Annotated in this window: 39 protein-coding genes and 1 pseudogene (1 of these 40 only partly in view); 13 read left to right on the top strand and 27 right to left on the bottom strand. The window is 46.1% G+C overall.

Annotation, left to right across the window (positions count from 1 at the left end; genetic code table 11):
- The 7 genes from AC59GT_RS14995 to AC59GT_RS14965 form a co-directional block, all read left to right on the top strand.
- Positions 1–71 carry the end of an NIPSNAP family protein gene (locus tag AC59GT_RS14995; RefSeq protein WP_497238383.1) on the top strand. The gene continues 727 nt to the left of window position 1, outside the view, so only the last 71 of its 798 coding nucleotides appear in the window; its start codon lies off the left edge, out of view; it ends in the stop codon at positions 69–71.
- Between the two features lie 48 nt (positions 72–119).
- Positions 120–374: a hypothetical protein gene (locus tag AC59GT_RS14990; RefSeq protein ID WP_117382620.1), complete on the top strand. Its 255-nt coding sequence runs from the start codon at positions 120–122 to the stop codon at positions 372–374.
- A gap of 124 nt (positions 375–498) precedes the next feature.
- Complete coding sequence (locus AC59GT_RS14985) at positions 499–1152, top strand: (2Fe-2S)-binding protein (RefSeq protein ID WP_497238382.1); 654 nt, start codon at positions 499–501, stop codon at positions 1150–1152.
- Positions 1149–2129: an FAD binding domain-containing protein gene (locus AC59GT_RS14980; RefSeq protein ID WP_497238381.1), complete on the top strand. Its 981-nt coding sequence runs from the start codon at positions 1149–1151 to the stop codon at positions 2127–2129. Before AC59GT_RS14985 ends, AC59GT_RS14980 begins: the two co-directional genes overlap by 4 nt.
- Positions 2129–4282: a xanthine dehydrogenase family protein molybdopterin-binding subunit gene (locus AC59GT_RS14975; protein ID WP_497238380.1), complete on the top strand. Its 2154-nt coding sequence runs from the start codon at positions 2129–2131 to the stop codon at positions 4280–4282. Before AC59GT_RS14980 ends, AC59GT_RS14975 begins: the two co-directional genes overlap by 1 nt.
- Positions 4279–5421, top strand: coding sequence for an XdhC family protein (locus tag AC59GT_RS14970; protein ID WP_497238379.1), 1143 nt, complete (start codon positions 4279–4281; stop codon positions 5419–5421). Before AC59GT_RS14975 ends, AC59GT_RS14970 begins: the two co-directional genes overlap by 4 nt.
- A complete protein-coding gene (locus tag AC59GT_RS14965) occupies positions 5418–6005 on the top strand; it encodes a nucleotidyltransferase family protein (RefSeq protein ID WP_497238378.1) in 588 nt (195 codons plus the stop codon). The genes AC59GT_RS14970 and AC59GT_RS14965 overlap by 4 nt, the downstream gene beginning before the upstream one ends.
- On the opposite strand, the gene AC59GT_RS14960 is transcribed toward AC59GT_RS14965, so the two are convergent.
- The 22 genes from AC59GT_RS14960 to AC59GT_RS14855 all read right to left on the bottom strand — a co-directional run bounded on the left by AC59GT_RS14960 (position 6002) and on the right by AC59GT_RS14855 (position 45387).
- Positions 6002–7945 (bottom strand): c-type cytochrome, encoded by a 1944-nt coding sequence (locus AC59GT_RS14960; RefSeq protein WP_497238377.1) that lies wholly within the window; start codon positions 7943–7945, stop codon positions 6002–6004. The genes AC59GT_RS14965 and AC59GT_RS14960 overlap by 4 nt on opposite strands.
- An 11-nt stretch (positions 7946–7956) precedes the next feature.
- Positions 7957–9792: a 3-keto-disaccharide hydrolase gene (locus AC59GT_RS14955; protein WP_497238376.1), complete on the bottom strand. Its 1836-nt coding sequence runs from the start codon at positions 9790–9792 to the stop codon at positions 7957–7959.
- Positions 9793–9842: 50 nt separating this feature from the next.
- Entirely contained in the window at positions 9843–13385 is a 3543-nt protein-coding gene (locus AC59GT_RS14950) for a VCBS repeat-containing protein (protein ID WP_497238375.1), read from the bottom strand.
- A 172-nt stretch (positions 13386–13557) separates the two neighbouring features.
- Positions 13558–15285, bottom strand: a complete 1728-nt coding sequence (locus AC59GT_RS14945; RefSeq protein WP_497238374.1) for a RagB/SusD family nutrient uptake outer membrane protein — start codon at positions 15283–15285, stop codon at positions 13558–13560.
- 23 nt (positions 15286–15308) lie between these two features.
- Positions 15309–18434, bottom strand: coding sequence for a SusC/RagA family TonB-linked outer membrane protein (locus AC59GT_RS14940; RefSeq protein WP_497238373.1), 3126 nt, complete (start codon positions 18432–18434; stop codon positions 15309–15311).
- A gap of 404 nt (positions 18435–18838) precedes the next feature.
- Positions 18839–22951 carry a two-component regulator propeller domain-containing protein gene (locus AC59GT_RS14935; RefSeq protein ID WP_497238372.1) on the bottom strand — a complete coding sequence of 1371 codons (4113 nt, stop codon included), beginning with the start codon at positions 22949–22951 and terminating at the stop codon, positions 18839–18841.
- A 172-nt stretch (positions 22952–23123) separates the two neighbouring features.
- Positions 23124–25625: a glycoside hydrolase family 9 protein gene (locus AC59GT_RS14930; RefSeq protein WP_497238371.1), complete on the bottom strand. Its 2502-nt coding sequence runs from the start codon at positions 25623–25625 to the stop codon at positions 23124–23126.
- 28 nt (positions 25626–25653) lie between these two features.
- Positions 25654–26916, bottom strand: a complete 1263-nt coding sequence (locus tag AC59GT_RS14925) for an AGE family epimerase/isomerase (protein ID WP_497238370.1) — start codon at positions 26914–26916, stop codon at positions 25654–25656.
- A 480-nt stretch (positions 26917–27396) separates the two neighbouring features.
- Positions 27397–28245 carry a metallophosphoesterase family protein gene (locus AC59GT_RS14920; RefSeq protein ID WP_497238369.1) on the bottom strand — a complete coding sequence of 283 codons (849 nt, stop codon included), beginning with the start codon at positions 28243–28245 and terminating at the stop codon, positions 27397–27399.
- Between the two features lie 119 nt (positions 28246–28364).
- On the bottom strand, positions 28365–28757 hold the full coding sequence (locus AC59GT_RS14915) for a hypothetical protein (RefSeq protein WP_497238368.1): 393 nt from the start codon (positions 28755–28757) through the stop codon (positions 28365–28367).
- A 54-nt stretch (positions 28758–28811) separates the two neighbouring features.
- Positions 28812–34205, bottom strand: coding sequence for a cadherin-like beta sandwich domain-containing protein (locus AC59GT_RS14910; RefSeq protein ID WP_497238367.1), 5394 nt, complete (start codon positions 34203–34205; stop codon positions 28812–28814).
- Positions 34206–34517: 312 nt separating this feature from the next.
- Positions 34518–34703, bottom strand: a complete 186-nt coding sequence (locus AC59GT_RS14905) for a hypothetical protein (RefSeq protein ID WP_497238366.1) — start codon at positions 34701–34703, stop codon at positions 34518–34520.
- A gap of 94 nt (positions 34704–34797) precedes the next feature.
- A complete protein-coding gene (locus tag AC59GT_RS14900; protein ID WP_497238365.1) occupies positions 34798–35571 on the bottom strand; it encodes an oxygenase MpaB family protein in 774 nt (257 codons plus the stop codon).
- Entirely contained in the window at positions 35564–35968 is a 405-nt protein-coding gene (locus AC59GT_RS14895; RefSeq protein WP_497238364.1) for a ribosomal maturation YjgA family protein, read from the bottom strand. Before AC59GT_RS14895 ends, AC59GT_RS14900 begins: the two co-directional genes overlap by 8 nt.
- Entirely contained in the window at positions 35968–36543 is a 576-nt protein-coding gene (locus tag AC59GT_RS14890; RefSeq protein WP_497238363.1) for a hypothetical protein, read from the bottom strand. The genes AC59GT_RS14895 and AC59GT_RS14890 overlap by 1 nt, the downstream gene beginning before the upstream one ends.
- On the bottom strand, positions 36540–37877 hold the full coding sequence (gene xrtN / locus AC59GT_RS14885) for an exosortase N (protein ID WP_497238362.1): 1338 nt from the start codon (positions 37875–37877) through the stop codon (positions 36540–36542). The genes AC59GT_RS14890 and xrtN overlap by 4 nt, the downstream gene beginning before the upstream one ends.
- 2 nt (positions 37878–37879) lie before the next feature.
- Positions 37880–40390 carry an XrtN system VIT domain-containing protein gene (locus AC59GT_RS14880; protein WP_497238361.1) on the bottom strand — a complete coding sequence of 837 codons (2511 nt, stop codon included), beginning with the start codon at positions 40388–40390 and terminating at the stop codon, positions 37880–37882.
- A 51-nt stretch (positions 40391–40441) separates the two neighbouring features.
- Entirely contained in the window at positions 40442–40744 is a 303-nt protein-coding gene (locus tag AC59GT_RS14875) for a winged helix-turn-helix domain-containing protein (RefSeq protein ID WP_117382642.1), read from the bottom strand.
- Positions 40741–41337: a hypothetical protein gene (locus tag AC59GT_RS14870; RefSeq protein ID WP_497238360.1), complete on the bottom strand. Its 597-nt coding sequence runs from the start codon at positions 41335–41337 to the stop codon at positions 40741–40743. The genes AC59GT_RS14875 and AC59GT_RS14870 overlap by 4 nt, the downstream gene beginning before the upstream one ends.
- 136 nt (positions 41338–41473) lie before the next feature.
- Positions 41474–41695 (bottom strand): helix-turn-helix domain-containing protein, encoded by a 222-nt coding sequence (locus AC59GT_RS14865; protein ID WP_117382644.1) that lies wholly within the window; start codon positions 41693–41695, stop codon positions 41474–41476.
- A 97-nt stretch (positions 41696–41792) separates the two neighbouring features.
- Positions 41793–42947 carry a hypothetical protein gene (locus tag AC59GT_RS14860; protein WP_497238359.1) on the bottom strand — a complete coding sequence of 385 codons (1155 nt, stop codon included), beginning with the start codon at positions 42945–42947 and terminating at the stop codon, positions 41793–41795.
- A gap of 40 nt (positions 42948–42987) precedes the next feature.
- Positions 42988–45387 (bottom strand): DUF2339 domain-containing protein, encoded by a 2400-nt coding sequence (locus AC59GT_RS14855; RefSeq protein ID WP_497238358.1) that lies wholly within the window; start codon positions 45385–45387, stop codon positions 42988–42990.
- A gap of 253 nt (positions 45388–45640) precedes the next feature.
- On the opposite strand from AC59GT_RS14855, the gene AC59GT_RS14850 reads away from it, so the two are divergent.
- From AC59GT_RS14850 to AC59GT_RS14825, 6 genes are all read left to right on the top strand, one after another.
- Positions 45641–48352, top strand: coding sequence for a PQQ-dependent sugar dehydrogenase (locus tag AC59GT_RS14850; protein WP_497238357.1), 2712 nt, complete (start codon positions 45641–45643; stop codon positions 48350–48352).
- 167 nt (positions 48353–48519) lie between these two features.
- Positions 48520–49206 (top strand): NUDIX hydrolase, encoded by a 687-nt coding sequence (locus tag AC59GT_RS14845; protein ID WP_497238356.1) that lies wholly within the window; start codon positions 48520–48522, stop codon positions 49204–49206.
- 221 nt (positions 49207–49427) lie between these two features.
- Positions 49428–50324, top strand: a complete 897-nt coding sequence (locus AC59GT_RS14840; protein ID WP_497238355.1) for an NUDIX domain-containing protein — start codon at positions 49428–49430, stop codon at positions 50322–50324.
- 4 nt (positions 50325–50328) lie between these two features.
- A complete protein-coding gene (locus AC59GT_RS14835; protein WP_497238354.1) occupies positions 50329–51744 on the top strand; it encodes a nicotinate phosphoribosyltransferase in 1416 nt (471 codons plus the stop codon).
- A gap of 2 nt (positions 51745–51746) precedes the next feature.
- Complete coding sequence (locus AC59GT_RS14830) at positions 51747–52652, top strand: ribose-phosphate diphosphokinase (protein ID WP_497238353.1); 906 nt, start codon at positions 51747–51749, stop codon at positions 52650–52652.
- A 50-nt stretch (positions 52653–52702) separates the two neighbouring features.
- Positions 52703–53224: an RDD family protein gene (locus tag AC59GT_RS14825; RefSeq protein ID WP_497238352.1), complete on the top strand. Its 522-nt coding sequence runs from the start codon at positions 52703–52705 to the stop codon at positions 53222–53224.
- 82 nt (positions 53225–53306) lie between these two features.
- On the opposite strand, the gene AC59GT_RS14820 is transcribed toward AC59GT_RS14825, so the two are convergent.
- The 5 genes and pseudogenes from AC59GT_RS14820 to AC59GT_RS14800 form a co-directional block, all read right to left on the bottom strand.
- A complete protein-coding gene (locus AC59GT_RS14820) occupies positions 53307–53855 on the bottom strand; it encodes an RNA 2'-phosphotransferase (RefSeq protein ID WP_497238351.1) in 549 nt (182 codons plus the stop codon).
- A gap of 527 nt (positions 53856–54382) precedes the next feature.
- Positions 54383–55744, bottom strand: a complete 1362-nt coding sequence (locus tag AC59GT_RS14815) for a lipopolysaccharide biosynthesis protein (protein WP_497238350.1) — start codon at positions 55742–55744, stop codon at positions 54383–54385.
- A gap of 88 nt (positions 55745–55832) precedes the next feature.
- Entirely contained in the window at positions 55833–56408 is a 576-nt protein-coding gene (locus tag AC59GT_RS14810; protein ID WP_497238795.1) for a right-handed parallel beta-helix repeat-containing protein, read from the bottom strand.
- Between the two features lie 3 nt (positions 56409–56411).
- Positions 56412–56768: pseudogene (locus AC59GT_RS14805) on the bottom strand (right-handed parallel beta-helix repeat-containing protein); the annotation flags it as partial.
- Positions 56769–56846: 78 nt separating this feature from the next.
- On the bottom strand, positions 56847–57614 hold the full coding sequence (locus AC59GT_RS14800) for a WecB/TagA/CpsF family glycosyltransferase (protein WP_497238349.1): 768 nt from the start codon (positions 57612–57614) through the stop codon (positions 56847–56849).
- Positions 57615–57671: the final 57 nt, after the last annotated feature.

Below are 57671 nucleotides of genomic sequence, written 5' to 3'. Positions count from 1 at the left end.
ACGCCGATGCCCTGTTAGTCAATAAAATAACATCAACCCTGCTGGTGCCAACAGCATACTCACAAATTTAACTGAGCAAAGGTAGCTGCAATGCTACCTTGCTACATATCTACTAAGTAATGCAAGAACCATTTGACGTTCTGGCTGGCGGAGTTGTATACTCCGTTTTCCCGGAAGAAGACAATGTTTACACCATTTTTAAGGCTGGTGTAGAGTACGGTAAAATTGAGAAGGATACCGAAAACCTTTGGATAAAGCTTAACCCGGAAACTGAATTGCCGATGTTTGGCGACGACCCTGAAGTGAACCGCATTGGCGAAGCTATAAACAATTACGTTCCTGAAGAGGAAGACGAGGACGAGGAACTGGAATAGCCTGGTGCTATAGCTTATATCGTGTTTTATTCATTACCTCCAGGTTCTTTTATAAAAACTATTCAGCGCCTTTCAGGGTTCTAACAAAAGTGCTATCTTGACATTGCCAATCAAACACTTTTTTATGCCCGAAAAACAACCCGAAATGCTTCCGGAGGGAGATGTGCTCTCTAATGGAACGCGGCGCGACTTTATAAAGCAAACGTCGTTGCTTACCGCGGCGGCTTTAACTCCTCCATTAGCCTTGGGGGCAGCTACCGGCCATTTAGACGGCCATTTAGACGGCCATACGGCTGATGCCGCCGAAAAGCTGCCGCTTAACATGGAGGTAAACGGCAAGCCATACAAGCTTTCCGTTGAGCCACGGTCTACACTGTTAGATATACTTCGTGAACAGCTTGACCTTACCGGCACAAAGAAAGGTTGCGACCATGGGCAGTGCGGCGCCTGTACCGTACATATAGACGGACAACGCGTAAACTCGTGCCTTACACTTGGTGTGATGGTTAACGACAGGAAAGTTACCACCATTGAGGGATTAGCCAGTGGCGACAACCTGCACCCAATGCAGGAAGCTTTTATAAAGCACGATGGCTTTCAATGCGGTTACTGTACACCAGGACAGATCATGTCGGCAGTGGCATGCGTGCGCGAAGGTCACGCCAATTCCGAAGCAGAAATACGTGAATACATGAGCGGCAACATATGCCGTTGCGGCGCTTACCCCAATACTGTTAATGCTATTTTAGAAGTTAAGCAGGGAGGACAAACCGTATGAAACAATTTCAATACGTACGCCCAACCAGCCAGCAAGCCGTGCTGGACGTGATAGCTAAACCCGGCAGCAGGATCATAGCCGGCGGCACCAATCTGGTAGACCTAATGAAGAAAGGCGTAACCAGTCCGGACAGGCTGGTAGATATCAATCAACTTCCGCTAAAAAGTATAAATACTACTGCAAACGGCCTGCACATTGGTGCACTGGCACTAAATTCAGCAGTGTCTGAGAATCAACAGGTATTAGATAAGCATCCGTTGCTATCAATGGCGCTAAAAGCAGGTGCATCACCCCAACTGCGCAACATGGCAACAGTTGGCGGCAACATGATGCAACGCACCCGCTGCCCTTATTTTTACGATACAGCAATGCCCTGCAACAAGCGGGCACCCGGTACCGGTTGTGGCGCAATGGGCGGTTTTAACCGCATGCACGCTATTTTTGGTACCAGCCCGCAATGTATTGCGGTACACCCAAGCGATATGTGCGTTGGCTTAGCTGCGCTGGACGCATCCGTCATCATAGCTGGTAAGACCGGTCACCGAAAAATACTGTTTACAGATTTCCATCGCCTCCCCGGAGAACATCCGGAGAAAGACAACAACCTTGCCCCCGGCGAGTTGATAGTTGGTGTGGAAATACCGGACAATAACTTTGTAAAGAACAGTTACTACCTTAAAGTGCGCGACAGGCAATCTTACGCATTCGCGCTGGTATCTGTAGCTGCCGCGTTGGATATCCAGAATGGTGTTATTAAACAGGCACGTTTGGCAATGGGTGGCGTAGCACATAAACCATGGCGATTATTTGATGCCGAAAAATCGTTGGTTGGTAAAACACCTACTGAAGAAAGCTTTGCACAGGCGGCGGCTATTGCCATGCAAGGTGCTAAAGGACGCGAGTTCAATTCATTTAAACTTAAACTTGGCCCGGCTACTATCACCGAAGCCCTTAAACACGCGGGAGGATTGGTATAATGGAAATGGACCTAACGAAAACAATCCCAACTTCTGCTGACGGCATGAGCCGTATTGACGGACGCGCAAAGGTAACCGGTGCTGCTAAATACTCGGCAGAATATAAATTGCCCGGCATGGTTTACGCCGTGTTGGTAATGAGTACCATTACCAAAGGCGCAATTGCCTCTATCGACTCAAAAGCTGCGGAAAAAGCGCCCGGAATACTGGCGGTATTAAGCCACCTGAACGCGCCCAAAGTTCCCGGGCATCAAAAAGCTAAAAACCCCGGCAAGCCTGAGGTAAAAAGCGGTCCTCTGAGAGTTTTTAACGATAACAAAATATTATACAACGGCCATCCCGTTGCCATGGTTGTGGCAGATACCTTTGAGCGTGCGCAGTATGGTGCATCGTTGGTAAAGGTGACATACAATAAGGAAGCTCACCAGACAAAGCCACCTGCCGAACTAAAAGGCAAGGCACCATGGGGCGGTAAAGACGACATCCGCGGTACCGAAGATGCATGGCAGTCTGCACCGGTAAAGCTGGAGGCAGAATACATTATACCTACCGAAGTGCACAACCCAATGGAACTGCACGCCATCATAGCGCGCTGGGATGCTCCTGACAAGCTAACGGTGTGGGACAAAACGCAGGGCGCTATTGCTACGCGGGATGATATTGCAAAAGCCTTCAATCTAAAGAAAGAGGATGTACAGGTAAACTCACAGTTTGTGGGTGGTGCGTTTGGCAGCGCGCTGCAGGTTTGGCCACATGAGATTGCTGCCGTATTAGGTGCGCAAGTTGTTAAACGGCCGGTTAAACTGGTACTAACCCGACCGGACATGTTCACTTCTGTTGGTTACCGGCCTTATACCTGGCAAAAAATTGGCATGGGTGCAACTGCCGATGGCAAGCTGGTTGGCATTACTCACGAAGCTACAGGGCAGACATCTACTTATGAAGACTTTGCCGAAGGGCCAATAGGTACCAGCAAGGGACTTTACGAATGCCCTAATGTTACCACCCGCTACCGGCTTATCTCGTTGGACGTAAATACGCCAACATGGATGCGCGGTCCTGGTGAAGCAACAGGTGCTTTCGCGCTGGAGTCTGCATTGGATGAGTTGTCGTACCAGTTGAAAATGGACCCTATAGACCTCCGCATGAAGAACTATGCTAAGGTTGACCCGGAGAACAAAAAAGAATACTCCAGCAAGTACCTTGACGAGGCTTACCAGATGGGTGCGAAACAAATAGGCTGGACAGATCGTAAAGCCGAACCAGGCACCTTGAAAGAGAATGGCTGGCTGGTTGGTTACGGTATGGCCGGTGGCATGTTTGGTGCATACCGAGATACTGCTACGGTTAGAGCAATCTTTAATGTTGATGGAACTCTCGTTCTACAAACAGCGGTAAGCGATATTGGTCCCGGCACCGGGACTGCGGCTGTTAGCATTGCCGCAGAACAGCTGGGTATAGCACCTGAGAAGATAAAATTTGAAATGGGCGACTCTTCCCTGCCCTATGCGCCAATGCAGGGCGGCTCGTCCATCACATCAACAGTAGGCTCCGCTGTGCACGATGCCTGCGTTGTGATGAAAGAAAAGTTTCAGCAACTGATGGGCAATGGCGGTAATGACAAGTTGGACTATGTTAAAATACTGAACGACAAAAACCTGCCATCGCTGGAGGTGCTTACCAAATCGCAGGGCGGGCCTAACAATCAAAAGTACTCCATGCAATCATGGTCGGTGCATTTTGTAAGGGTGCTGGTTCATCCGGCTACGGGCGTCGTAAAAATAAACAAGGTGGCCTGCGTTGCCGACTCCGGCCATATTGTAAGCCCTAAAACCGCGCGCAGCCAAATTGTAGGCGGCGCTATTGGCGGCATTGGTATGGCTTTAATGGAAGAAGGTGTGATAGATCACCGTTACGGTAGGTATGTAAACAACAACCTGGCCGACTATCACGTACCGGTAAACGCTGATATACCACAGATAGATGCTATGTTCGTGAACAAGCCCGATCCTTACATCAACCCCATTGGTGCTAAAGGTATGGGCGAGATCGCATTAATAGGCATGTCTGCGGCGGTAGCTAACGCGGTTTACAACGCCACCGGAAAGCGTGTTCGCGATTTGCCTATTACGCCTGATAAGCTTATTGGATGAAGGAGTTAACAGACATTGTTAATGCTTATGACATCGCCGCCCGAAGCGGCATAAAAACCGCGCTTGCCACAGTTGTGCAGGTAGAGGGATCTGCTTACCGGCGAGCCGGAGCGCGGATGCTGATCACGGAAGACGGGCAACTCACCGGTGCAATAAGCGGCGGCTGTTTAGAAGGTGATGCATTACGCAAAGCACGGTTGGTTATTCATCAGCAGGAAGCTATGCTGGTCACTTACGATACCATGGATGATGACGACAGCAAACTAGGCGTTGGCCTGGGTTGTAACGGCATCATACATATCCTTATAGAACCTATAAACGACAATGGCACCGGTCCTATTGGATTTCTTAAAGCCATTGTAGATAAGCGTTTACCGGGGGTACTTGTTACGCTGTTCTCCATCGAAGATCGCAAAGCACCCCAGCCCGGAACGTGTTTATGCCTTACTACCGAAGGGTTGGAAATATCAGGACTGGAGGACTCAGATCATCGGCTCTCCCTCATCAACGATGCACAACGTGTTTTTGATCAGCAACAATCTGAAACGCGGATTTTTACAGGCGAAGTGGAATACACGGCGTTCGTGGAATTTATCAAGCCACTTATTACCCTTGTAGTAATTGGTGCCGGTAATGATGCCATACCGCTTACTAAAATGGCCGCCGTGCTTGGTTGGGATGTAACCGTTGTAGACGGCAGACCCAATTATGCCATAACTGAAAGGTTTTCTTCAGCAAGAAAAGTTATTGTTGCAAAGCCTTCGGAAGTATTACAACACGTTGATCTTAATCCGCAAACAACGTTTGTGCTGATGACGCATAACTACAACTATGAACTGGCCCTTTTACAAGAGCTTCTTCCGCTGCAACTCCCTTACGTAGGCATACTCGGCCCTAAAAAGAAGCTGGAGCGCATGCTTGCAGAACTGGAAGATAATGGATTTAATATTACTCAAGATCAACTGAACAGCATCTACGGTCCTGTAGGCTTGGACATCGGTTCGGAAGGTGCTGAAGAGATCGCCTTGTCCATATTGTCGGAAATCAAAGCGGTATTATCGTCACGGCAGGGGTATTCGCTTAAGTTTAAGCCATCGCCGATCCATACCACCCAAATCAAAAAAATCATCAGTTCATGACGGCAGTAGTTATTCTTGCGGCGGGCTCATCATCACGATTAGGCGAACCGAAACAAACGCTCATTTACGATGGCAAAACACTTATACAGCATGCTGTAGAGGCTGCAATAGTATCTCAATGCCGGCCAGTTGTCGCCGTGGTAGGGGCTAATCACGAGTTGGTTAGTTCTTATATTCCTCACCAGGATGTACATATCATCTTGAATAACGAATGGGCGGAAGGGATGGCATCATCCATAAAGGCAGCGGTTAATTACATGCTGCATGATTTTGACATCGACAGTGCCTTGTTCATTCTTTGCGATCAGCCTTACGTGGACAGTAAGTTACTTGATGCTATGCTCCAAAAGAAGCAAGAGAGTGGAAAAACTATTGTTGCCTGCGCTTATGGCGACACGGTTGGAGTACCTGTTCTATTCGACAGGAGTATGTTCAATAACCTTCTGCTGCTTAAAGGCGACGAAGGCGCAAAAAACATTCTCAGAACCCATCCTGAGGAAGTTGCAACCATCCCGTTTGATAAAGGTGTCATCGATATTGATACATGGGATGATTACAACAATCTTCTTTCTCTGGATAATTAATTATTTAAGGATCGTATCCAGGTGGCAATCTTTTGTGCGTCCTGTGCACTTACCTGCGGCATAGGCGGCATTGGGGTCGAATAATCCGGCCAGTGCTCCGGTTTCGGGTTCTTGATCAAAGCCATTATCTGCGCTACAGTGTATTTTCGTTTGGCAACATCCTTAAAAGCCGGGCCTACCTGCCTCGTGTTCGGGTTGTGGCAAGACAAACAGGTATTCTTTTGTAGCAGTGGCTTTACTTCATCATAGGTTAGCGCTTTTGCAACAACTTTACCTGCAGCCGCTGTGGTTTTTGCCGGAGCGGTCTTAACAGCCGCTACAGCTTTTACCGAGCTCTTTTTGCTCACCTCAGCTGCAGTTAGTTTTTTCCCTTCCGGGATGTTGTTTAGCGTGTAGTAAGCCGTAGGGTGCACCAGGTTAAAGTAACCTTCCTTATCGCGGATGCCATCTAGTGTAATGGTGTGGATGTAGTAACGGCGTAGGTTATCTACCACTATCCGGGCTTTCAGTCCGTCCTCTGATACCTTTACACCTGTTACGGCGCATTTCTCGGTATTAACCGGCGGGCTGCCGTATACACCGTGATATTTATAAATATAGCTATCTACCTTGTAAGAGGCCAGGTCTTCCGCAACCTTCCTGTCTAAAGGTTTAGTAAACTCTATCTCAAAGCCGTCAGGCATGGCCCTGATGGCGCGCATCTCAAACGGAATATGGTTGTTCCACACCAGGCGTTGGAGGCCCATGGTAGCCTCCCCTGCAGATCCCCAGCCACGGTTGGTTTCGCCTGCCGCTAAAGATCCATCAGGCAACCAGGCAAGCCTCACGACACCCGACTGAAAACCGCTCCTGAAAGCCCACGCAGCACCCTGGTACTCTCCGTTAACTTTCTCCAGGAAAATGCGGTCTACCATACTCTGCCCCTGATCGCACACCAGCAGCTGGCCGGAGAACGGACCAAAAGCGCCTTCCGGTATTTTTACGATCTCGGAGTTAGATATACCCAATATGCCATGTGGCAACCACACAGCAGGCAACTGTAGTTCGGGTATTTCCTTTTTAGCCTCGAACTCCGTCTTGAACTTTTCGTTTTCGATGTTCAATGGTTTAAAAGGCTGACCGCTCTTATCGAATTCTATCCTCGGATTGTTCATTGAAAAAAACTTTTCGGACGTCAACTTCAACGGTGAATTAGGCAGATTGGTCCACACCAAACTGGCCGGGTGCCCCATAAAACTACCTTTGTTTACCGGCATGATACTGCCCGAGCCAACCCAGTCGCCCTGATTGTCGGTGTACCAAAGCTGCCCGTCTATCATACTGATGCCGCAAGGCGAGCGGAAACCCGCTGCCCATGGGGTAACCTTGCCATCTTCGGTAATGTTAAGCGCCCAGCCACGGTACGGTACAAAGCTTTTGGGGTGCCACCACTCCGGCGGAAAGCCAAGATTAAGTGTTACAAAGAAACTTCCGTCAGGTGCCAGTTTAGGGCCGAAGCTGTACTCGTGGTAATTGCCGGAGAGCGGCCAGGCGTAAACCGTTTCAAATACATCAGCTTTACCATCCATGTTGGTATCAACCAGTTTTGTCAGTTCGCCGCGTTGTACCACGTATAAAGCGCCATCCTTATAAGCTGCTCCTAACACCTCATGTAAGCCCGATGCAAACTTGCGGAAGAACGGGCGCTGACTGGTTGGGTTCTCTACAATAAATATATCGCCGCGACGAGTAGTTACCGCCAGGCTGCCGTTAGGCAAAGTGCACAGGCCCCCAACTTCCAGTATGGTACCTTCGGGTGCCGGCACTTTCATGATCTTAAAAAAGTCGTCCTCTTTTGGAGACTCTGCCTGAGCAAATACTTTCGCGCTTCCGCCCAGCAACATGCAGGTTAATACGCCAATTGCAAACCTGCCTATCATGTGTTTATATAAATTCATCATCAGCTGTCTCGTTAAAAAATGATAGAATAGGTTAATTTTTGTTTTATTGGGATAAGCAGTTCCTGCATCCCTCCTACGCTACGGATGGCCGGCTTTTCGCCTGCTGCATCATCCAGCCTGATGTAGTATTGGTCGTCCACCTCGTACCAGCCGTTCTTTAGCTGTTCTATTTTGTTGCCCTGCGCCAGGTGGAACATAGCACCCGGAATTGAACCATTTACCGCAACGGTGCGTTGCAAGCCTTGCCCGCCTGCTATAACTGTACTGGCATCGGCAACGCTTGCGCCGTATAGCTGGTATTTAAACGTTGGCCTGCCATCGGCATCCAGCACATATCCTTTAGGGCGATAAGCTGTAGCTGCTGTATCTACAGGCCATGCAGCATCGGCCGTAGCCAGCTTTGCAATTGCAGGCACTGCTTTGCCAAAAAACTGTGTTGAGCCTGCTGCCCTTGATGATCCGTCCCCGCGTTCGTGCCACATCGGGGTGGCATCCAGGAAGCCGCCGCGCCAAAGCTGAACGATCATGCCTTTATCCATATCAAAAGTGTAATGTAGCTGATCTGTGCTGCCTACGTTCACCCCATGGGTTACACGGTAGTTGCCCGGCAGATCGGTAAAGCTGCGTAGTATAGTGTTCTCCGTAGCGTTGATCAGGATAGGGTCAACAGGATCGTTATTGCTAACGTTCGCATCGGTAAGCGTGTATTCGCGTATACCCGGGCCAGCTACGGTAAGCGCAAGGGCTGCTTTTGCCCAGTCCACAGTTTTAGCGTAGAACAACTCAAAAGGCTGGTCGCCTGCTGCAAGCTGGGCGCTGCCACCGCCACGATTGTTTGCGAGCGCAATAACCGGTTTACCGGCAATACGTAAACCACCTTTTCCACCGGGAACGCTCAACCTGAAAGTGTACTCGCCGGGATCGTTAATGTGCATTACACCAGTATACTTCAACAGGAAATCGTTGGCTAGCTTTACCTCGTTGGAGCTAAGCGACTCACCGGTTCCCTGCGCTTCAGGCTTTAATGTTTTATAATCCGGTTCGGCATCAAACGTGCCTTTGTAAACTACATATTTTAACTGCGATACGGTTGGATGCGGCTTATCAAAGCTGGTATAGCTGATGTTTTTAAAAGCAACACTGCCATGGTCGCCCTGTAAGCGAAGCGGACCGGTAGCACTTTCCTTATTGTCATACGCGCCACGTGTAGGGCCAGACAGTTCAACATTATCCTGTATAAGAACGCCGTTAAGTGTCAAAGCAAGAATTTTTGCATTGGCTATTTTATTTCCCTGTGCCTCAAACTTAGGTGCTTGGAAAGATATTTTGATATGCTGCCAGAGGCCGGGCGCGCGGCTAACATTTTGGCGCGGCGCATGGCCTTCGTAACCTTTCATACCATCGGGTTTACTATCGTCCCAGCGTTCGTAAATACCGCCATTATCGCCCGATTTAGGGTTTACTGTGCCCCAGCTATCCAGCAGTTGTATCTCGTAACGGCCCTGCAGGTAAATGCCCGAGTTAGCGCCTTTGGCTACCATGTAGTCCATCTCCAGGTCCAGGTCTCCATGCTGCAGGTTAAAGTACAGGTCGTGTCCCGGGTTTTTCTCGTCACTTCTGTTCACCAGCACACCTGTGCCGTTACCGGTGTCAAATTCATTCATCTTGTCCATACCGGCATGAATGCTCCCGGCTATTTCCCAGCTTTTTGGAGGAGCGGCAAATGCAGACAAATCGGTTAAAGAAACCTGATTTTTTAAGGCCTGCGCCCGCGCGTTACCCGCAGCCGCGAGGCACGCCAGCGACAAGGCGGCACAAGCAGCATTGTAGAATAGTTTGTTCGTCATAATTGGTAGAGCTTACGGTTTAAAGCCGCCAGCTTTTATTTAATTGGTTATTACTTCTTCTTTGAGATATCTATACTCCGTTTAGCGCCTTTATTATCTACAACATCAACCGAACTTACATCTGCACCTAGGCTTACAAACCTTGCAGATTGCGAAAGGAACGATGAACCAAAATACAGCTCCTGCTTGTCTGTCCGGCCGTTTTTGTACCGGATAAGGGCGTAAGCATCATCCGGCTTAACATCCACGGTAGCTGCCGTCCGGTTTAGCTTAAATACCTTTGTCCAGTCGTGGTTTTGAGTTGCAGCGAGCAGTTCATGTCCCTTGCCGTCGCGCAGTTTAGCTAATGCTTTACCATTACCCGGTATATAAATGCCGCTTTGCAATATACTCAGCGGTTTAAAGCCGCCTTTGCCATCGCCTTTCAGCACCAGGCCATTCATGGCATCGTACCGGCCAATAGCCACGTCAGTACCATAATCGTTACCGTTTATTACCAAATCCAGGTTGCCGTCGCCGTCAAAATCGCCTGTTTCCATACCATTTACTACAGACACCTGTGCTTCTATAGGCAGGGGTATCATGGTAAACTTGCCGCCGCCATCGTTACGTACAAAGCAGCTTTTTTGCATGTTCACCTTTAGGCGCAGGGCACCTTTCAACTGTTCCGGCGTGAAGATGTCCTGCATAGTTGCGATAGCGTACGACTTGTAATTGGTGTATTTCTTTTTCATGCTGATCATTTGCTTCAGCATATCATCACGACCCTGTACCGGGAACTCTTTCATTTTGCCATCCTTGTCTTTAAAAAAGGTTGATGGTACAGCACTGTAGGTATGGCTGTTGTCGAAATCCTTGGCGGTAATATATACAGGATATTGGTCACTTGCCTGTAAGATAGTGTTTTGGCCGGTATTGCCTACAATGTAGTCCACCCTGCCGGTATGGCGAAAATCGCCGGCTACTATGGAGTTCCACCAGCCCAGGTTGTTGCTGATACCGGTGTTTGCGGTGACATTTACATATTTACCATGATCGTTCTTCAGGAAGGTGACCGGCATCCATTCACCGGCAACCATAAGGTCCTGCCATCCATCATTATCAAAATCAGTGAACAACGCGTCGCATACCAAACCAACATTCTGCAGAGCGGGTGCAATCTGCGCCGTAACATCGGTAAACTTAGGCTGACCGTTCTGGCTGTCATTCCGTAGTATAATGCTTGATACCGGCTTAGGGTACTCCCATGGCTTTACACGGCCAGAGATGAACAGATCCAACTTACCATCTTTGTTATAATCCACCGCGCGTACGCACAACTTACTGCCTAGGTTAACCGGTAAGGCGTTTGTACTTAGTGTAAAGTTCCCTCTACCATCGTTAAGGTAAAGCCTGTCCTGGTATATAGGGCTGCCTGCAGGCGCCTCGTACCCTGAGCTTGCACAGTATAGGTCGGGCTTGCCATCGCCGTTGGCATCAAACAACAATATACCGCCATCCTTAAAGTTTAAGGTTGGCTCCGGTGCATTAGGCAGCAGATCGCGCTGCCTAAACTTACCATCAGCCTGCTGAAAGAACACCTGTGCCTGGTTGTAAGTGCTGCCACCTACTATCATATCGTCTAACCCGTCGGCGTTAACGTCTCCCACGGCAATTGCGGGGCTGTATTCCGACAGCTTGTGCGGCAACAGCTTTTGTATATTAAAATCTATGGTTGACGCATCTTTACTGGAATAGTGAACGCCTACAGAATCTGTCACATCTTTAAACAGCCCTGTTGCTACTTGCAAATTCGGCGTAGGTACATAATTTGTAGATGCGTTGGCAATATCAACCTTCAGCCGCTGGTCTGCTTTTACGTTGACGAGCTTTTGCTTCTTACCGTTTGGCCACCTTATCAAAACAGAGTCCATCATGCTCACCTGCCCCAATCCAAAATGGCCGACTACCTGGTCGGTCGACAAATAACCGCGGTAAGGATTGTTCTCGTAGAACTGTTGCTTGCCATGATCGTAGTAAATATTTACCAAAGTACCCAGTCCATTTATGTTCTGGCTATCGCCTTTGAAGAAGACTTGCAAAAAGTGTGATTTTTGCAGATTTTCGTCATCATCTCTGGCTGTATTCCGGTAAATAGATGCTTTATCGTTCACATTATTAACGACCATATCCAGCGCGCCATCGTTATCCAGATCGGCATACACCGCCCCGTTGGAAAAGGTAGGCGTCTCTAAACCCCAGTCGGTACTTACATCTTTAAAGGTAAGGTCACCGTTATTCTGGTAAGCGTAGTTGTGTATCTTAATTTCAGGTATCTGTTTGAGCACCATTTCCTTAGATGCTACTGCATAAGCTTCCTGTCGATAGGTCATGAAGTCCCGGTCAGACACATCCCTTGGGAAGCCGTTGGTTATGATCACGTCTCTATAGCCATCGTTGTTAAAATCGGCCACCACGGGTGTCCAGCTCCAGTCGGTTTGTGCTATACCGCTTAAAAAACCAATGTCGCTGAATACCGGCGTACCAGGTTTGCCGTCCACTCCCGGCCGTGGTCCACGGTTCAGCTGAAGTGTATTGCGAACGTATTGGTATTGATAGTTGAACTGCTCGAAATTCTGATACGTTTGATAGCTATTTGGCATCAGCATCATCTTTTTGCGATAGTTATCCTCAGGATTCATATCTAACTCAATGACATCCGCAAACCCGTCATTGTTGATATCTACAATGTCCTGACCCATTGCATTCAAAGATGTATGTTTAAAATACTCTTTTGAACGGTCAGTAAACGTACCGTCATGATTGTTGATATACAGGATGTTGTTAGAAATGAAGTCATCCGCTACGTAGATGTCTTTCCAACCGTCGCTGTTAATGTCTACCGTTGATGCCGAGTGCCCAAAGCCCGGAATAGTTACACCAGCCTGTACAGAAACATCATGAAAAACAGGATGTTGAAGCTTACTATCCCAATCGTTACGATATAGCTTACCTGTTTTAAAGTGCGGCATACGAGCGCTTGCAGGCCCAAATACATTAGGGTTATAAGAGGAGCTGGCATTGTTTACCACAAGGTACATATCCAGGTCCCCGTCATTATCATAATCAAAAAAGCTTGCCATGGTAGATTCGGTACCGGCATGCAGGCCGTATTCTATGGCCATATCTTTAAACTGCGGCACGCCGTCCTTATCTACACCTTTATTGATGTACAGGAAGTTGTGGCGCCTTGTAGAGTCTTTGTAAATTGTATTGCTAACGTAGATATCTGCAAGTCCATCATTATTAATGTCAACTATCGATACTCCTCTGCCCCAGCGTCCACTACCGCCAACACCAGCCTCGTTAGTAACATCGTTAAATTTAAGATCACCTTTGTTCAGGTACAATTTGTTGGGCACCATATTACCTGAAAAATACAGGTCTTGCAGGCCATCATTATTAAAATCGCCCACACCAACGCCGCCGCCATTGTATATGTTGACCACGTCCAGCGGGTTAATGGAATCATTTTCTGTAATCTCGTTATTAAAATCTACTCCGGAATGAAACGAAGAAACACGTTCAAACTGGCTCTTTTTTTTGCAGGACAAAAAACAGGATATAATCAAAAAAAGAAAAAACGCATTGTAGAAAAACTTCATATTCAGGTTCTATAGCTCTTACAATATCAGCTTTTAAACTGACAAAACACACGCAACGGAAAAACACAAAAAGGCCTCCCCAAGGGGGAGACCTCTTATGCATCAACTTATAAACCAATCATTATTGATATGCAGGATTTTGCGTTAAGTTAGGGTTTAGGCCGATAGCTTGTTGCGGAATAGGCAGCAAGTCGCGACCTTCCGGTAAAGTAGTACGGTAAACACCGTGTGCTTTACCATCAGCTGTCGGGCCAAACGGGTATGGCTGAGGGGTAGTAGTAGCATCAGTACCATAAGCGTTTTTGATGAAAGCCGAAGCTACACCCGGGCCTGCGCGGCGAAGGTCGTAAAATACAGAGTATTCGCCGGTAAGCTCGTGCCTGTACTCGCTTAACACCATTTGTAAAGGATCTGTTATAGGAGCGGCAGGCGTTCCGTCAAACCTGGCACCGTCCTGCATTACAGCAGGAGCAGTTCCACCAAAAGCACGATCTCTAACAATTTTCAGATCGGCCATTGCACCAGCAACATCACCGGTGCGTACTTTACATTCGGCACGGCTCAGCAACACCTCCGCGTAACGCATTAATATCTGATTTTGTGAACCAAAAATTACTTGGTTGCCAGTACCACCTGTAAGCTGCGGATCGCGCCATTTCTTTGCACAATAGTAGCCAGAACGTAATTGGTCAGACACTCCATACCATGGACGGGTAAGCGTACCGTTAGTGTTGATGATGGAACCATTATCAGCTTTATAACGGTCGTTACCAGCAGCAAAACCAGCAATTACCGCAGGGTAGCCCTTTATGCCACCCCATTTAGCAATAATGCCCGGGCTTTTAACCTCATCGCCGGGACCTATAATGGTTACGGCTTTGCGTTTGTCTCCAGCCTGGTAAGAATACCACAATCCAGGATTAGCATAATCATAACCGAAGTTTGATATCTCTTCCGGCCAGCTAAAGTCATCTATCCAGGCAACTTCGCCACCATTTTGCCAGCCACCATCCCAGCTTTGTGAGCCGGATACTTCAAACTGGATTTCGAATAGTGACTCGTCGTTATTCTGATGGTCAAATTCATGAACATCAACAAAATTGGGAAGCAAATGGTAGTTGCTGGTAAGTTCAGGGTTGTTAAAAGCTGTAAGCGCGGCTGCGTAATCTTTTAGCCACATTTGTGCAGCGCCCTCGTATGCGTAAGCTGCGCCTTTTGTAGCGCGACCTAAATCGGCAGCAGGCAAAGTTGTTTTTGATAACAACAATGTTTCTGCCTGCTTCATATCTGCTACAACCTGTTTAAATACATCATCCTGAGATGAACGTGGAGTTAAACCATCTGTAACAGACTTAAGCTCCAATGGTACACCGCCGAATGAACCGGCAAGATAATAATAAGTCATACCGCGCAGGAAGTAAGCCTCGCCTGTTAAACGATCTGCAAGGGCAGATGTAAGTATGCCTCTCGCTTTTGCGTCAGCAATAATATCAAACGCTGAGTTTGCGCGTGCGATGCTTATGTATGCATTATTCCAGAATACGGATAAAGCTCCAAAGCTTGAGTTAATCTGGTAGTTGTTCCATGCCACGTCAGCTCCGTAGTTGTAAAAGTCGTGCGTTTGGAAGTTTGCATAATACCAGATACATTTTTTTAACAGGTCACTGTTCTGATAGCCGTCATATATACTGTTCACCAATGCAACCACATCTCCGGGTTTTTGGAAGGTGGCCTGAGCAGATGATTTAAACCTGTTCGTTTGCGATAAAAAGTCTTTTTTACACGCCAGCGGAGACATTAAGGCTGCCGATAACGCTAATAATGTAATCGCTTTTCTCTTCATTTTCATATCATTAATTTTTTAAAGCGTTATTATTTAAGAGTAACATTTAAGCCCACTGTGAAGAACCTTGAGCCCGGGTAAGTACCATTGTCAATGCCGTTTTGTGTAGCGTTACCACCCTGTATACCAATTTCCGGATCAAGACCGGTGTATTTTGTTATTGTGAAGAGGTTTTGAGTTGATAAATAGAACCTTACTTTAGAAAGGGATGCTTTGTTAATCAGTGCTGTTGGCAAGGTATAGCCCACGGTAACGTTCTTTAATTTTAAGAAGCTGCCGTTCTCCACCCAAACATCAGACGGAACGTTGCTTAGGATAAGCGCATCACTATAGGTAACACGGGTGTACCTGTTAGATGGGTTAGTTGGCGACCAATGGTTTTGAGCATATTGGCGACTAACGTTCTCCACTCCTACGAAACCGCGGTTTTGGAAACTCTCCAGTGAGCTTTCCTGATAGTTAAGTATTTTGTTACCGTACATACCATAGAAGTAAGCGTTGAAGTCAAACGACTTGTAGCTTAAATCAAGGTTAAATCCACCAAAGAACTTTGGAAGCGGGCTACCGAGGCTCACCTGATCGTCAACTGTTACGTGGCCATCGCCATTTGTATCAACAAAATAACGGTCGCCAGCAGATGTTGCAGATTGATAGTAAAACGGATTTGCCGGGAACTTAGCGGCAGCAGCAGCATTAAGTGCATCTATTTGAGCTTGAGATTGTATTATGCCATTTGTTTTGTAGCCATAAAACTCCCCAACTGGTCTGCCAATGTAAGTTTTGGTAAAAGTATTGTCAGCCCATCCTGGTCCGGTAAGCGCGAGGCCACCAAAGTTGGTCACAAAATCGGTACCTGATGTAATGCTCGTTAATTTGTTCTTGATAACAGACAGTGTCAAACCTAAACCGTAACGGAAATCTTTAACGCTGTGATTGTAATTAACAGCAAACTCAAAGCCCTTGTTCTCCATGCTACCTACGTTCTTGGTGAATGAGGTGTAACCAGACTGAGCAGGAGCAGCAATGTTTAAAAGGAAGTCTTTTGATGTACGCTTAAACCAATCTACTGTGAAGTTAAGATCACCGTTAAGGAATGACGCATCCATACCTATATCTGTTTGGTAATCTGTTTCCCAGCGAAGGTCAGGGTTGGCAGGTTGTATCTGCGCAATACCGCCCTGGTACAATTTATTAAATGGATAACCAAGGTTGCCGCTGCTTGCAGCTGGTAAACCGGTTGAATATAGTGCCTGGTACCTAAAAGGAGCTATAGGGCCCTGGTTACCTGTTTTACCGTAGCTACCGCGGAACTTTAAATCGCTGATCCAGCTCGCGTTTTTAAGGAACGACTCTTCTTTAGCCCTCCATGTAAGGCCTGCTACCGGGAACACGCCATACTGATGACCCTCATCAAACTTTGATGAACCGTCTCTACGTACGGTACCGTTGATTGAGTACCTGTCCAGGAAGGTATAGGTAAGCCTTGCGAATTGCGATGCCAATGTTGTGATGGTTTTACCGTTACCATCAACATCAAACTGCAGGTTACTTAGCTGCGCCAGATCACGGATTACGCTATTTTTTGGTATACCACTGGCACCATTTGCTGTAAATGAGGTGCTCTGCTGAGAAACACCGCCAACAAAGCTGATTTTGTGAGCGCCGAATGTTTTGTCATAAGCTAAGGTGTTTTCCCAAAGCCACTCAAATGTATTGTTCTGACGCTGGCTGTACAAAGCGTTTGTTGGAACAGCTGCAGGGTATTGCTGCTGTATACGGGTGTCTTCAGGCTGAAAGAAAGAACCTGAATAAGTGTTTAAACGAACGCCCGCGTTAGTCTTGATTCGCAAGCCGGGTAATATTGTAGCCTCTAAAGATGAAGTGGTAAGCAGGTTGTTACCAATGTTCTCATATTCGTTGGTCTCTATGTTGTAAACCGGGTTGTTATACTTGGCAGTATAAGTATTGTCCGGATTGTAGAAACCATAATTGCCATTTGCATCTTTAATTTGGCTGGTAGCGCTGTTACCACCATCAAGCGTAGGAATTAATTGGGTTAAGTTACCTAAAGAACCGGTTCCGTAAGGGTTGTTTGATGTTTGATAGGTATACTTGGCGCTGGTTGATGATTTAAGCCATGATGTTGCCTGATAGTCAAGGTTAAGGCCAACGGTTACTCTTTTAAAATAAGAACCAAGTACAATACCTTTCTGATCATAGTAACCTACAGATGTAGCGGACTGAACCTTGTCACTACCGCCACGTATAGCAAGGCTGTAGTTTTGAGTACGGCCTGTACGGTATAATGCATCCTGCCAATCTGCTGTTGTAAGCGATTGCGGGTTACGCCAGATAGGTAACTCCACAAAGTTAGGATCAGCGTCGGCTACCTGGTTCGCCAATGTAGCCCACTCCTGCGCGTTAAGTAAATCATACTTTTTAGGTTGCGCCTGAAATGAATTGTAAGCATCTAATGATACTTGCACGCCATCTTTCCTGCCCTTTTTAGTGGTTATAATAACAACACCATTTGCACCACGTACACCGTATATAGCCGTTGCTGACGCATCCTTCAAAATGTCGATAGATGCGATGTCGTTTGTGTTGAAATTATTGATACCACCTTCAAGAGGGTAGCCATCTACTACATATAACGGGTTGTTACCGCCGCTGGCCAAGCTACCCACACCACGAATGAGGATAGAAGTGTTACCGCCGGGAGCACCGTCATTTGCCTGCACCTGAACACCAGACGCACGACCCTGTAAAGCAACTTCCAGGGACGGAGCCGGAACCTTATTCAAGGTTTCTGAGCTTACCGAACTGATTGACCCTGTAAGGTCCTTTTTGCGTGCTGTACCGTAACCTACCGATACAACTGCAACCTCATTAAGGTTGCTGATGTTAGGCACCAGGGTAGCACTGTAAACACTTCCTGCACCAAGAGCTATCTCCTGGCTAGCATAGCCCAGGTAAGTTACCACCAGGGTGCTCGCTCCTGCTGGTACATTTAGTTTGTAAGCACCGTTTACATCGGTTGTTACGCCGGTGCTTGTGCCTTTTACTTTTACACTGGCACCCACCACCGGACCAGCGTCCGTAGAGGATATCACACCAGTGATCTGCCGTGATTGCGCATACCCGGCTAAACTCATCAAGCAAAATGATAGGCTGAGACCGATAAGCACCACAACATTTTTAATTTGTAGTTTTTTGATCATACATTAATTGGTATTAAGTTTTGAAATTGGTTGTTGACAATAAAGGTGTTGGATGGCTTTAACGTCAGCATAAAAGTATCACAGCAAAAAATGGTTATATACCACAATTGTTAACGTTTATATAACAAATGTTAAGCACGTAAAAAGCGGCCCTGAATAGCTTTAAACCCGCTTTTAATGCAACAGCTTAGCAACTGAGTTACCAAAAGCAGTACACAGGACTTTGTTACCAAAAAATGTACTTTAAAAAGTTTGGCGCCTTTTACAACAGAAAAGCCGCCCTGTAAAGGCGGCTTTTCTGTTGTTTGTAAGCTGATGATTATTGCGTTAATAGCTTGCTATACCGGCTCTATAGTCTTGTCTTTTTCACGTAAGCTGTTAATGTATTCTGAAGGCAACACACCATACTCTTCGCGGAAGACCTTTGAAAAATAGGCGGCATTGTTGAAGCCCACCTCGTATGCTACGCTGGCTATGCTGAGCTTGCTTTTCTCAAGTAATTGTACTGCACGCTTAAGCCTAATTGTACGTATGCAATCTACCGGTGTTTTGCCTGTTAAGGTTAGCAGTTTTTTATACAACGACACACGGCTCAAATTGAGATGCCTGCTTAGTTCCTCTACCGAGAAATTGATATTAGTAATATTTTGCTCAATGTAATCCAGCGCCGCTTTCAGGAACTTCTCGTCTTCAGATACAACTTTAATATCCTTTGCATTGACGTCTCGTTGTTTCTGATACGTTTGCTTCATGGTTTTTTGCATCCGCAAAAGGTTCTGAATCTTGGATAACAATATCTCGAAGTTAAACGGCTTAACAATGTAATCGTTGGCACCGCTTTCCAGTCCGCTAAGCTGGTCCTCCTCGGTGCTCATAGCCGTAAGCAATATTACCGGTATACCGTTTGTACGGCTGTCGCCTTTTAATTTCCTGCAAAGCTCAACACCCGTCATCTCAGGCATGCTTACATCACTTACAATCAGTTTAGGGTGTAACGCAAGCGCTTTTTGCCAGCCATCTTTACCGTTTACCGCTTCTATAATGTGAAAACTGTTTTTCAGGTTGTCTTTCAGGTAAAAGCGCAGGTCATCATTATCCTCAATCAAAAGAATGGTAGGCTTTTTAGCCGAGCCGGGCCCTGCCGGCTCCGCCTCGATTGTTTCAGGTAAAATAACTTCTTGCTCCGTCACTTCAATTTGCTCCTGCTGTTCGTCATACTTCACTCCCACCGGCAGCGAAACAGTAAAACAGCTTCCGTAATCCGGTTCGCTCTCGAGTTCGATACTTCCGCCCTGCATTTTCACAAATTCCCGGGTTATAGAAAGCCCGATACCGCTGCCTTGATTAAGCAGGTTTTCGGGCATATCGTCCTGAAAAAAGCGTTCGAATATTCTTTCTTGGTTCTCTTTGGCTACGCCAATACCTGTATCAATTACTTTTATCTCCAGCAAGTTTTTTCCTGATTTTCCATCAGGGTTGTTGCTCATGCTTATCATAACACTTACGTGTCCGCCCGATGGTGTAAACTTAAATGCGTTTGACAGCAAGTTGAAAAGTATACGTTCTATTTTATCATGATCAAAGTCGGTTATATAAGCGCAAACCTCACTTTCTACCAGAAACTGTATCTGCTTTTGCTGGGCTACATCTTTAAACGACGATGACACCTCCCGTACAAACTGGATAATGTCGCCCTTCTTCAAGGAAAGCTTCAATTCGTTATACTCCATTTTACGGAAGTCTAAAAGCTGGTTTACCAGGTTAAGCAGGCGTTTGCCGTTGCGTTTTATGGTGAGCAACTGATTTTGCTGCTCAGGCTTTTCCGTTACCTTGATAAGATTGTCAATCGGCGAAAGGATGAGTGACAGCGGCGTGCGAAACTCGTGGCTTACGTTGGTAAAGAATTTTATCTTCATCAGGTCAAGCTGATGCATGCGGCGTGCTTCTTCGCGTTCTTGTGCAATTTTGCGTTCGGCTTCTGCTTTTGCCTGTGTCGCTTCAAATTCGCGCTTGAGCTTTAATATGCCACGGTGCCTGCTGAACAACAGTATACCTACCAGCAGTGCAAAATAGCAGGTGTAAGCCAACGGCGATTTAAAAAATGGAGGAAGCACTGTAATTTTAAGTGATACCTCCTCATCATCATCGTTTTGTGCACGTACTTTAAACACGTAATCACCAGCGTCCAGGTTGGTGTAGGTTGCTTTTTTTTCCGGACCGGCAACCGTCCAGCGGTTGTCAAAGCCCTCCAGTTTGTACTCGTACTTTATTTTTGCGGGGTTAAAGTAATCGCATGTGGCAAATTCAATATCAAACACATTTTGATCATGCCCTAGTGTCAGTTCTTGAATTTCTGATAACGCTTTTTTCAGTACTACCTTGCCGTTTACCGAGTCGCCCACAGCTACGGTTTTGTTGAACAAGTTCAGATCAGTAAATAGTATATTCGGGTTAGCTTTATAGGTACTTACCACAGCCGGATCAAATATGTTGAAACCGTTTATTCCGCCAAAAACAAGTTCCCCGCTTTTTAGCCGCATAGCAGCATACAAATTGAAAGCCCGGCCTTGCAGGCCATCTAATTCGTTATAATTATTAATGTTTACTTTATACTTACCGCCAACGGAAGTAAGTACTATACTGGATAAACCGTTGGTGGTACTCACCCACATTTTACCCTCCTTATCTTCAATTATGTTCGAAACATTATTAGCAGGCAGGTTAATACCTTCCTCTATGTTAAGAAAGTGGTTGGTTTTGGTATCCAGTATGCTCAAGCCGTCTTTAGTTCCTATCCACATAAGCCCCTGGCGGTCCTGCATTATCGTGTTTACATCATTACCTACCAAGCTGTTCAGGTTTTTAGGCTTAGATGTATAATGCCTTACCTTCCCGGTTTTGTACTCTATTACATCAATGCCTTTATCTCGACCAATCCATTTATTTTTATCCCGATCTTCGTAGATAACCGCGGTATAGTCAGACACCATCGGATACCTGGGATGCTTGAAGGTATTTGTCTTACGGTCTAACACGTTCAAACCACCCATAAACGTACCCACCCATATATCTCCTGCGGCATCCTGCAGTATGCTGTAAACGCGGTCGTCGGTTATTGTTGATGGATCTTTTTCGTTGTGCCTGTAATGCGTAAATGTTTTACCGTCATAGCAGTCCAATCCGCCAAAGTATGTACCTATCCAAAGCTTTTGGTCTTTGTCTATAAACAAGCGCACCACAATGTCATTAGACAAGCTGTTGCTGTTTTGCGGATCGTGTTTGAAGCGTGTGTACGTGTTTGTAGCCCTGTTAAAGTATAGCAGCCCGTTGCCGTTGGTTCCTATCCATAAATTCTGTTTAGCATCCTCTTCAAAGCTGTTTATATCCTCAAAAGGGAGGCTCTTTGGATCAGATGTAGAATGCTTATACAGCGGGAACTGCATAATGCCGCTGTGATAATAGTTTATACCTTGCTTAAAGGTACCTGCCCATATGATGCCGGTGTTGTCTTTATAAAGATATAAACTGTTCCCGCTGATTGATTTTGAGTCTGAAGGCTTACTGAGAATGTAAGATATTTTTAAAGTGACGGGATCGATAACATTAATACCGCCATGATCAGAGCCTATCCAGATCTTATTATCATCAGCTTCTATCACACTGGTTATAACGTTTGCATTCAGCCGGTACCCGGCGGCATCTTTGCTGAAGTGCACCATGGTATTGGCCTTTGTGTTGTACATAAAAGCACCAATAGCGCCGGCATCAGAACACACCCAAAGGTTTTCCCTGCTATCCATCACCATAGTGTAGTTGCGTAACGGTGCCTTATTGGTTTTAAAAACACCGTCAAAACTCCGCAACACCTTATGTTCGCGTGTATCCAGCTGCTCTATAAAGCCGTCATTGTAAATAAGCCATAGTCTGTACGGCTGACTTACAACAACATCCATCACATGGTCTGAGTGTAGTGTTACCTCCTGCCTGGTATCAGTACCGTAATGTACGGTGTTGTTATTTTGCGGCTGGTAGCAATAAACACCTTGTTTTGCGGTAAGAAACCAAAAACGGCCGTAGTTGTCTTTTTGTACTTTTACTATTTGAGTTGTTGGTATTTTATATTTTGTTGCTTCCCGCGAAACATCTGAAAAGCTTTCCGTTACCGGGTCATAAACACTTATGCTGCTGTGCGTAAAAACCCATAACTTGTTGCCCGGGCCTTCGTTAACGTGCATTACATGATTTTCCCGAAGAGAATTAGGATTGCGACTATCACGTTTAAATACTTTGAACTTGTGCCCGTCATACCTATTAAGCCCCGATGTGGTGCCAAACCACATAAAACCTTTCTGATCTTTAAAAATGCAGTTTACCTGGTTATCTGACAGGCCGTTGGTAATATCCAGATGCGAGAACTGGTACGTGTCTTCCTGAGCGTGCAAACACTGCATTGCAACAAAAAAAAGCACAAGCAACAAGGAAAATTTAAATCGCATAGTTTGTAATTGGCCGCGGTTGATGCAGGGGATGGTGTATCAAACCGCGACCCTAATATACTAATAAATGTAAATGCAACATTAATAATTGTTTACATTATCAGAAATACAAGTTATGAAACGACACCTATTTTTTCTTGTTAAGCAAATTATCTGCCGCCATAATTAGGAAAAGATAATCAGAGGTTCCGCCTCCCAGAACATACTCCCCTTGTTGCCATAGGTAAGGCCATTTTAGAAGCTCAGGAAAATCCGGCCGAATAAGCGCTGTACCAGAGGCCACCCCACCCGGGATGTACGACCAATCTGCACGGTTAAAACCATAAGCAGTTGTCATGGATCGGGCACCTACACCCGAAGCGAATGATGAAGTATTTGATCCCGGATGACAGCCGAGTATGAAGTTGATAGAGTGCAGCATATAGTTATCTGTAAAGATATCCGGAAAATTGGTGTACAAGAAGTATTGCTTGTACCCAAAGTTTTGAATACCCCAGCCTGCACCCCAAATGCTTGGTTCGTATGGCACACCGTAAGGCGTCTTCTCCCCTTGCTGCTGAATTTTGGTGTAAAGCTTCCTGACACCATCAGTAATGGTACGTTTATAATTAGCGTCATCTATCAGGTTAATGGTACGGCTCACCATCCAACCGTTATAATCAATCCCCTGAGCTATAACTGCCGTATTGGCTACAAGGAAATCTGAATAATGCTTATCTTTTGTGGTGATGTATAACTCAACAGCTAATGGTATCCGGCGCGATGCATTAGCGCTGCTGTTATCCTTCCAAACCTGCTGTGCTATTTGCATGCACTGCGCGGACAAAGTATCGTTGTAGCCCTTCATTACCCGGCTTGCGGCGGCCAGCGCCACAGCAGTTTGTATGGCGCGCGATGGGTTATCTTCTGTAAACACCCACCGGTCATCTGCAGGAGCTGGCGTGTTAAGGATGGGGTCAGTATTCTTTGCGTTAGTTATGTAAGGTTTGTTATCTGTTAGGTTTGCGGCATCGCCAAGCAGTACGTATTGCCTTATGGTTGGCTCTATAATGCCCCGGTAAAACCTACCCATCGCCTGGTAGCCGCCCGTTATGGACAACAAACCATGCTCAATTTGCTGCAAAATATCCGGCTTACCATCAGGTTGTTGTATTTCTACCAGATGGTTAGTCTGATCGATGGTTGTGTTATCATAATCTATCTTGAACTGCTCATAAGCCAGCGAAAGCCCATGAACGGTTTCTGCCTGCGACTCTACCCTCAAGTCGAAGTCTCCCGCGTCATGCCATGCGCCACGGTTAAGATAAGGAACATTGTCACCCGGCTTGTACTTGGTTAGCGTACTATGCCCCTGTATATAGCCGTCAAAGTGATTGGAATCTGTAGGTGCCATACGTGCATCATCCATGTGGCAGAGGCCGTGCCATACGCGGTACTTTTCGTTCACGCGCATGTGGCACATCTGGGCGGGCAAAAAGTACTCCAGCGTGGGTTGCCAAACATCAGTAGTAAATACATTTTTGCTGATCTGGAACGGTTCTGTTTGATAGCTGCCATATTTAACCACATACATCCCTGGCCTGGTAATGCTGGTGAAATCCAGCCGCAGGTAATGGTAACGCAGGAAGTCGCCCCAATCTGCAGGTGCAGCTTTTATCACAGTCTCGAACCCGCCGTTTTCATTCACCCGAAGCAGTGATGCCGTTAAACGGCGTTTATCATGCTTGTCCAGTTCTATCACCGCCATTTTTTGCTGCAGCGGATGATAACCCACCTGCGACACCTGTACCACAGGCGACGATTGCCAGCCTTCAACGGCATTTGGCGTTACCAGCCACTCTATAGCATTCTTTACAGCGCCTTTTGCAATGAGCGAACGTACCACAAACCAGCCGTTATTGTGCTTCGCACGGCCGTCCAGCAGTTGCAGGTTGCTGTCTTTCAGGTTTTCAATGACCATGCGCTGAGCGTCAGACTCTGGCGCAATCGTTAGCTTTTTACCTGTGGCAATTGGCGTTACTTCATTCTCGCCGTATTTGCTCTTATACATCTGGCCGTTTGCCTGTTGCGGAAATATGCCGAACTGCTTATCCATATAAAAGGACTTGCCGAACAGTATGCCGGGGAACAGCTCTATGTTAAACCCCACCCTGCCTATCCAGTCATCAGGCAAGGCTTTGTCCAAATCGATAATAATCTTAAAAGCTTTACCTACCGGCTGTACTCGGATGGTATAAGCGAAATTAAGATCAGGATAGATGATTGGGTTGAAGCCCTTACGGTTGATTTCCGGATTAGGGTACTCCATACGCACGCTTACTTCGCCCTTAGCTTTGTCTATTACCCGTTTACCTACTTTTGGTATTGGCGACCATTGCCCGGGCGTAGGTTCCAGACGTAGGTCTCCGTTGGTAGCTGTACGCTGCCCGTTTTGGATGATGCCTACCCCACCCTGATGGCCTTCTGGATAAAAGTCATGAGCCAGCATCACGTTAACACCCTGGTATTCCAGGTATTCAAGGTTGTTGAGCACCATGCCGCCGGCATTCTTTTTTACCTGGGCCTTTACCTGCGATGCGCCTATTAGGAACGTTAAACAGGCAGCAGCCAAAATTCTTTTTGTATACATATATAGTTGTAAAAGCTACGTTAATTAGTTATTTCTTGTGGGTTGGTTTGGCATCCAGCTGAGCTATGCAGTTCATCAGCGCCCGTAAGGTATGATACGTACCTTTCCATATTTGCCCTTTTAGGGCCATTTTGTACTGCGGTTGCTTATCCAAGCCACCTTGGTACCAGTCGCCGTGCTCGTGGTCAATCAGGTAGGTTTGCGTGTATTGCCAAAGCTGTACAAACTTGCCATAGTATTGATGCTTGTCGTTCGGAAAATACCTACTCATCAGCAACAAGGTGTTAAGCCCTTCTGCCTGTGCCCACCAATTCTTAGTGTCTGCTAATATGGTGATGCCGGACTTGTCTTTAAAGTAATAACCTTCATCGTAAAAGCCGCCTATTTTACTGTCCCAGCCGTTATCCAGCGCGTGATCAAGCATTTTTTTACCGAGGTTAAGCACTGCGGTGTCGTGTTTGTTACCGAGTACTTCGGTAGCTTCCAACATAAGGTAAGCGGTCTCTACATCATGTCCAAAGGACACATGGTCTATGCTGCTGTATTTACGGATAGCCGCCTCTGATGAATCGCGGTTACTAACGGGTGTCCAGTCATCCTGGAAGAAAAGCTGCAGGTAGCCTTTTGGGTGGATAATCTTTGTTTTTAGCAAATCAAGCATCTCCTGCAAACGGGTACGTAAAAGAGGGTCGGGCCATACCTGGTACAGCTCTGTGAAAGACTCCAGCAAGTGAATGGATGTGTTCTGGTCCTTGTAACCGGTCTCCGCATTCGGGCGGATACCTGCCGGCCGTCTTATTGGGGTGCCGTCGCGCTCCATGTGCTGGAAGTAGCCTTTGTTAACCGGGTCATGGCTGTGCTGCTCCAACCAGGCGAAAGAACGTTTAGCCAGATTAAGGGCAGCCGTATCATGCGATTGATGATAATAAGCCGCTAGCGCATACAGGGCAAAAGAGTTTCCGTAAGCTTCCTTAGACGCAAAGCTGCCTTGTTTTGAATTGCCCTGCCTGTCTGTAAAGGTATAAAAACCGCAGTACTGCTTATCCCAAAGTACATTCTTTAAGAATAGAAAACCATGTTTTGCGCCTTCTGCATAGTATTTTACTTTGGGAAACTGTTCTGCCGCCTTGCTGTTGCTCCATACATGACGAGCCTGGGTCACTATCATCTTGTCCTGGTTACCTACAGGTTTAAAATCGTAGCTGAAGCTGCTCAGGAATCCGCCGTATAGTGTATCAACTGCTTTAGGGTACCATGGCTTAAGCAATTCATCTACCATGGAATGTTTCATCTGAGTTGATATTTGCGCGCGGGTTTGGGCGTGACCTTCGCCACACCAAAAAGCACACAGCAACACTACACTTTTTATAAAATTCGACCTCATAGGCAAAGAATAGGTTTATTAAGATGCAGGCAGGTTGCAGCATTTTGTTCATAATAAAGGCAGGATAAAATTATTGTAAATGACGGGTAGCGGGTAACACGTATGTTAAAAAGGATGGAAAATATGTTAATGCTAAACTATCCCGGTGGCTAAGACCACTGCATCGAGTGTTGCTGTTTCGCTTGAAACAGGTGAAACACTAAACAGGCGTTTGAAACAACTTAGGTTTGAAAATCAGCGCTTTATAAATCAAAAACATTGAAAGCGAAACACTCCGAAACATCAGCAATAATTCATAAACTATTGATTACTAATGCAGTATAATTGATACAACCTAAAGGAGTATTCCCAACCGAAACACTTAATCCTGGAGTTAAGGTAAATTTATTAGAGCTTGTTGCTATTCAGCTTAGGGTTCTGGCTGGCGTTTACCTGGTACGTGTAAACCTGGTAATTTTCATCCACTTCTACTATGCGGTAGCCTTTATAATCGGTGCCCCAGTTGCCGCCAATGTGCGAATCAAAAAAGTGCGGAAACTTGTTACCGGTGTAGCGAACGCCGTCCAGCAGGTGATCGTGGCCGTGGAAAGTGGCCTTAACATTTGGATAGCCGTGCAGCAATTCCATGGTCTCCGGACAGTCTACAAAAACATCATCTTTTAACCACATTACCGGCGGAATATGCAGGATTACAAAAACCAGCTTTTTCGACCTGAATTTCTCCAGTGATGCTTTAATAAAGGTGTTATCCGGGCAAACATATTTACCTTGTGTATCGGCAGTGTTGGCCAGCACAAAGGCGATATCGCCATGCTCTACCGTGTAACGGTCCTCATAACCAAATACGCTTTTCCATAGCTGCGCATCGGCACGGTCGTGGTTGCCGGGAATGGTATGGTAAGGCACGCTGAACTTGTCCAGGTGTTTAGATTTTATTACCGGCAGTAAATCGGTACGATCGTGTACCAGGTCGCCATTTACAATCACCATATCCAGGTGATTTGCAGCATGATCTGCATTCAGCCACTTTACCATATTAGCAGTGTTCTCTTCGAAAGGTGTACCCGGTTGCCCGTAATGGATGTCCGACGCAAGCGCGAACCGCAGCTTTGGTTTCGCACTGCCATTACGGCGATAACTAGTACCAATGTTTGCAAAACTATTTACAGCCGGCAAAAGAGTGAGGCCAGCCGCTGCGGTAAAGGTTGTTGCAATAAAGTTCCTGCGTGAGCTCATGAGTTTTTTGGTAAAAATAGCTGAGCCGTGTTAGGCTTGTGTAAGTTGAGAGTTAACGTTTGCGTTCAACAAACATGGCTTGGTAGATATACGACAACTCAAACTAACAAGGCATTTATTTACCAAGCTATAACTGCCAATGTTATAAATGGAAGAGCAAATGAAAATAAGACAAAGACAATCGATATTGTTTTTCCTTTACGATCACTTAAATTGGACATCAGTTTATTATGGCTTCTAACATTTTCTAATCTGCCTTTAGTTACATAAATATACTTGTATAAAGCCATCAAGAGCAAACCAACTATTACGCCTGGTATCATGGGAATGCCTCTATCATGCCTACCAGTTATAAAGAAGTCGATAATTTCTATTAATGAAACTAACCATAATACGGACACCAATCCGATTGCATAAATGGCACGCTCTGTTGCTGTACTCCAACTAAGCTGTTCCTGTCTGTCTTCGAACCATTCCGTTAAGTATAGTATTAAAAAATCTATTACTTTCATCTACTCATGATATTTAAAAAAGCATCGTGCGTCTTGCAATAGATCTAACTTGATCTACCTGATAATAGTCACCGACCCTGACCGTATGCCCTGCCCTTGCTTCAGGTCTATAACATAGTAGTATACGCCTGGCTGCAGCAGTTTACCATTATAGGTGCCGTCCCATGGTATACTGTAGCCTGTTGATAAAAACACCTGCTGCCCCGCACGGTTGTAAATTCTTACCGTACAATTTGGGTAGAGTTCAATTTTTGCCAGCTTCCAGGTATCGTTAAAACCATCACCATTTGGCGTAAATGCATTTGGCAGCACCATGGCCAGTGCACCCCTTGTTACCGTCACCAAGTAGGTTTTCCTGCTTTTACCATCTTCGGCTATAACCACAACAAATATTTGGTTTTCGCCATCAGTAAGTACTATATCCTGTGATGCACTGCCGCTTGCAACCGGCACACCGTTTACGGTTACTGTAGCAAGCTGATTACTGGTTACAGGCGTTAAGTTGATGGTGCTCACATCATTTTTCACCAACACCTGGTAAGACAATCCATTGGTGTTAAATAACGGACTAAGTGCACCCTCGCTTGGCGTAAGCGACACAAGGCTGGCGTTAGTCGATGGTGGCCGTAGTTCGCGCACTACATGTATGCTATATGTCTTTTCGGTTCCGTCGGCGGCTTTTACCAGCACCAGGATAGTATTGTTGCCTTCGTTTAGCAGGATGTCGCCGGATGCTGAGCCGCTGTTTACTGTTGACCCGTTTACACTTACAACCGAATTTGCGTCGGCTAAGGTTGGTGTTACCCTGATCCTGTCAACGGCGTTAAGTACAACAACCTGGTAATCTACCTCTGTGGCTGAGAATGACGGCGAGAGTATCCCCGCGCTAAGTTTCAGGTTGCTGAGGTTAGCATTGCTGCTAAACGCACGCCTGATTACTACTTTATATGTTTTTGTGGTACCATCTGCAGCGGTAACAATAACATCTACATTGTTATTACCCGGAGATAACGCAATTGGCCCCGACGGAACACCACTGGTAAGCGGCAATTGAAGTGCCTCCATTGTGGCGCCGGGATCACTCGTGGTGGCTGTAACTGTGGTGCTTACAGTAGTATTTGGCACATCTACAAAATACGCTGTCACTCCGGATGAAAATACCGGGGTAAGCGTGCCGGCAGTAATACTAAGGCCGGTCAGGTCCGCGTTGGACGATTTGAGCCTGGTAACGGTTACCGTATAGGTTTTGGTTGCCCCGTTTATAGCAGTTACTACAATTGTTATAGTATTTGTCCCATCAACTAACGGCAGGTTTGAGGATGGCGTACCATTGGCTACCACGCTGCCATTAACTGTTATACCAGCGTTGGCGTCCGCAGCCGTCGGCGTGACGTTTATACCCGTTACCACATTAGCTACAGTAGCTGTATAGCTTATTATGGAGCCATTAAACACAGGATTGAGCGTACCATTACTTAATGCAAGGTTGATTAAGTTGGCATTCCCGGAGGCTTCCCGGGTGACCGTCACCGCATAAGTTTTCTGAGTACCATTTTCGGCTATTACAACTATAGCAACAGGGTTATCACCAACAACAAGCGGGATGATCCCTGAAGGAGACCCCGATGGAACCGTGGTACCGTTTATTGTAATGGTTGATGTGGCGGCTGCAGCAGGCGCTGTTATAGTTATACCGCTGATGGTATTAGATACTCCGGCTGTGTAAGTTATTATACCCGCGGAAAATGAAGGACTTAAGCTACCGTCACTTAGGGTTATACCAGCAAGATCGGCATTGGACGACTTTTCACGCGTCATCGTAACGGTGTAGTTTTTAATGGTTGTACCATCCTGCGCGGTTACTTCTACCACAATGTTGTTTGGCCCGACTTCTAATGGGATATTTTGCGACGCTGAACCGCTTGCAACAGGATCGCCATTTACCTTAATGGTGGCGTTGTTATTAGCCGCGGTTGGGGTAACGCTTATTGATGTAATGTTATTTAGTACAGTTGCGCTGTAACCTGTGGTTCCCGACGTAAAAGCAGGATCTAAACTCCCGGTGCTAAGCTCTAGTGCAGAAAGATCGGCATTGGAGGATTTGGCCCTTGTTACGGTAACCTCGTAAGTGGTTGTACTGCCGTTTTCCGCAGTAACAACAACATTTATCACGTTATCGCCCACACTCAAATTAATATTTTGCGAGGCCGTACCACTGTTTACCAACACGCCAGCGACTGTTACGGTTGCCTTGGTGTCACTGGTTGTTGGCGTAAATTTGATTGCTGTTGTGGTATTAGCAACAGTTACAGAATATTGTGTTGTAGCAGCATCAAAAGACGGGCTTAACGTTCCTGTGCTGGTGGTTAATGCTGCTAAAGCTGAGTTGGAGGATGGCAGCGTACGGGTGACGTTAACGGTATATTCTTTTGTTGTGATGCCATCGTCAGCAGTCACCGCTACCTTAATTACATTTAGGCCGGCAGCGAGAGCAATAGGCCCGGACGGAGTAGCATTTGCAACAGCTTTACCCTGCACCTTTATTTTTGCCTGAGCGCTTATGGCGGTTGGCGTCAACGTAATAGAAGCGGCTGAAGTGGAACCTGCGTAAACTGCTGTGGTGGGGTCAAACACCGGGGTAAAATCAAAAAGCGGACTTGGAACCAGAGAGCTTAGTTTAGCCTCTGATGAATGCTCCAATACAGTTATACTAAGTGTTGCTTTGCTGCTGCCACCTGTATTGTAAGCAGTAATGGTGTAGCTTTTTGCAGGGCTCAGGGCAGTTGGGGTGCCGCTGATGGTGCCCGTTTTGGCATCGAACACCAACCCGGCAGGCAAGGCGGGGCTTATTTGGTAGCCTGTAATGTCTATTTTCCTGATAGCGCCGTTCCCCTGGTCTGCCACATACAAGTGCCCAAACCGGTCAGCAACCACCCCCATGGGTAAGTTAAAATTCGTTTCGGTCCCTATACCATCTTCCAGGCCATAATATCCATTACCGGCCAGTGTAGTAACATCTCGGGAAGGTGCAATTTTTCGTATTTTACTATTATAAGAATCAGCAACATATACATTGCCCAATGCATCCACTGTAACACCATGTGGCCTGAAGAAAGCGGCTGATGTGCCATTAAGGTCGTCAACATCCTCTGCCCCGCTCCCGGCATAAGTACTTACAACACCATTCTTAGTTACCAGGCGTATAACGTTGTTACCTTTGTCTGCTATGTATACGTTACCTGCCGCGTCGCTTGCTGCACCAATAGGATCATCAAACTTTGCAGACGAAGCAGGGCCGTTTAAAAGGCCTGTTACATTGTTGCCTGCGTATGTAGTAACGTCTCCGTTGATGTCAATTTTACGGATTACATCATTATCACCATCGGCTACATACACATTTCCCAAAGCATCTGTGGTGGTACTATATGGCGTCCTGAACTTTGCTCCGGCAGCAGGTCCGTCCACATAATCGTATTCACTTGTACCCGCGTATATACTTACCAGCCCCGCACTTGTAATTTTACGGATCAGGTTGTTCCCGGTATCCGCAACGTATACATTACCGAAAACATCAGTACTCAGGCTCCAGGAACCGATAAAACCCTCTGATGATGGCGCGAAAACCGACTTTACGCCAGCCGGAGTGATTTTTACGATTTGGTTATTACCGTAGTCTGATACATAAACGTTTCCTGCAGCATCTGTTGCAACTCCTGTCGGTCCGTTAAGGCCGTCAGCAAAAGTGGTTACCTCAGCAAAACGGTTGGCAGGCACAGCGCCACCGGTATTAACAGGCGATAAAGGGCTGATAGGCGCGCCTAAACTATACACCTGCGGCGTTTGATAGCTGATAACCGGCGCTTGTGGCACTGGGGGTTGTGCCTTGTTCACCAGTACCTTGTACGTTAACAACGTTATGCCATTCTTGTCAACAACGTCAACTGAAATGGTGTTACCGCCTGTGTTCAAAGCTATACTGCCGGATTGTGCGCCACTTGCCTGCAAAATGCCGTTGACCTTTACCTTTGCAGTAGCATCTGTAGTTACAGCCGTTACCCTGATGGTACCCGTGGTACTAGGAACTGCTATGGCATAATTCCTTTTTAACGGATTAAACGCAGGGCTTAACGGCCCGGCATCTACTGTAAGGCTGCTCAGCGTAGCGTCGCTGGTTATTTCCCTCACTTCAAGGTTTACAATTGCTGTGCTGCTACCTTTTGCATTGTAGGCGACTACAGTGTAATTAGTTGCAGGGCTAAGCTCTGTAGGGGTGCCGCTAATAATGCCAGTGGTTCCATCGAGGCTTAAACCTGCCGGCAGCCCGGGGTTAATGGTGTAGCCTGCTGCAGCCACTTTACGAATGATGTGTGAGCCTTGATCCGCTACGTAAACGTTGCCAAGACCATCTGCAACTATACCGTCCGGGTACCAGAAAGTAGCCTGTGTACCCACCAGGTTATCTGACCCGTATTCGCCGGCTTGTCCCGCAAGGGTTGTTACATTACCTGAAGGTGTAACTTTGCGAATAAGATTATTACCGGCATCGGCAACGTAAACATTGCCTGCTGCATCTGTTGTGAGTGCTTGCGGAGCCGAAAAGCTGGCAGTCAATCCTGAACCGTTATCAGCTCCGGCACTTCCGTTACCAGCCGGAGTTGTTACCTGCGTCCCTGATATTTTACGGATGGCGTTATTAGCCTGATCGGCTACAAAGATATCTCCGGAGGAGCTGATGGTGATACCGAATGGGTGGTTAAACTTTGCCTCGGCTAATGTACCGTTAATAAAACCTTGCCCGGCCTTACCAGTAAGTGTAGTTACTATTCCGTTGGATATTTTACGGAGAGCATTATTATTCAGGTCTGCCACGTATACATTGCCAGCAGCGTCGACAGCTACTCCGGCAGGAAAAGCAAATGTTGCCAGCGCAGCCGGACCTTCATCATAACCAAAGCTTCCCTCACCGGCAAATGTACTCACCGCACCTGCGGGCGTAACCTTTCTGATCAGGTTGTTGCCTGCATCAGCTATGTATATGTTATCTGCAGCGTCTACTGCTAAGCCGGTAGGATTTAAGAGGCCTGCGGCGGCGGGAACGAAAGTGGTGACAGCACCCGCGGTTGTTATTTTGCGGATGAGGTTGTTGCCATAATCTGCAACGTAGGTGTTTCCTTTTGAGTCTCGTGCAATCCCATACGGCTGGTTAAACTTAGCCAGGTTGCCAGTGGCATTCATAGAACCCGCACTGTTTGGTGAACCAGCAAAAGCCGACACCTGGCCGTATACGGTAGCCGGTACTGCACCACCTGAGTTGTTCGGTGACAGGTTACTTATTGCCCTGCCAAGCATATATACTTTTGGACCCGCAGGATAGATTATATTTGGCGCCTGCGCAAAACAGACGGCTGAAGAAAAGATCAGGAATAATGAACGTAAAAGTTTCTTCATTTATAAACCGGGCGGGTGCTACATTCCATTTAGTACAAACCAAAACATCAGCTATTTAAAGCATCAGCTTACCTTGCTATACTAAGGCAATTACTTAATTTTTGTTAACTGCGGGGTTATGGGGCATTCGCCTGCAGTTAGGTCATTCAATAGCCGACGCACACCTTACCTATATGAGTAAGGCTGTTAATCAGCGTATTCAACTTCAAAAATAATAATTTTCCTGAGGTAATTCAGGTTAATGATAAACAGGCTGTTATCTGCTGCTGATCTGCGAGAGCCTCAAAACGCTCTAGACTACTTAGAATATTTTTAGTCGTTGATAAAGCTGTTACCACGTATGCGCTCCAGCTTACCATCAGCGTTGATGGCATAATTAGCATTACGGGTATCGGTATCAACCCGCGGCTTTGATTTACGCCGTTTTTTTATAAGCGGGTATAAAGCAAATATTATCAGCCCTAGTAATAGTATAAGCCCGGTAATTTGAGTAGGCATAATTGGTTATGGTATTAACATGTGCCCGGTACGTGTACGGCACTTATATAACGCCTGCCCAAGGTTGTATGTTTTTAATCGTCTGCAAAAATTTCTATTCAGCGTCGAGGGCTTTTATCTGGTCTTTGTACTCTGCCGGAAGGATTGCTTCTTTCAGCACACCATCAATCTTTAGCAGCCTGCTTAGCTTGTAGAATGAAATTACCGGCAACAGGTAAGACACTTTGGTTATGGGCAGCAGCTTTTTGGCATCAGGTGGCAGCATGAGCAACTGCACCTGTTTTAGCAATTGGTAGCGTATCGGGCCGAGGTGCTTTTTATATTGCTTGAACAGATCAACTGTAAAGTCGCTTTTTAAGAGATGCTGCTGCAAATGCTGCACCCGCACATCTGTCCATTGCCGGTAATTAAAGGGCATGTCCTTAAGCCCCATTTGCAGGCCAACACTATAGAACACATCAAATACTTCTTCCTTTTCATCATCGGTAAGTTCACGGTCCAGCAGTTCAAACGCGCGTACCGAATAGTCAATCAGCATAAAAAGTACATCGCGGTAGGCCCAGTCGGGTATTTGTGCACCGCGTGCCTGTTCTACCCCTGCATGTATGGCGTTTATCCGGTTAATAGCTGCTATGGCACCATCATAGTCCGAATAAATGATCATCCTGGCATAGGTTACGGTAGAGAATAACCTGCCAAGCGGATCGGCGGACAGCTTGCCGGTAAAATACAGCCAGTCTACCGCCTTGTTCAGAGCGAACTCCGCGGCCGAAGCGGCAAAAATAAACATGATGTTATCTGCCTTGCCCCAAATTTCGCGAACGATAGAGCCTTTTGGTACAAAGTATTGCTGTTCTGTTTCAGGCATTTGCGTTTGGATGTGTTGCCGAGTTCCTAGGTTTCAGCCATCGTTCTATCATTACTACCAATAGGATGCCAAGAGTGTAGGCCAGCATATCTTCCCACCTGAAGGTGGTGCCCATTATGTTGCGCGCAAGTACAGATCGCTGCCACCCAAGTAAATTGATAAGATGAAAATATTGCGCGACCTCTATAATGTAGGACAAAATGAGCACGCCTATAGCAGCCCTCTGTGTATCTATTACTACAAAAGCCTTTAATGCACAGTACATTAATATCACCACCAGGAAGTCGCCGCCATAAGGGCGAATGAGTTTATCGTTCATGTAAACTCCGATAAATACTTCCGTTATAAACAGCAGCACCGCCAGGGTAAAGTAATAACCATTGAACTTGATACGCATTATAATCCTCTCCTATTTAAAACAGCAAGTTTTTTAATGCCATTATAAGCGATGTAAAGCGGAATAATGCCCAGTACGCCGAAAGAACAATCTACCAGGCTCCAGAAGATTGGGATACCTCTTATTGGCCCCATAATAAAAGCGAGCGGCAGTATCATTATACAGGCGATCATCCCAAATTGTATCACCCAGATGTTCTGCAACGGCTTAAGCAACGGACCAATAAATAACACCGCCAACATTACATGCGCGAAGGCCAGCCAATCGGTACCATAGCTCAGGAACGGGTAAGCCTGGTTGCTTGTCTTTATTGCTCCGTACACTGTGTCCAGCCAATGTTGAACGTATTGTGGCAAATCGTTGCTTTGGTTTACCATCCATTTAAGCTCAGTTTCCAGCGGGAATGCGGTAACGCCGCTAATAAACAGACCGAATATAACTATGCCGATGCACAACCTTGTCCGGCGCATTAGTTGTTCGTAGTTTATTGGTCTCATTAACGTCCCAGGCTTTTTCAGATCTTCGATATGCCTGTTCAGGCAAGCGCCGTTGCCGGCGGGCAATGTTGTATTCATTTTATTGTTATTGATGTTGTAAACAGGTTTTTATTTAATAGTTCCCCTACTCTTTCGCGCAGTGCTTGCGGTGAGGATGCGCTGGCATTTACCAGGTAAAACCGGCTGCCGCCTTTAGCTGCAGCCCAGCGCCATGCAAATTGGTCAACGGTTTTAATGTTGCCGTTGTCAAACCACCAGGCCGAGTATAGGCGATCGGCACCCTTTTGCAGCGTAGCGAGGTAAACCCGGGTATTGCCAACCATCTCCTGGCGGATGTTGGTAAAAGTGTAGCCGCTGCCTACCCAGCAGATCATAGGGTCATGCTCGGGAGCGTAAAAGGCAGCCGGCTTGCAGTAAATGAGCGTGTGCCGGTTCTCAAACTTCATGATACCACCATCCATCTGCTGTTGGCTGTAGCCGTTAATAGTAAAGTTTGCTGCAGGTTTTACAAAGCTATCGGCATTGGTTACGCGTACCGCTGTAAACATAATGTCGGCTAATAGTAAAGCATGTAACCACGGGTAACGGAGCGCAGGCTCAATAGCGGTGCCAACAGCACTGCGCCCGTTCCCAAGGCGGATAAGGATAGGTTTGGTAAGTACTATAAGCGGCAGCAGCACGTATACCGCGAGGCAAATAATGCCAATCACATCATGGAAGAAGGTACCCGGCATGATCTTGAAAATCACAATAAAAAGTATCCTGAAGAAGTTGCCAAGTACATTCAATGCTACAGCAAAGCCAACATACAGCAATAAGGATAGAACACTTAAAAACTTGCCGATACGTTTTTGATACCAGGCCAGTACGAAAAGGCCGATAAGTACAGACATTACCAGCATGTTGAGCCCTGCGCAAGCGGTATCTATAGAGAACTCGTATTTGCCCAGTTGAATTTGGTTGCCCACAGCACTGGCTTGCATACCCAGCAAGTTTACTATAGCGGCTACCTTTTCGGTAAGCCACAACCGCATGGGGAACTCCCACAGGCGTGTAAAATGCCTGAACACAGGCGAAATAAGCAGCAGCAGGAACAGCAGTATGTTACTCACCCGCCCAAAGCTATTTTCGATAAGCAACAGCGCGGCAAACAACATTGCCAGGAAAAACAGCGTATTAACCGGCATCAGCATAGCCAGGGTGATAAACAGCAGCGTGGGGGCCAGGTAGCGTATTGACCGCCGCTGCACATCCACCGTGCAGATGTATGGCACCAGCAGCAACCCGCAAATCATTTCTGCCGTCCAGTTAAAATAACCCGGCACAAACCACAGCAGCAGCCCGGAATAAATGGCCACCGGTACCACTGTAGCATGCCATTTAAGCGGCAGTTTTAATGTTAGAGTTGTCATGATTATAATTGCGGAACTGTTTTTTTAGACCGGTAGATGAAAGTTGCAACTACAGCTGCACCGAGTATAATAAGCAGCCATTCCTGTGGTTCCGGGGCGGCACCGGAAGACTTCATAGAGGCATTCTTCAGGCTGTCCTTATTTTCGTCAATGCCGAAGCGTTTGTAATCCTCCTGCGTTTCCAGCACGATCATGCTGGATACCGGCGAAACAATGTAAGCTTGTTCCGCTTCGGCTACGTTGGCGGTATCTACATCTCCGTGTTTAAAGTATTCCGGACCAACCTTTTTCATGATATCGTTATAAGCAAACAGGCGCAGCAGGTGGTCAGGCGCTTGCCCGGACGCAACACCTTCAGTTTTGCTGATGTTGAACCCGGCTGCTGCGATAGCTGTGACCGAATCACTCTCCGGTGTCCTCATAAATTGCTGTTTGCTCAGCAAAGCTTCCAGGTCAGTTTCCGGCCCTTGTTGGTAGTTAAACACCCTCATCTCCTTCAAAGCTTTCAAGTACGGGGTAAGCTTCGTGCCGATGTTGTAAACCCTTACCTGCATTGGCTCTTTCAAGTATGCTGTTAGTTCATTGGCGAAGCCGCTGCCGTCCAGGTCCGTCAGGTTTGGCGATACACCATCGCTTTTGGTGATCACCAACGCTGTAGCAGGTTCTTTTATCTGGCTAAACGGGAACAAGCTAAAGTTTTGACTACGTAGCAGCTGGAATAGTTTATCTGAATTGTCATCAGTCAGCCGCACCAGCTTATCGTAGTAAACATAAACCGGATGGTTTTGAGCAGCCTTATAAGCGGCTTTATAATCGTCTTCAGTCCAGGCGCTGTTCACATCCAGGTACAAGGCCTTCGGTTCAAAGGTTTCGTAAGCGGGCACATCCTCGTTCACACGGTAGCTTTGCCCGGCAAAACTAAAGGCAGTTGCTGACAGGGCCGGCGCATCGCAGGACAGTTCCCACTCCGGCTGGTAGGTTCCGGTTCCATTGTAAAGGTCTACCCCGGTTTGTTTAAATATTGATGGCATTTGCAGGTTAGCGGGCTTGTTACTGTAGCTAAGCTGCAGCGTTTCAACAGCAGTCCTGGCATCAGGCCCCTCAAAAAAGGTATTCTCATACACTAATCTTTTGCCCTGCAGCCGTAGCGGACTGGTGATACCTATTCTAAAGCGACGGTTCTCTTTACTGGTGCACGGGAACACGCGCACGCTTACCGTATTACCCTCCTGCCAGTGCACTACCGAAGGGTCATGCTGCTCTACACCTACAATGGTCTTGTACGCGGTGTCAGCCTTAGCTTTGGTTGTTAGCCTTGATTTTTCTTCCCTGCCGTTTATCCATAATGATAACGAACTCACTACTGATCCCTCGGGCATGTGGAAGGTGTAAATAGCCTCCTGGTTGTTCCATTCCCAGTTACTATTATTGCGCACAGTAAGTGTTTTTTCGGTATAGGCGAACCGGTACTCGGGGAAAAGCTTTACGTTGCTGATAACACTTACCGTTTGCAGTTGGTCGCCGCTCCAGAGCCGTTCCTGCGCCTGGTGACGCGAGTTGTACATGGCTTTGAGTATGTTAATTTGATCACTTTCATCCAGATTAGGTTTCTCGAAAAACAACGTTGCAAGCACCACCAACGGGTCGTGCTCTTTTTTTGCGTCGAAAGACATGGTAGGAAAGCCGCCCCAAAGCAGGTTGCCATTAGGGCTTACTTCGTGGTAAACCAAGCCTGCTTTCATAATCCGCTCGGTGACAGGTGTGCGTTCCAGTTGGCGGCTCACCGCTACCCAGGTGGGCAATTTGCCTTCGTTAAGTGTGTTTTGATTTACAGCGAAATTGATCTTGTCGCTTGCCTGTCCCCAATAGAACAGGAACACACCCGCTATCACCACCGGTACAGCAAACCCCGCAATAGCTGCATACAACACCCGTTTGTCGTGCCTGTAAGCACGAATGATGATCCGTATAGTAACAATGGCCATCAGCATGGGTATATACGTATGAAAAGATATGCCGATAGCTATCATCCCTACTATGCTTACGATGTACAACGGCAGCAGGTAAAAAGCGTAATACATGAACAGCGCCAGCGCCAGCCCGAGCAGCAGAAAAATAACGTATTTAATAAATCCCTGCAGATCCTTGTAGCGGGCAGCCAGGATAAGTGCCAGTGATGATACAACTATCCAGATGCACAGCCAATCGGTGCTATCTTCAAATACATTCATCTCCCGGTTTAAAGCGAACGCGCTGATGAACCATATTACCAGCAGATAAGCGGTGTACTCAGCCTTACCCTTACTCAAATGCCAGCGGTGCTGTTTAAACGCTGTGGAAAACACCGCCACACTCATCAAAATGGATATGATGTAATTGGCGAAGAACTTACCAAAATTATCCCGCCCGGGAAATGTATCGGCTACCAAAAACAAGCCGAACGAGGCAATAATAACCCCTATGCAAACCAGCCCGAATTTGTCTCTCCAAAAATAACTGATGATCTTTTTCATTTTTATGTATTTAAAAGTACTTTGAATTTAAAAGTAAATAGTTAAAAAAAATTAGGCTTTCTGCTGCCTAATTAAATTTTCAAGTTCCTGCAGGTGCCGCTTGAATGCTGCCCTGCCTAATTCAGATGCTACATAACGGGTGTTGGGTTTCCTCCCCAAAAAAGTTTTATTCACGGTGATGTACTCCTCCTTCTCCAGCGCTTTCAGGTGCGAGGCCAGGTTGCCGTCGGTTACGTCTAACAGTTCCTTAAGTGAATTAAAGTCGTAGCTCTCGTTAGCCACCAGCACGCTCATTATCTGCAGCCGTATGCGGTTCTCAAAAGCTTTATCAAAATTATTTAGCGTTACTTTCACCTGTCGTATTTAAAGTGCATAACGGTACCATACAAAATATGCAGTATACCAAAGCCAAAGGCCCAAAAGAACAAACCATAACCTGTAAATATACCGGCCATTAAACCCAGCGCAATTTCGCAAATGCCAAGCCATTTTACATCACCAAAAGTGTACTGGCTTGCAGCAACTACGGCCAGGCCGTAAAATATTAAACAAGCAGATGCTATTAACCATACATAACCGTTGTACCACATGGTTAAAGCAAAGCCCCCACCGGTAAGCAAAGGCAGCGCGCCTGCCATAAGCATGTTCTGGCTGCTCTTGTTCCAAATGGACTGACCACTGCGGCGTGCCTTACGATAGGTAAGCAAAATGCCCGTAGCTACAGCAAAGAAAAGCACCACCAGCGCCAGGGTGAACAGTTGTATGTCCAGCGCCTTAAAATCATATATAGGCTGAAGATACAACATGCGGTATGCCAGGAACGCACCAATTAGCGCGTAAATGCCTGCCATAACACCCGACAGCCCGCTAAGGGTGATAAACCGGGTACTACGCTCCATAATGTTCTTTATCGAGCTGATCTCGTCAATAAGGTCTTTATCTTCCATTTAAAGTACTTTGTACTTCAAAGTAACGTAACATAATTTGATCCTGCAAGAGGAAAATGAAAATAGATGTAAATTTTTGTAGGTTTTGTTTAATGCCGGCGGCAAGACAGCACGCCGGCACGGTAGAAAGAATACGTTATGCTACCTGCATTACAGGTTTCAGCATGTCAAAAAGGTCTGTCTCAAGCGCGCGGCAGAGCTCAATAAGCCTGCTTACGGTAATGGAGGTATAGCCCAGTTCCATTTTGCTGTAGGCGTTTTGCGACATGTTAAGCTTGTATGCTATGTACTCCTGGGTGTAATTAAGCTGCAGCCTCCTCGTTTTGATAGCCGCTGCAAGTGTTTTTTCATTTAACATGTAAGTATCTGATATTATGGTTCATTAACAACGGGTTAGGCATTTAGTTGTTGATAATTACGAGGAAATTTGTGCAGCGGTTTGCGCAGGAGTTTTTTTAAACCTGATTGCGTGCGTTTACCTCTTTGGTTAACCTGATGGTTAGGTAAGCCAGTAAAGCAACTGCTGCTGCAATTGCCACCCAAATCATCCACACCGGCACGCCGCTTTTTTGTACGGCCGGGGCTGTACTCCTGGTTAGATTGGCTATTGTGGCCTGCGGCATAGTGGACTGCAGGCTATCTGCAAAGAACTTAAGATCGTACTCCGGCGCTGTTGCGGTGCTATCGCCAATGTTTAAATGGTAACTGGTCTTGTTATCCAGGTAGGCTATTAATGATTGTTGCAGGCTATAAGCAGTTGCACCGGCAAATGTAAGGGCCGGATTATCATTGTTGGTCACCTCAAGTTCGATAGCGTTAGTTTTTGCCGACAAGTATATATCAGGTATGTTAGCTGAGTTAACTATGGTATCCCCAAGAAGATAGCGGTCTCGTCCGTGCTTCGCGTAAATACGTACCTGGCGCTTGTAGTACTTGCTCCCGTTAATTGCCAGCTTAATCTTGCTCACAGGGTAATCGTCTGCAAGGCTAATGAACAAGCGGGTAATTTTACCGGTATCCTGCTGATGGATCCTGGTGCCGGCCAGCTCTGTGTATACCGGGCTAACCGTTTGCTGCTGGTATATACCGGCCTGCAATATGGCAACTGCTTCATGGTGGCCATTGTTCACCTGTACCTTGTAGTAACTGTAGGTACTTGCCGGAAAGTTTAGGTATTGTTCAAATATCCCGTTACCAGCATCGGCATCCGCTTTGTTTAGGACAATGTTTTCTTTAATGGCAAACCAGTCTGTGAGGTTATCGCTGCCGCTCAGGTTCACCGTTCGGTCAACCGCTGTATTCCGCATCCGCAGGTTGAGCTGGTTAATTGTGAACCGCGATTTGTTCCATGCTATAAAAGTGGTGAGCGTATCAACTGTACTGCCCGCAGGCACTGCCGGGAAATTTACAAAGTACTGCTTTTCTTTATTAGGCAACTGGTCGCCAAAAAGGTAAGGCACCTGCCTGCCAGTCTTGTCGTAAAGGCGTATGTCAGCCAGCGCCGCCTCGCTTTTAGCCAATACTTGTGGCGGCAATACAATACGGTAAAATGCAGCCGAATCTACCTTGCTGATCGGCGCGCTGTATTTACCTTTCTGCTGTGCATACATGGTAACGCAGGCGAAACACATCAACAGCAATAAAAAGAACCTATTCCTTAGTCTTGTCGGCTTCATCATCTGTCAGTATCTTTTTAACTTTCTGGTACATAAAGGACACTATAAGCAGCAGCACGCCCAGGCAGAAGAACGCGGCTATCTTACCGGCCGGCGGTATACCCTGTATGTCAAAAACAAAGAGCTTGGCCAGTGTTACGGTAAATAAACTTAACGAAATAATTCGCAGGCTGCGCACCTTGTTTCGCATGCCCAGGATCATCAGCGCGAATGAACTGAGTCCCCACAATATTGGCAACCCTACCTTTATGTAAACGGTTTGAATATGATCAATAGTAGTTGCTGCATTGTAGAACAGCAAGTTGCTGGCAAGGCCTCCTTCAAGGCTAAGGAAAACAACAATAAGAATGGCAATTGCCCAGGCACTCTTCTTTTGTGCGCCCTCATTAAACTCGTTCTTTACTAACAGTATTATTTGATAAAACAGCAGCCCAACAGCAAGCGCTCCCGGCCAATGTGCCGCAAAGTGCGATGCTGAAATTTTGTGCTGCGCTAAGCTTACATATTCAACATCAAAAAGCACTGGAAGTGCAAAAATATAGAACAATACGCATAAGCTTAAGACTATCAGGCTTGCTCTCCAATCCACACTGATGCTGTTTATACGGCGGCTAAGCGCATGCAGTATTAATACAAACGTTGGGATATAAAGCAGCAGGTACAAAACGTTGAGATCTGTATAAGGGTATCGGTTTAAAAACTGATGATTAACTTCTAAAAAGCCACTTGAGAAAAGCAGCACAAAAGCGGCTATTCCGTACATTTCTATCGGTATTTTAAAGCCGTAAAGCTGCCGGTTTTGATCCTTCTTTATTTGCAAATACAACAGGTACGATCCTACCGCTGCGAAAAGCGTGGTAATGAACCCTTTATTTGCCAGAACCGGCAGGTGCAGGGTATGGCCGCTATACAGTTGTCCCCAGTCCATAAGCAGGCTCACGATCATAGCTCCCCACACCGTTAGCGAGGCAAGCTTCATCAGCATTATGCCCGATTTACGGTGCAGCCAGTACAACAGCACTGCTTCCGCTGCCCAAAACAGGGTGATGTAATGGCCATTAAGCTGCAGCGGCGCAGTAAGGGACACAAACGTAAGGGTGATGCCAATAAGCAGGTATAATATATTGGTATCTACCTTTTTGTTCCTGAACAGGATGTAAGACAGCAGCAGGTTAACCAACGCCAACGATGCGGAGAACACGCCCCGCATATCCTCATGGTGCATCTGCGTAAGCAGGTACAACCCTGCAGAAAAGTAAAGCGCTGTATTGGCAAGCAAGATGCTGAAATCGCCCGCTACAAAGGCTTTGTTTTCCTTTACATTATTGGCCACGTTAATACCGAAGAACAGCAGGTACAAAATACTGGCATATAGTAGGCCCGTAGAATAAGTTAAAGCTGTTAAAGTGGTAAGCACCGCCAGGTAAACCAATACCGTAAGGCCGAAAGCCACTGTATTTAGTATTCGCCACGATTTAAAGTAGGCTATCACAAGTAAACCTGCGTTAAGGATGACCAGGTAAATAAACAAGCCATTATAATTTGCCTGCCCGCTGCTGACCATAAAAGGACTGGCAAGGCGGCCTACCAGTGCTATTACTGCAAGTTCCTGCTTATCGTATAGCAGCGAGAGCGCCACCGCAAAACAGGTGATAACGATAAGAATAATGAAAGATGCGGTTTGATTAAACAGGTGAAACTGGTGGTAAGCCAGCGTTATTGTAAAGTACAACACAGCAAGGCCACCTCCTACCAGCACCGAACTAAAGGACCGGTAGCTGTTGCGCATACGGTGGGCTATTCCTATTAATATACCGCCTGCAACAACGCCAATGCTCACGCGGCCTACAGGCCCAACCCAGTTGTTATCAATAGCATATTTAACAAAAAAGCCTATGGCTAACACTAAAATGGCTATGCCTATTTTGTTGATAAGGTTCTCGCCAATAAATTTCTCCAGGTCGGGATGTTTCTCAAAGAACGATAGCTGCGGTTCCCTGGGCGTTGGCGGGTGTACCCTCGCCGGAGGAGGAACTCGGTACTCCCTTGGTTCCGGCGGCCGGATAATTGGTTCGGTGATCACCTCTTTCTGGCGCTCTATATTTTCCGGCGGCACATCCTGTACCGGCGCAGGTGTAACGGGCTGCGGTTTTGGCGGTTCAGGTGCTTTATGCTCAAATATAGCTTTTGGAGCGTCTGCAGCAGGTGGCGCTTTAGTAGGTTCTGCAGGGCGATTTATGAGGCTTTGCCGAACCATGTTGTTTAATTCTACAATACGGCGTTCCAGCACATCAATACGCTTTATATATTGGTTTTTGTGGCTTACCAGGATAATTAATATTGCCAACAAAAGAACCACGTAGATAACTTCCATGCTTGAGTGATAGGTTTATTTTCAATTAAAAGTACAACATAAAAACCGCATTACGGATTACCTGAGCGTGTTTATTTAAGAGGACGGAAAATTAAACCCTCTATCTTGATATCAATCAACATACCATCAACAGCGCCAAAACTTACATTTAGTTATTTTCACTAAATAAAAGTTTTATACTTTAATTTGCTTTATAACAGCTATTTTAGCCAGTGTTATAAACCAGTTAAACACCTAATTCTTCTGACCTTATATGTTTAAAACCTTTACCCTGTTCAAGGCGCTGCCGGCCGTACTGCTGCTGAGCGCTGCTACCATTACCTTGCATGCGCAAACCCTTAAAAAGCCCGAAGAAAACCGTTTCACCAAGGTGGTACTGGCACAGGATGTGCAGGAGCCTATGCAGTTCCAGATCATGAAGGATGGCCGCGTTGTTTACGCCGAACGCAAGGGTAAGATAAAGGTTTACGACCCGGCAACCAACAAGATAAGCGTGATAGGCGAGTTTGCAGTTAGCACCAAGTATGTGAACAAAAAGGGTGAGGTAAGCGAAGGCGAGGACGGCATGCAGGGCGTTATACTCGACCCTGATTACGAGACCAATCATTGGATATATCTATACTACGCTCCCGCAGGCGATGTCGCCAAGAACACGCTGGAACGCTACGTTTGGCTGGGAAAAGAAATACTGCTTGATACGAAGAAAACTATTTTAGATGTACCTACCCAGCGCGAAGAATGCTGCCACGTAGGCGGAGGTATGCTGTTTGATAAGGATAAAAACTTGTACCTGAGCACCGGCGACAACACCTTTTCCCGCGCGAGCGATGGGTTCACACCGCTGGACGAGCGCCCGGGTATGTCGCCGGAAGATTCGCAAAAATCCTCGTCGAACACCAACGACCTTAGGGGTAAGATCCTGCGCATACATCCGCAGGCCGATGGTACGTATACCATCCCGGCAGGGAATCTATTCCCTTCGGGCACACCTAAAACAAAACCCGAAATTTATACTATGGGCAACCGCAACCCATGGAGGCTCACTATTGACAGCAAAACAGGCTGGCTGTACTGGGGCGAAGTTGGCCCGGATGGATCAAAGGATGATTTTGAAAAGCGCGGTCCGCAATCTTACGACGAATTCAATCAGGCTAAAAAGCCTGGCAACTACGGCTGGCCGTACTTTGTTGGTGACAATAAAGCCTATCGCAAGTACGACTTTGCTACAAAACAATCCGGCGACTTTTTTAACGCTGAACACCCGGAGAACCACTCGCCCAACAGCAGCGGTTTGGTAGAATTGCCGCCTGCAACACCGGCCTTCATTTGGTATGCAAAAGGCATCAGCGAAAAGTTCCCGCTGATGGAGAGCGGCGGTAACAGCGCGGTAGGTGGCCCCATCTTTCGCCGCGCCGATTTTAAAAATCCTAAACGGCCCTTCCCTGAGTATTATGAAGGCAAATGGCTGATTACCGATTGGGTGCGCGGCTGGATAAACGTGGTAGAGATAGATGAGAACGGCAATTACAAAAGCATGGAGCGCTTTTTGCCAGAGCTAAAACTGCGCGGACCTATAGATATGAAGTTTGGTCCTGAAGGTGACCTGTACGTGCTGGAGTATGGTAATGGTTACTTCCGCAATAATCCCGAGGCAGAACTTATCCGTATTGAATTTAACGGCGGCAACCGCAGGCCGCAGGTGCAGGCAGCTGCAAATAAAACCGCGGGTGCTGTACCCTTTAAGGTTAACCTGTCATCTGCAGGCACAAAAGACTTTGACGACGATGATGTACTCACCTATACATGGGCCATCACCAAAAACGGCAAAGCTTTTAAAACTATTAAGGAGCAAAATCCGTCGGTAACCTTTACTACACCGGGCGTTTATAAAGCCACCCTCACTGTAGCCGACTTTAAAGGTCTCAAGAACAGCCAGGCAGTAACCATAAAAGCGGGTAACGAGCCACCAGTTATTGCAGTTAATATCACCAAAGGCAACAGCAGCTTCTTTTTCCCGGGTAAAACTGTGGCATACAAAGTAAACGTTAATGATAAGGAAGATGGCAGTTTAACTAACAAGCGTATTTCTCCATCTCAGGTGTCGGTAAGCGTTAACTACTTGTCCGAAGGTTACAACATGACCGCTATTGCCCAGAAACAGCAAGGTGTAGATGCGTCTGCAAAGTTTGCAGCAGGTATGGCGCTCATCAACAAAAGCGATTGCAGGTCTTGCCACGCTGTTAAAGAAAAATTGCTTGGTCCGGCTTTTATATCAGTGGCTAAAAAATACAAGAACGACCCCAACGCGGTAACATACCTGTCTAAGAAAATCAAGACCGGCGGCTCGGGTGTATGGGGCGATGCCGCAATGCCTGCCCACCCTGCCCTGTCTGCCAACGAACTGAACAGCATTGTACGATATATTATGAGTACTGCCACACCACAGAAAGCCCAAAAATCGATGCCGGTGAGCGGCACCTATCTAACGGCGATCCCGAAAGGCGATAATGAGAACGGCAGCTTCATCTTCCGCGCGGCTTATACCGATAAAGGAACGGGCAACGCCGCACCTATATTGGGTGAAAACATTGTGGTATTGCGTGGTCAGCTGGTGCCTGTTAAAGATGTTAGCGAAACGCACAACATGGTTTATAATCGCGACAGTACTGTAGCGGTAGTGAAAGAAGGTGGCGCGTGGGTAAAGTTCGCAAAAACCGACCTGTCTGGCATCAAAAACCTTGAGCTGGCGCTTATTCCCCGCGGTCGAGGCACAGACCCGGCGAGTACCATAGAACTGCGCTCGGGCGCGCCTGACGGCAAGGTCATTAAAACATTCACCGGCAGCTACAATGGCCTGCAAAAACTAACCCTCAACCTGCCAGACGGACTTGGTGTAACAGACCTGTACCTTGTATTTACCGGCACACCGTTAAGGTTTGGAACTGTAAAGTTTAATAATGAGTAGCATAACTGAAGCCTGGTAGGTGTAAATCCGTGCACGACCAGGCTTTGCATCTAATTTTTTTACCATACGTGACCTAAAAGTCTTCTTAGAACGCGATCTATCCGGGTGTTCTAAAAAACATGTTGCACATAGCGCGGATGTGCCATGTTGCGTTAACTTTGCAACACATGTCAGTTTCGCAAAATATTAAGGTAGCTGTAGATGCCGTGGTTTTTGGGTATACATCCAAAGAAGGGCTTTCTGTTCTACTTATAAAACGAGACATCAAACCTTTTAAAGATGCCTGGGCTTTGCCGGGCGGATTAGTTGGGACTGAAGAATCGCTGGAAGATGCTATTCATCGCGAGTTAAAGGAGGAAACCGGGGTAAGTATCAACTACCTCGAACAGTTATATAGCTTTGGCAAACCCGGCCGCGATCCGCGCAATCGTGTTATTTCTATTACTTACTACGGCCTTGTTAAACCAGATGGCTTTACTCTTCATGCTGATACCGATGCCGCTGATGTAGCCTGGTTCAATATCAAAAACATACCCCAACTGGCATTTGACCACGCCGACATCATCAGCGCTGCTCATACACGTTTAAAAAATAAACTCCTTTACGAGCCTATAGGCTTTGAGTTACTGGAAGAAAAATTCCCATTTTCTGACCTTGAAAAGCTCTATACTACCGTACTCGACCGCCCTATTGACCGCCGCAACTTCAAAAAGAAAATTACCGGCTTTGGTTTCCTGGAAGAAACTAAAGAAAAGCAACAACTGGAAGGCGCCGGACGCCCCGGTAACTTGTTTCGCTTTAATGAAGAAAAGTATTTCCAGTTGAAAAAAGAAGGTATAAATTTTGAGCTGTAGTCTACTCACCCCCCCTCGTTCCGCATTGCGGAAAGGGGGGGGGCTGTTTACCATTACTTTAACGATATTCTTCATCAACCCTCTTTGCGCGCAGCGGAGAGAGGGTCGGCTAGCGATAGCGTTGCCGGGGTGAGTCGGAACCAGGCAGCAGAAAAAAACAAAAGATAATTTGCGTATTAAAAACACATATTTATATTTGCGTATAATTAACGCAAATACTTATGAAAACAGGAGTTATTATAGCCCGGTTCCAAACACCCTACCTGCATGAGGGGCATCAGCAGCTTATCAGCCAGGTAATGGCTAGTCATGGCAAACTAATTATTGTGCTGGGGGTGGGGCCGCTAACCGGAACCCGAAAAAACCCATACGATTATTACACCCGCGAGAAGATGATTAAAGCAAGCTATCCCAATATAGTTGTGCTTCCCGTAAGCGACAACCCAAGTGACAAGGTTTGGAGTGATAACCTGGATAATTTACTTAAAAGCGTTTTCCCTGCTGAGCAGTTTTGCCTGTATGGTAGCCGTGACAGCTTTATCCCCTACTACAGCGGTAAATTTGAGACCGTTGAACTGCCCGAACATGGCGACTACAACGCAACCGACCTGCGCAGGCAATATGCCGACAAGGTGTTTGATTCTAATGATTTCCGTGCAGGCATCCTGTATGCATTGTACAATCAGTACACTAAGGTATACCCTACCGTGGATATTGCTATGTTCAGGAATAATAAAACAGAGATACTACTGGGCAAAAAATCCATCAACAACAAATGGCGCTTTATTGGCGGCTTCGCCGATCCGGAGGATGCTGATTACGAAAGTGCCGCCCGCCGCGAACTGATGGAGGAATGTGGTGAGATTGAAACAGGCAAAATGACCTACGAAACCTCCCAAAAAATAAACGATTGGCGATACCGAAGCGAAGCGGATAAGATAATTACACTGCTATTCAGTTGCGAGCACGTTTATGGTGCGCCTAAAGCTCAGGATGACATAATTGACCTGGACTGGTTTAAGCTTGCCGATCTGCCCCAAATGATCAGCAGTGGATTGATCAGCCCTGAACACGTAGAACTATTCAATATCATTATTAACAAGTACCTCAACAACTAAAACCATGAAACGCGAAAACCTGATATTATTGGCCGATGCATATAAGTATGCTCACCATAAACTTTATATGCCCGGCACCACCAGCATTTACAGCTACCTGGAAAGCCGCGGTGGCGTGTTTGACGAAACCGTTTTCTTCGGGCTGCAGTATATCCTGAAAGAATACCTGCAGGGTCCCGTCTTTACTCAGCTGGACTTAGATGAGGCTGCTGAATTTATGCCGCAGGTATTTGGGCGCAATGATGTTTTCGATAAAAGCAAGTTTCAGTACATCATCGACAAATACAACGGGCACCTGCCGGTAAAAATAAAGGCAGTTGCAGAAGGTACAATTGTACCAACCGGCGACGCGCTAATGACGATAGAAAACACCGATCCGGAATGTTACTGGCTTACCAACTTTTTGGAAACTATTTTAATGCAGGTTTGGTACCCATGCACTGTGGCCACTTTAAGCAACCAGGTGCGCAAGGTAGTTACCCAATACTATGCTGAAACTGCAACTGACGGCAGCGAGGCCGGAATAGACTTTGTGCTGAACGACTTCGGCTTCCGTGGTGTAAGCAGTGTAGAAAGTGCTAAGCTTGGCGGTGCGGCACACCTGCTTAGTTTTGCGGGCAGCGACAACCTTGCTGCATCTGTAATGGTACAAAAGTATTACAATGCGCAAAAGGTGTACGGCCTCAGCATACCCGCTACAGAACACAGCATTTGCACATTGCTTGGCGAAGCTGGCGAATTAGCTGTTTTTAAACACGTGCTGGACACTTTTCCCACCGGTACTATTGCCTGCGTTAGCGACAGCTATAATATCTTCCGTGCTTGCGAAGAATACTGGGGCGAAGAACTAAAAGCGCAAATACTAGGCCGTGAAGGCACCCTGGTGATTCGACCAGACAGTGGCGATCCTGTGGCAACACTGCTCCGCATCTTTGATATTCTGTTCGGCAAATTCGGCTTTACCGTGAACGCTAAAGGGTATAAGGTACTACCTAAACAGGTCCGCGTAATACAGGGCGATGGCGTAAACTACGAAGCTATAAAGGTGATCTATCAAAATCTAAAAGAAAACGGTATCAGTGCCGAGAACCTGGTGCTGGGCATGGGTGGCGCTTTACTGCAAAAGGTAGACCGCGACACACAAAAATTTGCGCTTAAGTGCAGCAGTGCGGTGGTAAACGGCCGGCAGATAGATGTAGAAAAACACCCGGCGGAGTTGGACGCAAAGGGCAACATCACCCAAAGTTTCAAGAAGAGCAAAGCAGGCAGGCTTAAACTCATCAAAATAAATGGCATATTTAAAACCGTGAACGAGCAGGACGAACCAGGCATTGCCGACGAATTACGCACCGTTTTTGAAAATGGCGAATTGGTAAGCCCAACCACATTTGAACAAGTGAAGGCCCGCGTTAACAACTAATTATGAAAAAGATACTTTTCAATATTACCGCCTACGAGTACCTCGCAGAAAAAATGCTGGCCTGCAGCAACCTTGAGCGCGGCCAGGTTGAGGTAAGCACTTTTACCGACGGGGAGCGCTACCAGCGTATACTGACCGACATTGCAGAACAGGATGTGGTGTTGCTGGGAGGAACAGTGAACGACGAAGCTACTCTTGAACTTTTCGACCTAGCTTCCTCCCTGGTGAGCTATGGTTGCAATTCTCTTACGCTTATTGTACCCTATTTTGGCTACTCTACTATGGAGCGCGCGGTGCTATCGCGCGAGGTGGTAACAGCCAAGACGCGTGCGCGCCTTTTCAGTGCTATACCGCGCAGCAACAAAGGCAACAAGATATATTTGTTCGACCTGCACTCCGAAGGCATACAATACTACTTTGAACATAACCTTTACCCGGTGCATGTGTACTGTAAAGACATTGTGATACAAGCCGCCCGCCAGTACGGCGGCGACAATTTTGTAATGGCCAGTACGGATGCAGGCAGGGCCAAATGGGTGGAGTCCCTGGCGAACGATCTTGGGGTAAATGCTGCGTTCATCCTTAAACGCCGCCTCAAAGGCGACCATACCGAAGTAAGCGCTATTAATGCCGACGTTGCCGGTAAAACCGTGATTATTTATGATGACATGATCCGTTCAGGCGGCAGCATCATCAACGCAGCCAAAACTTACAGCGAAGCTGGCGCTAAAGACATTTATGTGATTACTACCCATGGTTTATTTGTTAATGATGGCTTGCAAAAACTAAAGAACTGCGGTTACATAACGAAGCTTATCTGTACAGATTCGCATGTGAATACGCAGCACCTGGAGGATGAGTTTATTGAAGTGCGTAGTCTGGCAGCGTTGATTTGCGAAGTGGTTTAGAGAATGAACCGGTATAAATTTCTATATTGCGTTAAGACAGCAAAACAAGGTTGAAAAGAATATCCGAAGTACAAATAGAGAAGCTTGTTCACCGCCCCTTCAGAAGTGAGGATGGTACCTTACAATACCAGGAGTTCATCTTCCAACTTCATTATAATCCGGCTATCGAAAGCCATTTCCCGAGGCTCTGGGCTAAACTGTTGGATATAGCTTTGTTTTTTATACCGCTGAAGCTAATTACTGATGACAGTTGGTGGTCGGCAGTCATTGCCGTAGTTCTGGTCACCATTTACGGCACCTTACTGGAACACTATTACGGTTGCACCTTAGGAAAAAAGATAATGAGACTTAAGGTGCTGGATGATTACGGCAATTATCCCCCTTTGTTCCTGTCGCTAAAACGCAATGCGCTCGCCCCATTGAACCTTTCGCAACTTCCGGGTGTTAGGTTTAGGTTTCCGGATCCCGATGGATTGTCACATCGCTACAACATGAACTTAAATAACAACGTATGCCAAACTTATGTAGTAGATGAAAAGAAGGTAACGGAAATCAGGGAGATGTTAGCGTAGTAGCTTGTTAGCACTTTTTCAGATGTTCTGTCTCTTGCTAATAGCTCAAAGCGCTTTGGTTTGTGTCTTAACAAATTAGGAGTTATTTTAAAGTAAGGTACTCAACAGGCACAGCATCCGTTAGCCAAACGCCATTTTCTGATAGATAGAACTTGTGCCCCTGTGCGTCCATCTCTAAAGCTGCCACTTCAAAAATCACCGGCTTACCGTGCCGCTGCCCAACTTTGGTGGCCGTTTCGGTATCAGCGCTCAGATGTACGTGCTGCCTGTTGCGCTTTTCTAACCCTATCGCCAAAATGCTTTCTACAGATTGACTACCGGTACCGTGATAAAGTGTCGCAGGTGGCGTTTGCGGTTGCAAGCCAAGTTCTACTTCTACCGAGTGGCCCTGGCTGGCACGGATCTTTTCGCCGTGCTCGTCATACGCAAAACGCTTTTTTGTGTTAGTTGCCACCACATGGTCCAGTACTGCACGGGTTAATGCCTTACTATGCGTTGCCATCTTTTCCAGTAATTCATCAACACGCACCCATCCTGCCGCGTCCAGTTGTATACCAATTAACTTTGGGTTGTGGCGGAGCACCAGGCTAAGGAATTTGCTGATAGAGGTTGTTTCCTTTTCACTTATCATCAACGTAAAATTACTAAAAGAAACAGCTTATGAAATATCGTGCGATGAAGAACCATGAGCCGACAACCCAAAACTATTTTCGACTGATCCGCTCCTTTTCTTGAGTAGAGTATCGAGGCTCAAAAAAGTTCAGGATTTCTGGCCCAAAAACACGATTTTTGAAATACTTGCCACAGAAGTTTTTATTTGGAAGAAACAGCACTTTTATCTGTTTAAAAAAATGTGGTTTTTGAAGGTTTTGGATCACCGATATGGCACAATTCCTACCATTTCGGTCTTGAAAATCAGCAGCCCAATAAACAAAAATTTCTGCACTAAAGTGGTGACAGTGTTTTGTCAGTAAAATATTATTAATATTTATTAATAATACTCTTCTTAAAAGCTTTTAACAGCACCTTGCTGAAGTTGTGCGTGCTCTTACTCAGTGGCGGTAGATTAGCACTCCGAATATTTGTAATCTGGTCTTTATACGCCTCTGGTATCCATTCAAGCCGGATTTTTGGTTTGTTTTCCATATATCTTTGCAATCAGCGGTTCCAGATACCCGTAGCGTTGTTGTCCATTATGAGCTTGCATTGCCAGGTTATAACAATGTTAGTCAGCAACATAACTATAATATTGGCTAACACAGTACCGGGTAGCCCAACCTGCTTTATCAGCCATATAGACAGTGGGACATTTACGATTCCGGTGCCTATAACCACTATCAATTGTACCCTCAGCTTGCCGACGCCGTTGAGCAGGTAAGCATGTATTACCATCCAGGTTTGTAGTATCACATACACAGCCATAACAAGCGAGAGCATATTTGGAATAGCAATACCGTTCCCTATCCAAAGTTTATAAACTATATCTGCCCCTAGGTAGAGCACAACTGCAAACGCCGATGCAAGCAGCCACAACTTGCGCATATTATTAACAGACTGCTTAATCCAGGCGAGATCACCGCGTGCGTAGGCATCTGTAAAGGCGCTCCAGTAAGGTGTTATAATGATAAAGAATATAATATTTATAATAGAAAAATACTTGAAGGGAATATTAAACAATGTTACCTGGTCTGGCCCTAACACTCTTGTGATCACTATATTGTCGGTCTCATAGAGTACAAGCGCACCTATTTGTATGAAAAAGAAGGCGCCACTTACGGTAAGCAGGCTTTTAGCGTTATTTAGGTATATACCTTTAATCCTGGGAATGAAGCTTTTAAGACTTGTAGCGAATAAATACAGGTTAGCTATCAATAGCACCAATACAGGCGTTCCTGATGTTATAAGCACTAACAGGTATAAATTCCCCTTACTCCATAGCGATAAAAGGCAAATGGCCAGGTATGTTAATGCCTGCCCAATCAGCGTGATAACTGAAACTTTAAAAGGCTGGTGTGTAGCAGTCAGGATACTATTAACCGGCTGTAAAACAAACTGTATACAAAATGAAGCCAGGGTGATGACCAATACAGGCCATACATTAAAATTAACCGTGGCGGGTACGCGCATCAGCTCGTTCCAGTTAAAGAAAGAGCCTATTGTGAAGAATAATAGGAAAACAGCTGCTGCTATAATGCATAGCAAGGCATAAGTTGTACTAACATCGCGGTGCACTGTTTCGTGCTCATTAAGGGCCAGTGCATGAGCCAATTTATTCCGAAGGCCATTGCTCAGCCCTATATCAAAAGTATTGATCCAAGCCACCAGGGAAGCCATAGTAACCCAAATACCATACTGTGTTGAGTTAAGATAGTTGATGGTAAGTGGCAATAGCATAAACCCTGTAAGAACGCTTAGCCCGCGAATTAGAAACGTATAAATAATATTACGTTTAACCTGCAGGCTACGCTCGTCGCCGTTACTCCAAAAAGCTTTTACCTTGTCTTTAATTAAAGATAGCATAATGTTGAGTAAGCATAGGTAAACGTCTTTTTTGCATAAGCATATAGTTGTACAAAGCTACTATATTTACCATGCTTATAGCCGATAATTATTGCACTGCAAACAGTTGTTTAGGGAGCATAAATGCGTTTATAGGAGCACTCCAGGTGTTGTTATCCCAGCCATAAACCCTACCGCAATTACCCTGGTTCCAGCCCGGGTTTGATGCGCCATCGGCATTGGTAAAATTTACCCGGTTACCTTTAACCTGATTTAAAGCGCAAGCGGATGTATGCTGATTCCAAACATAAATACCAACATTAGTAAATGGCTGCCGCCGGCCATATATGCTGTTGTTAATGACACTTATATTGGTACCTCCAGCAATCGCAATACCGTATTGACCAGGGTCTACCAATATATTATTTTTCGCAATAATAAAACCACCACCATTGTCGCCCAGCATTATACCGCCCCCTGTTTTACTTGGGCCGCCACCTCGAATACGATTACCAATCACTTCAACCGGACTTGTAGCTGTACCTGTTGTTTTATACAGGTTAATGGCATCTTCCGGCAAACTTTTGCCAGGCAGGTTTTCACCGATGTTATAATTTATTTTATTTCCGGCTCCCGTCACCTCATCAAACTGCACCATCTGGCCGCGCGGGAAAGGGCCTTGCATGTTCTTAAATTGATTGTGACGAACATTAATCTGCTGACTTTTAAGCACATAAATACCCGTCGCAACCTTTTCAAAATAACAGTTGATGATTTTTATATTCTTACAATCAAGAATGTTGATCCCAATCTTAGCGGAGTTTCGAAGCCTGCAGTTTTGAATTGTTATGTTACTACATTGGGTAAGGCTAATGCCATTTGATGTATCTCCGGTAATGTCCAAGCCGGAGATTACTTTGTTATTTATACCTGCAAGCTTTAACGGATGCGATATATTATACTTAGACTTTTGTGCGGTGGAGTTGCAGTTTACAGATATTACACAAATACCTAATAATAAGTAACATCTAACCACCTTAATCATCTTTTCGAATACCGTTAAAGTTATTTACGGGAGTTTCAAAAGTGCTGGTAGTAAGATACCGCACTGTAAACCAAATGTTTACTTATCGCCGAGATAAGCTTTACCTTTTAAAATTAAAGAAAACTTTTCCTTACCTACTTTATGAACAAATACCGGTCCATAAAGCAAATAACGCTTCCATAGATGATTAGGTTCATTAAGCAAGCGGATAAACCACTCCAAACCCAAGTTAATCCAAAACTTACCTGGCCGCTTTACTGTTTCTGAGTAGAAATCAAATACCGCCCCTATTGAGCAAATCACTTTCACATCAAGTTTATGTTTATTGTGATACACCCAGGTTTCTTGTTTAGGAGCCGTCATTCCCACAAAAAGTACATCGGGCTTAAAGGCGTTGATATGCTTTATCATATCAGAATTATCTTCTTCAGTAAAGTTATCTTTAAATGGCGGCGAATGAAGTTCTACCCGTATATTGGGGTATTCTACTGATAAACGATTGCGTATGCCTTCGAGTGTCTCTACAGACGAGCCAAGGTAGAAGCATTTTCCACCTTTTAGATTCATTATGTTCAACATATAAGAATGCAGATCTGCTCCAGCTATCTTCTTGATTTTTTTCCCAATTAGAATCTTCACTGCTCCTACAATGCCCACTCCATCGGGTAACAGTATATCAGACTCAAGTAAAACCTTCTTGAAATCCGGATTTTTTTCAGCAATAATATATGAGTATTGATTTAAAGTATTGATAACATACTTAGACTTATTATCAACTTCAACTTGGTCTAAGGTGGAGGTAAAGATTGGATACTCAAATAAATTCAACGTAGAGTTCTTCGCCATTACTTTCTTAAAAAATAGTTGGTTCTAAAACCCCTGAGCTATTACACACCCTTAAAA

The organism is Mucilaginibacter sp. 320_HR (assembly GCF_059691875.1).
This window is presented reverse-complemented; position numbering and strand designations above follow the sequence as displayed.

Excerpts from the sequence above, each read along its gene's own strand:
- AC59GT_RS14915 (WP_497238368.1), bottom strand. The coding sequence starts at position 28,757 with ATGAAAGTAATAGATTTTTTAATACTATACTTAACGGAATGGTTCGAA.
- AC59GT_RS14960 (WP_497238377.1), bottom strand. The coding sequence starts at position 7,945 with ATGATGAATTTATATAAACACATGATAGGCAGGTTTGCAATTGGCGTA.
- AC59GT_RS14935 (WP_497238372.1), bottom strand. The coding sequence starts at position 22,951 with ATGCAGTGTTTGCACGCTCAGGAAGACACGTACCAGTTCTCGCATCTG.
- AC59GT_RS14945 (WP_497238374.1), bottom strand. The coding sequence starts at position 15,285 with ATGAAAATGAAGAGAAAAGCGATTACATTATTAGCGTTATCGGCAGCC.
- AC59GT_RS14955 (WP_497238376.1), bottom strand. The coding sequence starts at position 9,792 with ATGACGAACAAACTATTCTACAATGCTGCTTGTGCCGCCTTGTCGCTG.
- AC59GT_RS14965 (WP_497238378.1), top strand. The coding sequence starts at position 5,418 with ATGACGGCAGTAGTTATTCTTGCGGCGGGCTCATCATCACGATTAGGC.
- AC59GT_RS14990 (WP_117382620.1), top strand. The coding sequence starts at position 120 with ATGCAAGAACCATTTGACGTTCTGGCTGGCGGAGTTGTATACTCCGTT.
- AC59GT_RS14850 (WP_497238357.1), top strand. The coding sequence starts at position 45,641 with ATGTTTAAAACCTTTACCCTGTTCAAGGCGCTGCCGGCCGTACTGCTG.
- AC59GT_RS14860 (WP_497238359.1), bottom strand. The coding sequence starts at position 42,947 with ATGTATGCACAGCAGAAAGGTAAATACAGCGCGCCGATCAGCAAGGTA.
- AC59GT_RS14820 (WP_497238351.1), bottom strand. The coding sequence starts at position 53,855 with ATGATAAGTGAAAAGGAAACAACCTCTATCAGCAAATTCCTTAGCCTG.
- AC59GT_RS14970 (WP_497238379.1), top strand. The coding sequence starts at position 4,279 with ATGAAGGAGTTAACAGACATTGTTAATGCTTATGACATCGCCGCCCGA.
- AC59GT_RS14940 (WP_497238373.1), bottom strand. The coding sequence starts at position 18,434 with ATGAGTTTAGCCGGGTATGCGCAATCACGGCAGATCACTGGTGTGATA.
- AC59GT_RS14845 (WP_497238356.1), top strand. The coding sequence starts at position 48,520 with ATGTCAGTTTCGCAAAATATTAAGGTAGCTGTAGATGCCGTGGTTTTT.
- AC59GT_RS14810 (WP_497238795.1), bottom strand. The coding sequence starts at position 56,408 with ATGCAAGGCCCTTTCCCGCGCGGCCAGATGGTGCAGTTTGATGAGGTG.
- AC59GT_RS14895 (WP_497238364.1), bottom strand. The coding sequence starts at position 35,968 with ATGCGTATCAAGTTCAATGGTTATTACTTTACCCTGGCGGTGCTGCTG.
- AC59GT_RS14890 (WP_497238363.1), bottom strand. The coding sequence starts at position 36,543 with ATGAATACAACATTGCCCGCCGGCAACGGCGCTTGCCTGAACAGGCAT.
- AC59GT_RS14905 (WP_497238366.1), bottom strand. The coding sequence starts at position 34,703 with ATGCCTACTCAAATTACCGGGCTTATACTATTACTAGGGCTGATAATA.
- AC59GT_RS14880 (WP_497238361.1), bottom strand. The coding sequence starts at position 40,390 with ATGAAAAAGATCATCAGTTATTTTTGGAGAGACAAATTCGGGCTGGTT.
- AC59GT_RS14985 (WP_497238382.1), top strand. The coding sequence starts at position 499 with ATGCCCGAAAAACAACCCGAAATGCTTCCGGAGGGAGATGTGCTCTCT.
- AC59GT_RS14855 (WP_497238358.1), bottom strand. The coding sequence starts at position 45,387 with ATGGAAGTTATCTACGTGGTTCTTTTGTTGGCAATATTAATTATCCTG.
- AC59GT_RS14920 (WP_497238369.1), bottom strand. The coding sequence starts at position 28,245 with ATGAGCTCACGCAGGAACTTTATTGCAACAACCTTTACCGCAGCGGCT.
- AC59GT_RS14870 (WP_497238360.1), bottom strand. The coding sequence starts at position 41,337 with ATGGAAGATAAAGACCTTATTGACGAGATCAGCTCGATAAAGAACATT.
- AC59GT_RS14900 (WP_497238365.1), bottom strand. The coding sequence starts at position 35,571 with ATGCCTGAAACAGAACAGCAATACTTTGTACCAAAAGGCTCTATCGTT.
- AC59GT_RS14835 (WP_497238354.1), top strand. The coding sequence starts at position 50,329 with ATGAAACGCGAAAACCTGATATTATTGGCCGATGCATATAAGTATGCT.
- AC59GT_RS14830 (WP_497238353.1), top strand. The coding sequence starts at position 51,747 with ATGAAAAAGATACTTTTCAATATTACCGCCTACGAGTACCTCGCAGAA.
- AC59GT_RS14840 (WP_497238355.1), top strand. The coding sequence starts at position 49,428 with ATGAAAACAGGAGTTATTATAGCCCGGTTCCAAACACCCTACCTGCAT.
- AC59GT_RS14910 (WP_497238367.1), bottom strand. The coding sequence starts at position 34,205 with ATGAAGAAACTTTTACGTTCATTATTCCTGATCTTTTCTTCAGCCGTC.
- AC59GT_RS14815 (WP_497238350.1), bottom strand. The coding sequence starts at position 55,744 with ATGCTATCTTTAATTAAAGACAAGGTAAAAGCTTTTTGGAGTAACGGC.
- xrtN (WP_497238362.1), bottom strand. The coding sequence starts at position 37,877 with ATGACAACTCTAACATTAAAACTGCCGCTTAAATGGCATGCTACAGTG.
- AC59GT_RS14925 (WP_497238370.1), bottom strand. The coding sequence starts at position 26,916 with ATGAAACATTCCATGGTAGATGAATTGCTTAAGCCATGGTACCCTAAA.
- AC59GT_RS14800 (WP_497238349.1), bottom strand. The coding sequence starts at position 57,614 with ATGGCGAAGAACTCTACGTTGAATTTATTTGAGTATCCAATCTTTACC.
- AC59GT_RS14980 (WP_497238381.1), top strand. The coding sequence starts at position 1,149 with ATGAAACAATTTCAATACGTACGCCCAACCAGCCAGCAAGCCGTGCTG.
- AC59GT_RS14865 (WP_117382644.1), bottom strand. The coding sequence starts at position 41,695 with ATGTTAAATGAAAAAACACTTGCAGCGGCTATCAAAACGAGGAGGCTG.
- AC59GT_RS14930 (WP_497238371.1), bottom strand. The coding sequence starts at position 25,625 with ATGTATACAAAAAGAATTTTGGCTGCTGCCTGTTTAACGTTCCTAATA.
- AC59GT_RS14975 (WP_497238380.1), top strand. The coding sequence starts at position 2,129 with ATGGAAATGGACCTAACGAAAACAATCCCAACTTCTGCTGACGGCATG.